The following is a 47,147-nucleotide window of genomic DNA, read 5'->3' as shown; positions in this document are numbered from 1 at the left end:
GAATTTTGATTTGTGTCATATTCTGTTCAAAGAAAAGGACAGGTCAGTTATATCAAGAAGGAGAAGGTAGAGAATGATTACAGTTACAGAACATTTGGATTTGGTTAATGAGGCTTACTATATATTGTGTTTTATGGTTAATAAGGATAATCTAGATGAAGGTCTGAAGCGCAAAGCCAGTGCTTATCAAAAATCAAAGGAACTGTATGATAAAAAAAGTAAATACATAAAGAAGATATATAATCATGTTCGAGATAATTTGAATAGTGATAGGGAGGAAATAGAATACTTTTTTAAGAAACGAGGAGAAGAGTGGGTTGATTATGCAACATTATCACTGTGTTGGAATCCGATTAATCTAACATATACATTAGATAATTATGAAGAATTAATCAGCAATCAAACGGAAGGAGAAAAATATAAGGCTTTTGTTGATATAATTGAACCAAACGAAAATGTAAATTTAGAAAAAGATAAGGTATATAACGTAGAGACATTAATAAATTATCTGGAAGAAACTTCTTTAGAAAGTGACGTTTGCTTTGAGATAATTAAGATTTATCGAAACAGAAAGAAATATTTTGATAGAGTAAGAAAAATAATGGAGAGAGCCATCAAGTTACTACAAGATTCTAAGGAAGAAATTTCATTTCTTGAAAATGAATTTTATCAGTATTGGACAAAAAAACAAGAGGAAATTGATTTAAATGATTTGTTAGAGAAACAAATTAATGTACATTGGAGCCATAGTAAAAAGGGAACTATCATAACAATGTCTATCATCAATTTTACTACAGTAACGATAGCATTAGAATATGGACAAGATATGAGAGAGGAAGTCATTTCTTTTGGAACGATGGTAGATGATAATTTATCCATTACAAGAAAAGACATAGAAAAAGACCAGGTTCTTAAAATTGGAAAAGTACTTGCAGATAAAAGCAAAATAGAGATATTAGAATTAATATCAAAAAAAACAGCGTTTGGTAAAGAAATTGCTTCAGAACTTAATTTATCTACAGCGACCATATCTTATCATATGAGTGTGTTGGTTGAAATTGGATTTGTGAAAATAGAAGTCATATCAGGAAGAGTGTATTATCATCTAGACTCAGATAGAATCCATGAAAACTTAGATAATCTTAAGTTGTATTTTGATAATCTTCAGATTTAGTTTAAGATATAGGATATTCCTGAGCTTATATCGCTTGACAAAATAAAAAAACTCTTTTACAATCAAAGTTACAGTTAAGACCGTGAAGAGGACTAGTATATTGGGAAGAATATCACAGAGAGAGAAAGGTTGGTGAAACTTTCTTATATTCTTACAATAGAACCTACCTTGGAGTTCCATATGAAAGTATGGCGTATGCGCTGCGTTAAAGGGTGTAAAGGAGAACAACAATGATAACGAAATGTTATCATTAGTGGTTGTTAATTAGGGTGGTACCGCCGAAGTCTTTCGGTCCCTTGTGGACTTGAGGGCTTTTTTCTTTGCTAAAAAATAGACATTAATTGTTTAGTAAAGAGAAATATGAGCATGCTTAATAGCATACTAAAGTCCTTAAGTAAAAGTTACGAAACTGTAGCGAATAAACAATTGTAGTAAAGTAGACAGCTGTACTTATTAGTTCGTTTAATCGCTGAATATTACTACGAATCACAAAAAAGGAGAAAGAGAAATGGCAAAAGAAAAGAAATTAGTTGAAGCAATTACTTCCATGGAAGAAGATTTTGCACAATGGTATACGGATGTAGTTAAGAAAGCAGAACTTATTGATTATTCAAGTGTTCGTGGCTGTATGATTTTACGTCCAGCTGGATATGCAATTTGGGAAAATATTCAGAAACAATTAGATGCAAGATTTAAAGAAACAGGCGTAGAGAATGTGTATATGCCAATGTTCATTCCAGAAAGTTTATTGCAAAAAGAGAAAGATCACGTAGAAGGTTTCGCACCTGAAGTTGCATGGGTAACACATGGTGGGTTAGAACCATTACAAGAAAGATTATGTGTAAGACCTACATCAGAAACATTATTCTGTGATTTCTATTCAAACATAATTCAATCTTACCGTGACCTTCCTAAATTATATAACCAATGGTGTTCTGTAGTTCGTTGGGAAAAGACAACAAGACCTTTCCTTCGTTCACTAGAATTCTTATGGCAAGAAGGCCATACAGCACATGCTACTGCAGAAGAAGCAGAAGAAAGAACAATTCAGATGCTTAATTTATATGCAGATTTTTGTGAAAATGTATTAGCTATTCCAATGATTAAAGGTCGTAAGACAGATAAAGAAAAATTCGCTGGTGCAGAAGCTACTTATACAATAGAAGCATTATTGCATGATGGTAAAGCTCTTCAATCAGGTACTAGCCATAACTTCGGTGATGGTTTTGCTAAAGCATTTGGAATTCAATATACGGATAAAGACAATAAATTACAGTATGCACACCAAACTTCTTGGGGTATGACAACTCGTCTAATCGGAGCTGTTATCATGGTACATGGTGACGATAGCGGTCTTGTATTACCACCAAGAATCGCACCAGTACAAGTTATGATTATTCCAATTGCACAGCACAAAGAAGGCGTATTAGAAAAAGCAGCAGAATTAAAAGAAAAATTAAGCAACTTCTCTGTTAAAGTTGATGATTCTGATAAAGGACCAGGCTGGAAGTTCAGTGAACAAGAGATGCGTGGTATTCCAATTCGTATTGAACTTGGACCTAAAGATATCGAAGCAAACCAAGCTGTTATCGTAAGAAGAGATACAAGAGAAAAAATCGTTGTTTCATTAGATGAAATCGAAAGTAAGGTAGCAGAAGTATTAGAAACAATGCAAAACGATATGTTAGAACGTGCTAGAAATCACCGTGATGCTCATACCTATGAAGCACATTCTACGGAAGAGTTTGCAGATATCGTTGCTAATAAGCCAGGTTTCGTAAAAGCTATGTGGTGTGGAGACCAAGCTTGTGAAGATGAAATCAAAGAAAAGACAGGAGCAACATCACGTTGTATGCCATTCAAACAAGAGCACATTAGCGATACTTGCGTATGCTGTGGAAAGAAAGCGAAATCACTAGTTTACTGGGGTAAAGCATACTAGGATATTTCTTCTTAGCTATTGGATTGTGTACATGTGCATGTAAGTTTGGTGATACGAAACTCTTGTAGGTTATCTAAGACGTTTCTTAGCCTTTTCACTATGGCACGAAACACGCTACACATCTAAGTGCATCTAAGTGTGTGCGAAAGATTATCGCATAATACGGACACGCCTTCAACACGACATCCTGTCGTGTTCAGGCTGGCTCGGCGTCCATGCCTCGCCGTCCTAGGTGGCTAAGCACACACTAAGAAGCACTATAGATGTTACGCTATCGTTTCTTAGCCATAGCGAAAAGTCAAAGAAACTGTGTTAGGTATTGAGAGTTTCGTAATTAAATATATTAGCACAAGTACGTTAATCTAATTGCAAGAATAAATGCCTAATAACAAATATGAAAAATTAATATCAGATAGGAAATTAATAAATATTTGCTAATAATTAATTATATTTATTCAGTTGTAAACTTGCCTGTACTTGTGTATCAACAAAGTAAACTAGCAAAACTCATAATAACCTAGATTGCTTCTTAGCTGCCGTACTATGACTAAGAAACGATAGCGAAACACCTAAAGTACTTCTTAGTGTGTACTTAGGCAACACAGGAATGCGAGGCATGGAAGCCGAGCAAGCCTGAGCTTCGGCAGGATGCCGAATCGATGGCGGTTCCGTACCATTTGGATTCCTATATGTGCACACTTAGAAGTACTTAGGTGAGTAGCGTGTTTCGTGTCATAGTACGGCAGCTAAGAAGCTATGATAACGTATAAAGAGTTTTGCATTCAAACTTAGAATACACAGGTACGTCAATGAAATAAAATATATTAAGAAAGGAAACGTGCAAACTGTCGACTTTAAGTATGTAGACGGTGTCATGACTATCTTTGAATAAGGTTGATAGAGATAACGACTCTATTCAAAAGTAGTTATGATATGCAGGGATAATTTATGATAATTCAGATACCGGATAAGGTGAAAGAGATTATTGGGACTCTTATGGATCATGGTTTTGAAGCATATGCAGTAGGCGGTTGCGTTCGTGATAGTATATTAGGCCGACTACCTGGGGACTGGGATATTACTACTTCTGCAAAACCAGAACAAGTAAAAAGTCTGTTTCGTAGAACGGTGGATACGGGAATTGAGCATGGAACGGTAACAATCATGCTTGATAAGGAAGGTTTTGAAGTAACAACGTATCGAATTGATGGGGAATATGAAGACAATCGTCATCCGAAAAATGTTGAATTTACTTCGAATTTAGTGGAGGATTTAAAACGCCGAGACTTTACCATCAATGCAATGGCTTATAATGATGAAGAAGGAATTGTCGATAAATTCAACGGTTTAGATGATATTGAACGCAAAGTAATTCGTTGTGTTGGTAATGCAGAGGAACGTTTTGATGAGGATGCACTACGTATATTACGTGCCATTCGGTTTGCTGCACAGCTTAATTTTGCAATCGAAGCGGATACAGAGGTAGCTATAGAGAAGAAGAGAGAATTCTTACGTAATATAAGTGCAGAAAGAATTCGTGTGGAACTTGAGAAACTCCTAGTATCCAAACATCCTGAGAAATTAATTCATGCTTATAAGCTTGGTATAACCGATATTGTTATGCCAGAGTTTGATCAGATGATGAGTACTCCACAGAACAGTCCATACCATATATACGGAGTTGGAGAGCATTGTATCGCATCAGTACAGGCAGTACAAGGATTATTTGAGAAAGTTCCATATGTAGAAGACGCTAAGGAAGAAGATGTTTTTTGTTTAGATAAGAAACTACAAGCTATCCTTTGTTTTACCATGTTACTTCACGATTGTGGAAAACCAATTAGTAGAAAGACTGATGAAGAGGGAGTCGATCATTTCTATGGGCATGCACAAGAGAGCTCGGCTCTAGCAAAGAAGATACTTCGTAGGCTCAAGTATGATAACTATACAATTCATACGGCTACAGCATTGATTAAGTATCATGATTATCCATTAACGACGGATAAAGTACAATTACGTAGAGCAGCCAATAAGATAGGCGTAGACTTGATGGAGCTACTTTTCTTAGTACAGGAAGCAGATGCTTTGGCACATGCTAAGGCTGCCTGTGAATCTCGTCTACAATCCCTATACCAAGTCAAAGAAGTGTACAGAGACATCTGTGAAGCCGAGGATTGTCTAAGCTTAAAGGATTTAGCTGTTACAGGAAAAGACTTGATGGAAATAGGATTTAAACAAGGAAAGATACTAGGAACAGTTTTAAACCAATTACTACAACATGTATTAGAAAATCCAGAAGATAATAGCAAAGAAATCCTACTTGATTATGCTAAGAGCATATAGGAAGAAATTAGTCAGGATTAAAAGCAATGAAATGAAAAGTAATGAAATGAAACGTTAAGAAAACAATTCCAAGAAGAAGTGTGCCTATGGAGAACATAAAATGTACATCATAAGCATGTGGCTCTTGGAATTGTTTTTTATTTGTGAATATCTTAATTTAATAAGACAATTTATAGCAATAATTTATAACGATTTCAGTGTCAAAAGGTTTTAATTAAAGTAAATGATAAATAATCAAGAGTATTTATCCACTTACGTAACTGTACTTGTGTACTAACAAAGTAGAAAAGCAAAACTCTGAATAACGTAAATCTGCTTCTTAGCTGCCGTACGATGACTAAGAAACGATAGCGAAAACACCTATAGTACTTCTTAGTGTGTACGAGATAACCTAGGAAGGTGAGGCATGGATGCCGAGCCAGCCTGAGCTGAGGCAGGATGCCGAATCGAAGGCGGTTCCGTATCATATGGATAACCTAACGTACACGCATAGAAGTACTTAGGTGTGTAGCGTGTTTCGTGTCATAGTACGTCAGTTAAGAAGCTATGAAAACGTATAAAGAGTTTTTCATCTAATACTATAAATATACAAGTACTTCACTTCATAACAATAAATATTCTTCAGAATTATTTCAAAATACAACTTCTATAATACCCACTTGTTTCATAAGATTAACAAGAAAGACATCCACTAATGGATGTTTTAGTTAATTGGTTAGGAGGGCTAAAGGTGGAGGATAGACATGAGGAGATCTGGAAGCAGTATAATGTGGCAATCCGTAATGTATATCGAGTAAGAGGTGCATATATATTAGAAACCGATCAAGGTTTGAAACTATATAGGAACTATGAAGGTTCAGAGAATAAGGTAGAATTTGAACAATCAGTTAAACAGCATCTATACAATGCGGGATATTCAAATGTTGATTTGTATCTACGAAATCAAAATGGAGAGCTTATTACAGCTGATTCAATGGGAACGAAGTACATAATTAAGAGTTGGTTTAATGGAGAAGAGTGTAATCTTCGTGAGGAGAGTGAGATTGTAGCAGCCTCTAGAAACCTAGCCCACTTACATAATTATATGCAAAGTGTTCAAACAGGAGTAGACGACCAGAGTGCCAAGTATATCTATAATTTAAGTACACAGTTTGACAAACATAATAGGGAATTGAAAAGAGTGAGAGGTTATATTCGTGACAAGAAGCAGAAGAATGAATTCGAGGTCTGCTTTCTTAATGTGTATAATCAATTTTATGAGCAAGGCCTGACTGCATTGGAGATTCTGAATAACTCAAGTTATGAAAAGCTGTTGGAACAATGTGCCCAGAAGAATACAATGTGCCATGGTAACTATATTTATCATAATATATTAATGTTACCGGATCGTATTGCCACAACGAATTTCGAAAAGGTCTGCATAGGCGTCCAGATGTTTGATTTATATTGTTTTATTCGCAAGGTTATGGAGAAAAACAATTGGAATATTACATATGGGAATTTAATTATAGAAGAGTATGGAACTATTAGGTCTATATCTAAGGAAGAAATGAAAATACTCTATGTTTTATTATTGTATCCTGAGAAGTTTTGGAAGGTTACGAACTTCTATTATAATGCACGCAAATCATGGGTTCCGAGACGAAACATACAAAAACTAGAGGATTTATCAGAACAAGCCAAAGACAAAGATGCATTCTTAATGCAATTAGAAAAGTTGACGTAGTATAGAAAATAAAACTATCGTATGTTGTAAACAACAATGTATGATAGTTTTTTGTAGTTTCATACATATATGGTTACTTTTGATGCCTATATATAAAATACGATGTTTACATATGTATAATAATGATTTATTATGTAAAGTAGATTGGAGGTGTATGCCTTGAAGGGGAATAAGCAAGGTCATAATAATGATAAATATAGAAAATATATACCGTTTGTATTTCTAGTGGCAATGGTGGCAATAGTGATTTCTGTTATTACTGGTGAGGCTGATACGAATGGAGGACATATGGGACAATCAGTCACTACAACTACAAATGGTTTGGCTGAGGAAGAGCAGAGTAAATATGACCGAAAAATACTTGGAGTGGTCAAAGCAATTGACACCAATAAAAAGAGTATTACTTTATATAATGTAGATAGAAATGATGAGTTAGTACTGTATTACGATGGTACCACTGAAGTAAAAGATAAATACGAAAAGGCAATTACGATGTCCCAATTAACAGTAGGTGAGATGGTAGATGCGTATTATTTACTTAATGATAAAGTAATTGAGGTTAGCATATCAAATGATGCTTGGGAATACAAAAAAGTTAATAATCTTGTTATTAATAACGATAAAAAGATGATGAGCATCTCTTCTAGAAACTATCAATTTAATGAAAATCTTATCATTGCAAGTGAAAATGAATTAATTAACATAATTGATTTAAGTGAGAAGGACGAATTAACTCTTAAAGGAGTTGGTAGTAAAGTATATTCCATTATTGTAACAAAGGGGCATGGCTACGTTAGATTCTCAAATTACAGTGATTTTATAGGTGGAAACCTGGAGATTGGTACAGATAATATGATAGCGATATCCGAGGACATGCTTGTAGTTGTAAGAGAAGGCAATTACAAACTTACGATGGAGAAGGATGGTTTAACGGGAAGCAAGCTGATTCGTGTAGTAAGAAATCAAGAAATTGTGGTTGATATGGGAGAGTTTAGAAAAGATGCTCCACAGATAGCTAAAGTAGAATTCACCATACTTCCAAACGGCGCTGACTTATATGTTGATGGGAAAGAAGTGGACTACTCAGAACCGATTGAGTTAAAGTATGGCGAACATACTGTCACAGTTTCCCTAAGTGGATATGAAGATTATACAGGTAATATTACAATTGATGAATCAAGTATGCAATTCTTTATCTCACTAGCTGAACCGACTGTAACAGAGGAAGAGTCGGATACAGATTCAACAGGTTCAAGCAGTAATAGCAATAATACGAATAGTGATTCTGATAGTAGTACGAATTCGTCAAATTCATCTAGTGAAGATGAAAGTTTGGAAGATGAGGTTAACAATTCTGATAAAAGTAATAATTCTGTAGATACAGAACATCAGATTTACGTACAGACTCCAATAGGCGCTTCTGTATATTGGGATGGGAAACTTATGGGTACAGCACCAGTTAACTTTACAAAACAAGTAGGTAGTTATACAATTTCTCTTGCAGCAGATGGTTATGAAACGGTAAGTTATCCTGTAGTAATTGCAGATGATGGAGAGGATGTTTATTTGAATTTTCCAAATTTAACTGAGAAGTAGTTGAATAAAAAGTAATCCATATCATTAATAAACGCCAATTTATGTCTAGATAATTGTCCAAAAACGTGATATAATCATTACGATTCGAAAAATTTACGAAAAAAAGTAGAATATGTCATTTTATAAATTATAAACTTGGAGTACTAACGATGCTCTGTCACCACTATGTCATCGTTAGTTACAAGCAAGTTGCATAACGAATCATGAAATTATCATAAGTATGGGAGGATGGATATGGATTACAAGAAGTTATATATGGATTGGTTAAACAACCCTTATTTTGATGAAAAAACAAAAGAAGAATTACTTGCGATTAAAGATGATGAGAAAGAGATTAAAGAAAGATTCTATACTGATTTAGAATTCGGTACTGCAGGTTTACGTGGAGTTATTGGTGCTGGTACAAATCGAATGAATATGTATACGGTTCGCAAAGCTACACAAGGTTTGGCAAATTACATAATCAAAGCGGGTTTCGCTAGTAGAGGTGTAGCAATTGCTTACGACTCAAGACGTATGTCACCAGAGTTTGCAGATGAAGCAGCTCTTTGCTTATGTGCAAATGGAATTAAAGCATATGTTTTTGAATCCTTAAGACCTACACCAGAATTATCTTTTGCAGTTAGACAGTTAAATTGTATTGCAGGTATTAACATAACAGCAAGTCACAATCCACCCGAATATAATGGTTATAAAGTATATTGGGCAGATGGTGCGCAAATAACACCACCACATGATAATGGTATTATGGAAGAAGTTAAAGCGGTAACAGACTATAATATTGTTAAAACTATGGATAAAACAGAAGCAATAAATATAGGATTATATGAAGTAATTGGTGATGAAATTGATGATGCATACATTGCAGAATTAAAGAAACAAGTAATTCACGAAGATTGTATTAAACAAGTAGCAGATCAAATTAAAATTGTATATACACCATTACACGGAACAGGAAACATTCCTGCAAGACGTATCTTAAAGGAAATTGGATTTAATAACGTATATGTTGTTCCAGAACAAGAATTACCAGATGGAGAATTCCCAACAGTAAGTTATCCAAACCCAGAAGCAGCGGAAGCATTTACATTAGCATTAAAACTTGCAAAAGAAAAAGATGCTGATTTAGTACTTGCAACAGATCCAGATGCAGACCGTTTAGGTGTATACGTTAAAGATACAAAATCAGGCGAGTATATTCCTATGACAGGTAATATGTCAGGATGTTTACTTGCTGATTATGAAATCAGCCAAAGAAAAGAAAGAGATGGTTCACTTCCAGCTGACGGTGCGCTAATCAAGACTATTGTAACTTCTAATATGGCAGATGCAATAGCTAAATATTATGGAGTAAGATTAATTGAAGTATTAACAGGTTTCAAATTCATTGGACAACAAATTCTTGGGTTTGAAAATAACGACAATGGAACATACCTATTCGGTTTTGAAGAAAGCTATGGTTGTTTGATTGGTACGCATGCTAGAGATAAAGATGCGATTGTAGCAACAATGGCACTTTGTGAAGCAGCAGCATACTATAAGACAAAAGGTATGACGCTATGGGATGCTTTAGTTGAGCTATATGACCGTTATGGTTACTACAAAGATGATGTACAATCAGTAACTATGAAGGGAATCGAAGGTTTAGAGAAAATCCAACAGATTATGAATACTTTAAGAACAAATACACCTACACAAGTTGGAGAATACAAAGTAGTATCAGCTAGAGATTACAAATTAGATACAATTAAAGACTTAACAACAGGAGAAGTAAAACCAACAGGCCTTCCTTCTTCAAACGTATTATATTATGACTTAAGTGACAATGCGTGGCTTTGCGTAAGACCTTCTGGTACAGAACCAAAAGTTAAATTCTACTATGGTATTGTAGGAACTTCATTAGAAGATGCGAATGCAAAATCAGCGGCACTTGGTAAAGAAGTATTAGCTATGATAGATCGTATGTAAGGTTACTATACATCGTATACATGAGAGAGTAATTTTCCAAATGGGAGAGTTACTCTCTTTTTACGCTCAATACAAGTAAAAATTATACATGTTTTTGTAAAAATGAACATAAGATATAATAACTGATAAACCTAGGAGATAATTTATGAGGACATGGTTGAGAGGAAACCAGTGCAAAGGTGTATTAATCAAGAGACTAAGTTTACTTTTGGTATGCCTAATTACGATTATGCTAGCGGGGTGCAAATCTGAGAAAGCAGATATTAAGAAGATTAAAGATCTAGAATTTACAGTGGTTGAAGATGCTGACGTGCCTGAAGAATTAATGCAGATGATTGACGAAAAGAAAGAAGAAGCATTTAAGATGACATTCAAGAGTGAAGATTATCTCTACATAATTGTTGGATATGGAGCAAAACCAACAGGCGGTTATAGTATAGCAGTGAATGAATTATACTTAACAAGTAATGCAATTTATTTTGATACAGATTTAATAGGACCAGAAAAAACAGAATCTGTATCAGAGACTACGACATATCCTTACATAGTAGTTAAACTTGAGAAGTTAGATAAAAGAGTGGTATTCAAATAACAGGGGAGAATTTGCGAATTACATAAGTGGTGAGGTCATATTATAAATGTAGATAACATATGTTAGTGATAGAAGACAAGGAGGGATTATTTGTGGAGTTACTAAAAAAGAATGTCCATATGAATAAATTAAAATGCAAAAGCAGTGTGCAATTAACATTGGATGATGATTTTAATGTTCCGGATGTAAAGCCAGATATTTCGAGCATGATTAAAGAGCAGGGAAATATAATAATCTATGATATTAAAGCAATGAGCGGTAAGTTGTCTGTTAGAGGTGCTATGCAGTTTAATATTCTTTACATTAGTGAAGAGGATACAAGACCTGTTCATCATCTATCAGGAGAGATTCCATTTGAAGAAAGTATCAATATGGATGAGGCTTGCGCAGAAGATAATATCAGCGTGAAATGGGAGTTAGAAGATTTGAACACGGGTCTTATTAATTCTAGAAAAGTAAGTGTTAAAGCGATCGCAGCTTTTTCATTCGCAGCAGAAGATGTGTACGATGAAGAAACTGCAGTTGCTGTAGAAGGTGATAATAATTTACAAAGTAAGACGAAACATATTAATGTAACTCAGCTTGCAGTAAATAAAAAAGATACATTTCGTATCAAGGATGAGATATCTATTCCATCAAATAAACCCAATATATTCGAAATATTATATAGTGAAGTAGATTTAAGGAATATAGATATACGTATGCAGGATGAGAAGATTAGTTTGAAAGGGGAATTGCTGTTATTCGTTTTATATGCCTCTGAGGACGAGGAACATCCTATTCAATACATAGAGACCGAAGTACCTTTTAGTGGAAGTATCGACTGCAATGGATGTCTAGAAGAGATGATTCCGGATATTGATGTGTCGATTATCAGTAAGGATATCGAAGTGAAACCAGATGCAGATGGTGAAGAAAGAGTAATTGATCTTGAAGTAGTGCTAAATCTTGATATGAAAGCCTATGAAGAAGATGAGCTAGAGATACTAAGTGATGTGTATTCAACAGCGAAAGATGTGGTTCCTATATTTAAGGATGCGTACTATGAGAATCTACTGGTTAAGAATAATAGTAAAGCAAGGATTACAGATCGTATTAAGAAATCCGATGCACAACCTGGTATTATGCAAATTTGTAATGCTTACGGTAGTGTGAAAGTGGATGAGATGGAAGTTGTAGATGGTGGGATAGAGGTAGATGGGGTAATTGAGGTTCAAGTCATGTATATTACTGACGAAGACCGCAAGCCACTTAGTTCCATTAAAGGTGTGATACCATTCGCACAAACAATTGAAGTAAAGCAAATGAGTGCCAACAGTTATTTCGATGTGAAACCAAAACTTGAGTCAATTAGTGTTATTCTACTTGATAGTGATGAGGTTGAAGTGAAGGCGGGTGTCAATCTTGCAACAATTGTATTCGATCGCATTGTAGAACCAATCATTACGGAAGTAAATGAGCAAGATATTGATTTTGCTAAGTTACAAGAGATGCCAAGTATAGTTGGATATATTGCGAAACCAAGTGACTCTTTATGGTCAATAGCTAAGAAATACTATACAACAGTTGAGACTATTAAAGAAATTAATCAATTAGAGCAAGAAAGCATCAAAGCAGGCGACAAGATTATGATTGTTAAAGCGGTAGATGCAATTCTATAGTAATATAAAAAGGCTTTTAGATAAGGATAAATCATCTATATCTAAAAGCCTTTATACGTGATTCTATTACTTAACTTTAGAAGTTGCTGCTTGGTTTAATATCTCAGATGAAGTCTGTGATTCCATAGTAGAATCGTCCGTACCATTTTTCCAATTGTTTAATTTCTCGATTGTAGCTTCATAGGTACGTTGACAAATGTCTGGTAATGTATCGCCCCAAGATTTCGTAGCTGATTTAAAGCCTTTCATGAATGCGGCAATCATCTCATCTGCTTTATCTGGATCTGATCCAGTTAAAGCTTTCGCAAAGGAAACGATACGATCAGAAGTTTGTTCTACTCCCCAGTAACCATCTTCTGCAATATCTTTCTTCGCTTGTTCAGCTGTTTGTGCATCTACTTCTACTTTGCCTTCACGTAATAGCGTATACATCTCTTCATCACTTGCAAAAGTGTAGGTACTGCTTTGTTTTAATAGCAGTTTTTCTACCAGTGAGCGAAGTTGCATTGTACTTCTTTCGGCATCTGCTTTTAGTTTTGAGACCAATTCTGTATTAGGTGTATAGGTTGTAGACTTAGTTGAACTAGATTTCTCATAAACAACACCAGAATCACTTAATTGGTTGTTTTTAGAGTCATTTGCCTTCTTGTATGTAGTTGTTGCAGAAGCGGTAGATGCATTAGCATAGGTTTGAGATGATGTTGTAATTCCGTTTACGCTCATATTTGATTCCTCCTTGATAAATTTAATATATATATATTAATAATATCGGTATAATTAGTTAAAATAATTAATAAAAAGTAGTGGAATGTACCCTTATTGCTGAGATTTGATGATACTTGCAATTTTATATACTGGTGTGTATAATGTTATGTATACAAGATACAAGTGTAAACAAAGCGAATAAGATTGCTTAGGAGTAGAAATGAATACAATTATGTTAAAGGCTTACGCTAAGATAAATCTAGGATTAGATGTTCTTGGAAAACGGGAAGATGGATATCACGAAGTACGTATGATTATGCAAACCATTCGTTTGTATGACAAGCTAAATATGAAGAAGATAAATAAAGATGAAATTATAATCAACACCAATCTTACTTATCTACCAACGAATGAGAATAATTTGGTATACAAAGCAATACAAATGCTTAAAGATGAATACGGTCTAAAACAAGGAGTCTATGTGGATTTACAAAAGCATATACCTGTAGCTGCAGGGTTAGCTGGTGGAAGTTCTGATGCAGCGGCAGCGCTTATTGGGATGAATCGTTTGTTTCAACTTAAATTATCGAAGAAAGATTTGATGGAGCGAGCGGTGAAATTAGGTGCAGATATACCATATTGTATTCTTGGAGGTACTGCCTTGTCTGAGGGAATTGGAGAAATTTTGACGCCACTAGAATCCATGCCAAGCGCATATATACTAATAGCAAAACCATCTATTAACGTATCTACAAAGTATGTATATGAGAATCTAAAGCTTGATGAAAAGACCATCCATCCAGATATTGATGGAATTATGGACGCAATTAATAAGAAAGATTTACATGGAGTAACGGAACGATTGAGTAATGTACTAGAGAGCGTTACTATTGAAAAATATCCAGTGATACAGGAAATTAAAGATACAATGATGCAAAATGGTGCAATGAATTCCCTTATGAGTGGAAGTGGGCCAACTGTATTTGGCATTTTTCAAGATATGAATTTAGCAAAGAAAGCATTTTATCAGTTAAAGGTTCAAGGGAAAGCGAAGCAGATATATTTGACGGATATATTCAATAGGAAGAGAGGGTAAATCCAGATGAACGATTTAAAAGTTACGATGAATGAATACCTACCGCTTAGAGATGTGGTATTTAATACATTGAGACAAGCTATATTAAAAGGCGAGTTAAAACCTGGTGAAAGATTAATGGAAATCCAACTTGCTGATCGCCTTGGGGTTAGTAGAACACCAATTCGTGAAGCAATCCGTAAGCTTGAGTTAGAGGGGCTTGTAATTATGGTACCTAGAAAGGGTGCTGAAGTTGCCAAAATAACGAAGAAGGATTTAAATGATGTACTTGAAGTGCGTTGTGCACTTGAAGAACTTGCAGTGGAGTTAGCATGTAAGAAGATCACGAAGGAACAGGTTAAACAGTTAGAACATACATTAGCGGAATTCAAGGAAGTTATAAAAGGAAATAATCTCACTGAAATGGCTGAGTTAGATGAGAAATTCCATATGATGATCTTTGAGGCAACAGGAAATGCGAGATTAATTGGAATTTTAAATAACTTACGTGAACAGATGTATCGTTACCGTGTAGAATATCTTAAGGATAAAGAAGTATATGGTAAATTGGTGGAAGAACATGAATCTATTACTAAGAATATAATAGAATCAAATGTAGATTTAGCTAAGGCCAATGTTAAGGATCACATCTATAATCAAGCAATGACAATTAGTAAGAATATTAGTTCTACAACGGATCTTTCTTAGATAAATTAAATTGGAAAAATTGTTTAATTATTTTTTGCAAGGTAATACTCTAAATATGAAAAAATAATTGGAGGAGTATTATGAGTAAGAATAAATTAAAACAAAAAAAACATGCAATTAAGATATATGCATTACTAATTCTTTTGTGTTATATGGTATTCGTTGTGATCGATTTCTCAATACATACAACGAGTGCCAAGGAGATTACAGAGGGAATCTCAGAGAAGATAATCAGGTTACATGTATTAGCCAATAGTGATGATGAGGCTGATCAGGCATTAAAGTTGAAGGTTAAGGATGCAGTTGTGAAGAAGTTTGGAAGTACGTTTGCAAGTGCAAAGAATAAAAGTGATGCAGAAATATTGATAGAAGAGAATTTCGAAGACATACGTAAAGTTGCATTGGATGTCATAAAAGAAGAAGGATATGATTATGATGTACATGTATATATAACAGATTGCATGTTTCCCACAAAAGTTTATAAGGATTTAACATTTCCAGCAGGAATGTATGAAGCGTTACGAATTGATATAGGAACAGGAGAAGGGAAAAATTGGTGGTGCGTCATGTACCCACCACTCTGTTTTGTTGATCAGACATACTCAGTTGTTCCAGAGGATTCTAAGAGACAATTAGAAGATCTATTAACTACAAGGGAATATGAATCTTTGCTTACGGATCAATCAACTAAGGTTACGTATCGCTTTAAAGTAGTAGAAATAATCGAAGATATTTATAATCTTGTAACAAATAATTAGAAAGACTATATATCAGTAGTAAGATAGTGTATAATATCAGGTAAGGCAATTTAGGTTTAATGAATGGAAAAGAGAAGGGATAAGGCATATGAGTAAGAAAAGCATAGCAGTAATTTTTGGCGGAAAATCCTCAGAACATGAAGTATCGTGTGTATCGGCAGTAACAGTAATTGAGAATATCGATACAGATGCCTATAATCTTGTATTAATAGGAATTACAAAAGAAGGAAAATGGTTAAAGGTTGATTCTATAGAACAGATAACATCTGGAACATGGTATAATAGTACAGAGAATGCGGTATTATCTCCAGATGCTTCACATAAAGGTATCTTAGTTGTTAAGGGTAATACAGTAGAGAAGATTACAATTGATGTCGTATTCCCAGTATTACATGGTCTTAATGGTGAAGATGGTACCATACAAGGATTGTTTGAATTATCCGGAATTCCATATGTAGGTTGTGGAGTGTTAGCATCAAGCATCTCTATGGATAAATTATATACTAAAATAGTTGTTGACACATTGAATATTCGACAAGCAAAATATGTTGCAGTACTTAAGAGTGACATGAAAAATATCAATGAAGTTGTAGAAAAAGTAGAAGAGAAGCTTAGCTATCCTGTATTCGTAAAACCTTCTAATGCGGGTTCTTCTCAAGGTGTTTCAAAGGCACATGACCGTGATGAATTAGTTGCTGGTTTAGAAGCGGCTATGAAGCACGATCGTAAAGTATTAGTGGAAGAAACAATAGTTGGTAGAGAAATCGAATGTGCAATTCTTGGTGGAAACGAGCCAAAAGCTTCTGGTGTAGGAGAAATCCTTGCAGCAGCAGACTTCTATGATTATGAAGCAAAATATCATAATGCAGAATCCAAAACAGTAATTTCGCCTGACCTTCCAAAAGAAGTTGAGGAAAAGATTCGTGAATCAGCAGTTCGTATATTCAAAGCAGTTGACGGATATGGATTATCTAGAGTTGATTTCTTTGTTGAAAAAGATACGAATGATGTTGTATTCAATGAGATTAATACGTTACCTGGCTTTACTGGAATTAGCATGTATCCAATGTTATGGGAAGCGAAAGGTATTAGTAAAAAAACATTAGTTGAAAAAATCATTCAATCTGCTTATTCGAGATAAGGAGAATAGGAGGAAATATCATGGATAAGAATGCTCCAATTGGGATCTTCGATTCAGGAATTGGTGGATTGACTGTTGTACGTGAGGTAATGAAACAATTACCTAATGAGAGAATTGTTTACTTTGGTGATACAGCTCGTGTACCATATGGTAGTAAATCAAAAGAAACAGTAATTACCTACGCAAGACAAATCGTGAAATTCTTGCAAACTAAAAAAGTGAAAGCTATTGTTATTGCATGTAATACAGCTTGTGCATTAGCTTTTGAAACAGTAAAACAAGAGAGTGATATTCCAGTAATTGGTGTGGTTAAGCCGGGTGCGAAAACAGCAGCGGCTACAACGAAGAATGGAAAAATCGGTATCATAGCGACGGAAGCTACAATAAGAAGTGGAATCTATGAAGAGTTTTTAAGTCAAACTAATCCAGAGGTGCAAGTATACGGTAAAGCATGTCCATTATTCGTACCTTTAGTTGAAGAAGGTTTGCTAGATGATAGTATAACCGTAGAAATTGCAAGTAGATATCTACAATCACTGAAAGAATACAATATAGATACATTAGTGTTAGGCTGTACCCATTATCCGTTGATTCGCGATACATTACAAAAGGTAGCTGGTGATGAAGTAACTCTTGTTAATCCAGCATTTGAAACTGCACAATCATTAAAGTTAATGTTAGAGAAAAACGGTATTCAGAGTGATCGAACAGAGGTAGTAACCGATCATAAATTCTTTGTTAGTGATGGTGCAGAGAAATTTAAGGTATTTGCTAACACAATTTTACCTTGTGATGTAGAAGAGACAAAGGATATTAATATTGAACAGTATTAGATTACTATAATTAATATACAAGGAGGAAGTATGACAAAAGATGTTTTGGTAACGATAGCGGGGCTTCAATTTGAGATTGATAGCGAAGAGCCTATTGAGGTAATAACAGCAGGTCAATACTTCTATAAAAATGAAAAACACTATGTTCTTTATGATGAGATTGTAGATGATATGAATGGAATCTGTAAGAATAAAATTAAGATTACTAACAATCTAGTTGAAATTCTAAAAACAGGTAGCAGTAATGTCCACATGGTGTTTGAAGTTGGGAAGAAAAATTTGACTTATTATAATACACCTTTTGGTAATCTGCTAATCGGTATAGATACAACGAAAATTACATGTAAAGAATCAGAAGAAGCAATTGAACTAAATATCGAATATGGATTAGATGTGAATTATGAACACGTATCCGATTGCGGTATTTCAGTTAAAATTGCATCGAAGAAAACAGCGACGAAAGTAACTATGTAACAGAATTCATAGTTAAAATAAGCTAATATAAAATCCCTTAGTTTGAAATGAATCAAAAACTAAGGGATTTTATATTAGCCTTTTTTTGCTACTTTATTTTTCATTTTCTTAAAGAAACTAACCTTCTCTGGTTTTGTCTCTAGACTACCACGAAGACCTTTAACTTCCATTACATAGATACCATTCATGACAGCTTTAACTTCTTTCTTAACAGGTATATGATCGAAAATCTTCTCATCGCAGATTAATGTCATGATTTTTGGACCAATTTTAGCTTTAATAACTGGAACCTTAGAACGTCTTAGATATTTAGGTGTTTGATCAATTACAATCTGAGGAAGACCAGCTTCTTTTAACTTCATACGTTTCTTGTCTATTACTAATAAAGAGACTGTCTGAGCACCTTCTTTCATCTGTGCTTGAGAAACCTCTGATTTTTTCTGCATCTTGCTACCGAATATATAAAGTGCTATCATCGCAACAATAAAAACAGCAACTACAATTAGTATTGCAATAGCCCATCCTGGCATTTTATGTACCTCCTTTTCTTCTTCTAGTTTTAAAAAGCCTTGATATATACGCATTTTTTCGTATATTGTATGAGGACCAGTCATACTGATTTATTATATCATTAATTGTTAAAAATGAAAATAGTGTTTCTGGAATTCCACTGAAATTTTAACGTGTTAAATAAGGGATTCATTTTTTTCTAGCATTTCCTTAATTATGCCTTGAACATAAGGAGAAAGATGTTTTCTTTCTTCAGCAGGAAGTTCTTTAATATAAATTGGTTTTCCAAATTCGATAATTACATGACCTTTACGAATCCAAGGTAAATGTTTTTCGAATAAAGAATCTGTATTATTCATAGCAACAGGAATAATAGGGCAACCCGATTTCTCTGCAATTTTAAAACTACCTTCTTTGAAAGGCAGCATTTCTTTGCCCTGATTTCTTGTGCCTTCTGGTGCTATAAAGATAGAGTGTCCATTTTTGACTAAGTCTATACCTTCAAGAATTGTCTTCATTCCTTCTCGAATGTTGTCGCGATCAAGGAAAAGACAGTTTAGATTTTTCATCCAACTACTGATAAAAGGAATTTTACGCATTTCTTTCTTGGCTACGAAGCCAGTAAGAGTTGGAACAGAAGTGTAACCAATTAAGATGTCAAAATAACTTCTATGGTTGAAAACGTATAAAACTGACTGATCCTTTGGAATATTCTCGAGACCAATTACTGTTTTCTTAACACCACATCCAGCTAATATCATCTTGAATGCAGCTACCACAATCTTCTGTGAACTACGTACTTTAAGTTGTTTATCAAACTTTCCTATTATGAATTCGATAAATAGTAAAGGGATGCTTATTATAAAGAAAATAAGTAGAAATAAAGCAACAAATAGTGTTTTCATTATTGTACCCATGCCTTTCACGTAAAAATAATAAAAGTATCGTAAATATTCTTAATGAAAGATATATTTACAATACTCTTATTATATCATAAAAAAGTAATATTAACCATACAAAACTAGATTCCAAGCCTTATATACTATTATTAATTGCTTCCATTCGTACCATCTTCACCAGATTCAACTGGGGCAGTACCATCCTCAGATGAGGACTCTTCATCGGTATCAGGATTATCGGAATCAGAAGTGTCCGTATCTTCATCAGTAGGTGTTTCTGGATCGGTTTCTGGATCAGTTGCATCAGAACCACCTGTGCTTGAATCGTCAGAATCAGGTTTTTGATTGCTAGTATCGTTGTCTGAAGAGGTGTTTCCGGAGCTTGGTTTCTTATCGGTATCGGAATCCTTATCGGAATCCCCCTTATTTGTAGTGTTATTGTTTTTGTTTGTATCCTTATCTTTGTTTGTATCTTTATCTTTGTTTGTGTCTTTATCTTTGTTTGTGTCTTTATCTTTATTTGTATCTTTATCTTTTGAAGTATCTTTATCCTTTGAGGTATCTTTATCCTTTGAGGTATCTTTATCTTTTGAGTTATCCTTATCTTTGGTTGTTTCTTTGCCCATATCAGAATCAGTACTTTGATTAGAAGTATTCGTTCTTGGATTCTCTTTGATGATATCATCTGGATCATCTACATCAATAGCGTTATCAGTTGAATGTTGTAGGTCTACAGGTAGAGTATAGTTATAATACTCTTCTAAAGTTAAGTTGTTCTCATATAGGTATGTAGCTAATTCTACACCGAGATAACGAATATGCCAAGGTTCGTAGGCATAACCTGTAATTTCAGATTTATCTTTTGGATAACGAATAATAAAGCCATATTCATGGGCATGCTCAGCAAGCCATTTACCTTCGTCGGTATAACCAAAAGATTCGCTAAGACGATTTCCAACGGAAGCAGCTGATACATCAATGGATAAGCCTGTCTGATGTTCGCTGAATCCTGGTTTTGCTGAATAACGATTTGTGTAGTCAGTACCTTTGGTTGCAATGTTCCTATTATAGATGGAGCTCTGTCTTTTATAGGAACGATAGCCAGAGACACCAGTTATTTTGTAACCATCTTCTAATGCAGCGTCAAATAAGTCCTCAAGAGCATTTGCAGCAACTTTTCGTAATAAACGCTTCTCATCAGAGTAATTAAAACTAAATGCAACGTCTGGTTCAATTAAATCAGGTGGTATATAATCTTCTGGTAATCCATATTCCTTGTTTACGAATACACCGATGCTCTCTGAATTAGTATCCAGTGTTGCGTTTGCAGTTACTTTAATTATAGTAGAACCATCCGTGTCATGGGCAAGTGCCGGAATGGTATCAGTACCCACATATTGTCCTAATTCATTCGCGTCATCCGAGTTATAGTAGTATTCAAAGCCCTTGGTATTATCATTAGACTTTGACATAGAAGTAATCGATGAATACACTACGACGGTAACTAGAAGTGTGATTCCTACTATGACGAGTTTATTCTTTCTCATAGTATCAGCCTTTCTATCAATCGATGATAAATCGATGTGAATGTTGAGAATAAATCATCGCCTTAGAACGGATTTATTCTATTTTACATAAACAATAACCTAATTATAGCATAATAAATCGAAAATGCTAGTTTAATAGCAAAAATTAATAAAATAATAAGAAAAAATGGAGTTTATGTTGCTGATAAACTCCATTTTTTTCGAAAAGTACTTTATTTATGGCTATGTGAACGTGTATTATAATTGTCTAACAATTGATTCTTTAAGTGCCACAATTCATTAGATAAGTCAACATATACTCTGTGAGGATTTACAAGGCGTCTTGTTTCGTCCCATAGAGTAGATAATTCTTTTTGGCAGTATGCGCGTATGTCCATAACTTTAGGAGATTCATACACACATTTACCATCGATGAAGACTGGTACTAGAAGTTCACGTAGCGTATATTCACCAGCTTCAAGATATGTTTTCTTCCAAGTATTGATAGGATCAAAGAGCATCAGAGGATTATCTTCAGAGAATTTCTCATCTGCTAAAGCTATTAAATCAGCTTTTAGTTTTCCATTTTCTTTTTCATATACACGGTATACAGTTTTATTACCTGGATTTGTGATTTTCCACTCATTTTCAGATAGTTTGATTTTAGGAATGAATACACCATTTTTCTTAATGGCAGCTAGTTTATATACACCACCAAAAGCAGGGCAGTCCTTACTAGTGATTAAGTTAGTACCTACACCCCAAGATGTGATAGCAGCTCCTTGTGTCTTAAGTGAATCAATAAGGTACTCATCAAGGTCACTTGAAGCGCATATAATAGCATCGTGATAACCAGCGTTATCTAACATTTTGCGAGCCTTCTTAGATAAGTAAGCAAGGTCACCACTGTCAAGACGAATACCATATTTCTTAGGCATCTTACCCTCAGCTTTTAATTCGTCGAATACTTTGATTGCATTAGGTACACCACTACGTAAGGTATCATACGTATCTACTAAGAGAGTAGCGTTGCTCGGATATAGTTCAGCATATTTGCGGAATGCAGTTAGCTCGTCTTCAAAACTCATAATCCAACTATGTGCATGGGTACCAAGGGCAGGTACTTCAAATTCTTTTGCGCATAATACATTACTTGTACCAATACAACCGCCAATTACAGCTGCACGAGCGCCTAATGTACCAGCATCTGGTCCTTGAGCACGACGAAGGCCAAACTCCATAACGCCTTCTCCACCAGCTGCAAAAACAACACGAGAAGCTTTTGTAGCTATTAAACTTTGGTGATTAATAATATTCAACAATGCAGTTTCAATAAGTTGAGCTTCCATGATAGGAGCAATAACTTTCACAAGAGGTTCCATTGGGAATACAACGGTTCCTTCTTCCATAGCATAGATGCTACCAGTGAATTTGAAATCTGCTAAGTATGCTAGAAAATCTTCATCAAATATGTTCAAGGAGCGAAGATAAGCGATGTCTTCTTCATCAAAACGTAGGTTTTTAATATAATCAATTACTTGATCCAAGCCTGCAGCAATGGCATAACCACTTCCAGATGGATTTGTTCTATAGAAAGCATCAAAAATTACTGTATCATTTGTATTATTCTTAAAATATCCTTGCATCATTGTTAGTTCATAAAAATCAGTTAATAACGTCAAATTCTGTTTTTCCATGATTCTACTCCTTTGTTATTTTAGGAATTTTTACTGAATAAATGGTATATTTCCAAGGAATATTGGTTTGAAAAGTAAACCATATCTAGTATATTATAGCACGTTTCCTTAAATGTACAATACATTTATTCTAACTGGTTGTTGATGTACAAGTACACGTAAGATAATCAATAAATATTCTTGATTATGGTGGATTTAGACCACCATGCTATGCTCTTTTTGATATGGGTGCTAAAATTAAAGAAGGAGGGAGTTATGAAAAAAATTAAAAGTTTTGTTTTACTGACCATACTAATGTCGCTTTTACTAATTGGCTGTAGGTTTAATTACCATAGCAATCCGAATGACAGAAGGAATGAGATGGTTGATACATCATCGAATCAAGCACAACGAGAGATTCCTTATGAGAAGTTAGGAGACTGCCTCTATATATGGAAGGATAAGGACAATCAGGAATTATTACAAGGTCATGTAAAGCTAAGTGAGAATGTGGAGAATGAGAATTTCTATGCGGAAGGAACAGACATTAAAATTCTTGAGAAACGAGCAAGCTATCCTGATGTTGTAGGGGACTTGGATAGCAAGATAAATAAGGCTGTTGAAGAGTATAGTAAGAAACGTAAGGATGCGTTTGATTCTCAGGTTAAGGAAGGATTAGAAGCAGCAAATAATATGGCACAAGGTGCTCCTAACAATGTTACTCCGTATGAATTTGAGCATTCATGGCAAGTAATAAGAAATGATGAGAAAATGCTAACTATAGTCAGTTCTGTATTTTCTTACGCAGGTGGAGCGCATCCGAATGTAGTTAAAGATGTAAGTTCATTTGATCCGGTAGAAGGAGAGAAATTAACAATAGCATCGATAACTACCGATGAGAAAGCTTTCAAACAATTTGTAGAGGAGGCTTTGAATACATATGTAGTTGAACATAATTGCAGCGAGTACTTGTTTGGTGAGAATGGATATAAGGAGGCCTTCAAAAATTGGGATAGAAATTGGTGGATCATCAATGGATATTTATTCGTCGGTTTTAATACCTATGATATAGCACCGTATGTGGCAGGTCCATTAGTAATACCAGTGGATATCACCAACGCGAAGCAATATCTAAGTGATTATGGAAAATCTTTATTTGAGTAATAGAAAACCCTGTAGGAAGTTAAGAGGACCTACAGGGTTTCTGACTATAAAATCACACTAGGTTAAGAAGGAGAGTACTAAAAATTATCCTAGTATAATTGTCGCACTGTATTCTTTCTTTCCATCTACGAATGGAATCATGTTGCCATTCATTTCTTGACCATCAACAATTAACTTAGCAACACCTTTTTGAGCTCCATTTGGATTCTCAACAGTGATGTTATAGGTTACACCACGGAATATTCGTGTAGCTTTGAATCCTGGCATGTCACTTGGGATACAAGGATCAACTACAAGACCATCGAATTCAGGACGGATACCAATAATATATTGTGAAACATTAACAAATGTCCAAGCTGCAGTACCTGTTAACCAACTATTCTTAGCTTCGCCATGGCGAGGAGCATCAGCACCAGCAACCATTTGTGAATATACATATGGTTCTGTACGGTGGATTTCACTAATTTCTTCAACATAAGCTGGACAAGTCTTTTTGTAGATTTCAAAAGCACGATCGCCACGTCCAATAACTGTTTCAGCAATAGAAACCCAAGGATTGTTGTGGCAGAAGATACCAGCGTTTTCTTTGTAACCAGGTGGGTATGAGGATACTTCACCAAGATTTACATGGTAATCTTTATAAGCAGGTTGTAATAACATTACACCATATTTTGTATCAAGTTTCTCTTTTACAGAGTTTAACGCTTTCTCTGCAAGACCTTCTTCAACACCAATTCCAGCAAGGACACAGAAACCTTGTGGCTCAATGAAGATTTGACCATCTTCACATTCTTTTGAACCGATTTTTTCACTAAATGCATCGTATGCACGAAGGAACCATTCGCCATCCCAACCACTTTCAAGAACAGTAGCATACATCCTATCTACAGCAGCAAGTGCACGATCAGCTTCTGCTTGGTTTCCAGTTCTCTTACATAGTTCAGCATATTCTTTACCGTATTTCACAAACATACCAGCGATGAATACCGATTCTGCTTTACCACTTTCGAAGTTGGAACAAGTTTGGAAAGACTCACCTGGTGTTTTAGAGAAGCAGTTAAGGTTTAGACAGTCATTCCAGTCTGCTCTACCGATGAGTGGTAAACCGTGTGGTCCAAGGTTTGTATTTGTAAATTCAAAAGAACGTCTTAAATGTTCCATTAAAGTCTGTGCTTTTGTTTCATCATTATCAAATGGAACAGATTCTTCTAAGATTCCGAAATCACCAGTTTCTTTTATGTATGCAGACACGCAAGCGATTAACCATAATGGATCATCGTTGAAACCACTACCAATATCCATATTACCTTTTTTAGTAAGTGGTTGGTATTGGTGATATGCGCTACCATCTTCGAATTGAGTAGAAGCAATATCAATAATTCTTTCACGAGCACGGTCTGGAATTAAATGAACGAATCCAAGTAAGTCCTGACAAGAATCACGGAATCCCATACCACGTCCAGTACCTGATTCGTAGTAAGAAGCAGAACGTGACATATTGAAGGTAACCATACATTGATATTGGTTCCAAGTGTTAATCATTCTAGTTAATTTATCATCATTAGTTTCTACAGTATATTTGGATAAAAGATTTTGCCAATGTTCTTTTAATTCGTTAAGAGCTGCTTCTACTTGTTCATTGGTATTAAACTTCGCTAACATCTCTTTAGCAGGAGCTTTATTAATTACACCAGGAGCTTCCCATTTGTTTTCTTCTTCATTTTCAAGATATCCTAAAACGAAGATATATGTTTTTTCTTCACCTGGTTGTAAAGTAACGTTAATATTATGTGAACCAATTGGAGCCCAACCACTTGCTTTTGAATTGGTAGATTGACCTTGTTCTACAACGATAGGGCGGTTTACGCCACGGTAGGCACCAAGGAAAGAGTCTCGATCTGTATCATATCCATCAATAGCAGTGTTAACAGAATATACAGCATAGTGATTTCTTCTTTCTCTGTATTCTGTCTTGTGATAAATTGCAGAACCTTCGATTTCAACTTCTCCGATGCTGAAGTTTCTTTGAAAGTTCGTCATATCATCAACGGCATTCCATAAACAGAATTCTATGTAGGAGAATAATGATATGTCTTTAGCTTGACTACTTTTATTCGTAAGCGTTAAGCGGTTAATTTCGCAGTTATTATTTAATGGAACAAAAGCCGTTAATTCAGCTGCTAACTCGTTCTTTGTTGACTCGAACACACTGTATCCTAGTCCGTGACGACAGCTATAGGAATCAAGCTCAGTTTGAACTGGTTGCCAACCTGGATTCCAAACGGTATCGCCATCTTTGATGTAATAATAGCGACCATTTGTATCAGCTGGAACATTATTATAACGATAGCGAGTTAAACGTAATAGTTTAGCATCTTTGTAGAAACTGTATCCACCACATGTGTTAGAAATTAAAGAAAAGAAATTCTCGCATCCTAAATAGTTAATCCATGGAAGTGGTGTAGTTGGTGAGGTAATAACGTATTCTTGTCTTGCGTCATCAAAATAACCAAATTTCATCTTATTCATTCTCCATTCTTTTATAAAATTATAATTAGCTATATCATAGATACCACACTCGATTGCTTATTAAAATTGAGCAATGGTAATGAAAACGATTAAGTAAATGAGTCGACTCATATTCTCTATATAATTTAGTATATATTACAAACGAAACAAAAGCAATATCAAACCAAATCTTTGTTGAAAACATACAAAAATAATAAGATAATATGGTAAAAAAACACACCAAAACTGTTTTTTATATTTAGTTTGATTACTATACTAAACAATAAAGGCGTTGAGAGAAAAAGAATGCCTTTATAAATGAAATTAAGTACTATAACTTAAAAAAAGAAAAATTAGGTAACAAAATAGGGTTTATTTGTGCTATATATAATAAAAAGCAGTTGTAATGTATTCGAATATATTGCAATAATACAAAAAATATGTTATAGTGGTCAACGTAATCGTTTAAGAAAAATATAGTAAATTACGAAAGGCTTTTTTCAGTATTTGTGAGCAATTAATTTTTTGCTTATTCATAGATAATGTTGTATAATGTCAAAGGTAAAGTGCTATTTTGGGGGGAAACTAATATGGTGTCGATGAAGGATATTGCTTTAAAGTGTAATGTTTCTGTTGCAACAGTTAGTAAAGCTTTAAATGATCATAGTGATATTAGTCAAGAAAAAAAACAGATAATTAAAGAAACGGCAAAAGAAATGGGGTATTTTCCAAACTCTGCTGCTCGCGCTTTGAAAACAAATCGTACCTATAATATAGGTGTGTTATTTGTTGATGATGCCAATAGTGGGCTTACCCATGAATATTTTGCAAGTGTACTAGAAGGATTTAAGGTTGAAGCAGAGAAAAAGGGATATGATATTACATTTATTAATCATCGCATTGGAGTTCGTACGATGTCTTACTATGAGCATTGTATGTATCGTGGTGTTGATGGTGTTGTTATTGCGTGCGTAAACTTTAATCACCCAGAAGTAATTGAATTAATCAATAGTGATCTTCCTGTACTTACAATTGACCATATTTTTAATAATAGGATTGCTGTTATGTCAGATAATGTTCAAGGTATGCATGATTTAGTGGAATTTGTTTATCAAGCGGGACATAGAAAAATTGCGTATATTCATGGTGCGGAATCTTCGGTTACAACGGATCGTTTAGCTAGTTTTTACCGTACATTAGAAGAATTGAATGTAGAGATTCCAGACGAATATGTGAGAGAGGGTGTTTATCATGAAACGCAAAAAGCAGCCGAAATTACAAGAGAATTATTACAGTTAAAGGATCGCCCAACTTGTATCTTCTATCCGGATGATTTCGCATGTATCGGTGGAATTAACGTAATCAAAGGAATGGGATATCGAATTCCCGAAGATATCTCGGTTGTGGGATACGATGGACTTACCATTTCTAATGTTTTAGAACCTGAATTAACAACCTTAAAGCAGGATACATCTCGCTTGGGAAAAGAGGCAGCTGCTCATTTAGTTAATTTAATTGAAAAGCCAAGAACTGCTATTATTGAGCGTGTAGTTGTTCCTGGAAAGATTCAACAAGGTAAATCGGTAAAACAAATGTAATCATTTTCAATTTGTATTGCATTATTTGTAGAAATCTTAAGACTATTTTTATACAAAATAAAGTATGTTTTCTTGACATTTACAAATGTACATGTTATACTTCACAAGAACGAAATGTGAAAGTTAGGCAAAATGCCTAATGATGGTATTGGGATTGGTTGTTTATTTCGTTGTACGTAATTGTTTTCTTTTATTGGAAAAGATTGAGAAATTATGGTTTGTTTCTAAAAAATGTTTCTTCGATAGAGAAGTTATATAATTGGTTAACTGAACAGTTATGTTATAAAATAGGTACTTATAAGAAATTATATAAATGCGATGCTTCACTTAATTAGGTACTCTTAGTCCCGGATTGAAAGGTCTAAGGGTTTTTTTGTGGAAATCTACTTCGACGCTGATTCTTATACTAATAAGAACAGAAAGGATTAATTATAGAAATGGAAACAGTTAGATTTGATGAGTTAAATTTATCCGCGCCCTTATTACGAGGGATTGTTGAGATGGGCTTCGAGCAAGCAAGCCCAATACAGGCTAAAGCTATACCTGCAGTATTAGAAGGAGGAGACATTATTGGTCAAGCGCAGACTGGTACAGGAAAGACAGCAGCTTTCGGTATCCCGCTACTTGAATCAATTGATCCAAAGAACAAACATCTTCAGGCTGTAGTTTTATGTCCAACTAGAGAATTAGCAATTCAGGTTGCTGATGAGATACGAAAATTAGCAAAATTCCTTCATGGAATTAAAGTACTACCAATCTATGGTGGTCAAGATATTACAAAACAGATTCGCTCTCTTAAAGCTGGAACGCAAGTTGTAATTGGTACACCAGGGCGTGTTATGGACCATATGAGAAGAAAAACTGTAAAGTTTAATGAAGTAAAGATGATTGTTCTTGATGAAGCTGATGAGATGCTTAACATGGGATTCCGTGAGGATATTGAAACAATACTTAAGGAAATGCCAGAAGAACGTCAAACAGTATTATTCTCTGCAACAATGCCAAAGCCAATTATGGATATTGCGCGTACGTACCAAAAAGATGCGAAGATTATTAAGGTAGTTAAGAAAGAATTAACAGTACCTAAGATTGAACAGTATTACTATGAAGTAAAACCTAAGAATAAAGAAGAAGTACTATCAAGATTGCTTGATATGTATGGACCAAAACTTTCTTTAGTATTCTGTAATACTAAGAAAATGGTAGATGAATTAGTTACTGCTTTAAAAGGCAGAGGATATTTTGCAGAAGGTCTTCACGGAGACTTGAAACAACAGCAAAGAGACCGTGTAATGAATGGATTCCGTAATGGAAAAACTGAAATCCTAGTAGCAACTGATGTAGCGGCTAGAGGTATCGATGTTGATGATGTAGAAGCCGTATTCAACTATGATGTACCTCAAGATGATGAATTCTATGTTCACCGTATTGGTAGAACAGGTCGTGCAGGAAGAACAGGTAAAGCATTTACTTTTGTTGTTGGCAAAGAAGTGTATAAACTAAAAGATATTCAAAGATATTGTAAGACAAAGATTATATGTCAACCAATACCATCTATTAATGATGTTACGAATACAAAGTTTGAGAAGATTCTTAATCAAATCGATGAATTAATCAAGACAGAAGATTTAAGTAAGATGGTAGATGTAATAGAAGCTAGAGTAAATGAAGAAGATTACACTTCACTTGATGTAGCTGCAGCATTCTTTAAATTAGCTATGGGTGATAGCGATCAAAACGATACACTTTCTTCAGAAGCTATTAACTTTGGAGATACTGGTGCTAGAGAAGGAATGGTTCGTCTATTCATTAATATCGGTAAAAAGCAAAATGCTAGACCAGGAGATATTCTTGGAGCTATTGCTGGAGAAACTGGAATGCCAGGTAGATTAATTGGTACAATTGATATGTTTGATAAGTATACATTTGTTGAAGTACCAACAGAATATGCTGGAGAAGTAATTCAAGTTATGAAAGATGCTAAAATTAAAGGCAAGAATATTAATATCGAACCTGCTAACAGAAAATAGTAGATTACAACAAGATGCTTAAATAATCCAAAAACAAATAATAATATATGTAGGGACTGTCTGTATTTATATACGCGACAGTCCTTTTTAGTATTAATTACATCACTTTTTATAATGGTTAATATGATGTAATTTTTTAGGTTAGTACTTGCTTAAAAATAACTTAATTTAATTTTAAAAACCAATTGATTATTATAACAACTCAAGTTACAATGACAGTATACTAACTTATGGAGGAATCTTATGGGAATTACTTATATTGAAAACAGTAAAACATTTAAGCTTGATACTAAAAAATCTACATATATGATTGCAATTGTTGATAAAGAACAATTCATTGGACATGTCTATTATGGTAAGAAGATAGGGGATGAGGAGATGTCTTATCTACTCAGAATTTATGAACCACCTTTTGTACCAACACAGAATGATAGAGATCGTTGTTCGTTTTATGATACATTTCCAACTGAATATTCTACACATGGAATAGGAGATTATAGAGATTCAGCATTGAAGCTTCGTAGTGAAGAGGGACATACTGCTAGTTGTTTACGTTATGTTGGCCATACTATAAGACATGGGAAAGATAGTTTGAAGGGATTGCCAGCAACCTTTGGAGATGAATCTAGCTGCATGAGCTTGTCAATACTGTGCGAAGATGTTTATACAGGGGTACAAGTTGTACTTTCCTACAGTGTATTTGAAGAAGAAGATGTTATTACTAGAGATGTTAAACTTGTTAATAAAACAGATAAATCGGTAATGATTGAAAAAGTATATTCTTGTTGTATGGATTTTGATGGAGTGGATTATGATGTGATAACATTACATGGTTCTTGGGCAAGAGAGCGACATGTTCAAAGAGCATCTCTTTCTCTAGGAAAACAAGGGGTGAATTCTGTTCGTGGAGAATCTAGTCATCAAGAACATCCATTCATGGCATTATGTACAAAGGATGCCACAGAAGATTTCGGTGAGGTATATGGCTTTAACTTTGTTTATTCAGGCAACTTTAATGCGCAAGTGGAAGGAACGCAATTTAATAGCTCAAGGCTGTTAATGGGTATTAATCCAGAAGAATTTCGTTGGTTATTAAAGTCTGGTGAGGAATTCCAAGCACCTGAAGTTGTAATGACGTATTCAAGCGAAGGAATTGGACAGATGACGCGTAACTTCCATAACATATATAGAAGACACCTAATTCGTAGTAAATATAAAGATCAAAAACGTCCAATCTTAATTAATAACTGGGAAGCTACATACTTCGATTTTAACAAAGAAAAATTAGTTTCCATAGCAAAACAAGCGTCTGAGCTTGGGATTGAGATGTTGGTAATGGATGATGGTTGGTTTGGAAATCGTTGTGATGATAACCGTGCACTTGGCGACTGGTTCGTGAATGAAGAGAAAATTGAAGGTGGTTTGAAATCATTAGTTGATGATGTGAATGCACTCGGAATGAAATTTGGTATCTGGTTTGAGCCAGAGATGATTTCACCAGAATCAAAACTATATGAACAACATCCTGATTGGGCGATACAAATCGAAGGAAAGCCAATGACATTAAGCCGAAATCAGTATGTCCTTGATATCGGACGTGAAGATGTACGAGACTATGTATACGGACGACTAAAAGACATTCTAACAAGTGCAAACATTGAATACGTAAAATGGGATATGAATCGTCAGCTAACGAATTTAGGAAGTAAAGTGTTAAGTAGCGATCAGATGGGAGAGTTATCTCACCGTTATGTTCTTGGAGTGTATGAAATGATGGAACGTTTCGTTACGGATTTCCCAGATATTCTACTAGAGAATTGCTCTGGTGGAGGAGCAAGATTTGATGCAGGTATGCTATATTATAGCCCACAGATTTGGTGCTCAGATGATACAGATGCAATCGAACGTTTGGAAATTCAACGTGGTACAGCTATGATATATCCACTTTCAACAATTGGTGCCCATGTTAGTGATTGTCCAAATCATGCAACTGGAAGGGTGACACCATTTATGACAAGAGGACATGTAGCATTAGCTGGAACATTTGGTTATGAGTTAGATGTGACGAAGATTTCTAAAGAAGATAGAGATATGATTCCAGAGCAGGTTGACATGTATCATAAATATGCTATGTTAATTCAAAGTGGGGATTATTATCGCATAGCCAATGTATCAGAAACAAAAAATTATGATTGTTACGAAGTCGTTGCACCTGATAAGAGTGAGGCTTTGGTTACTTATGTTCATGTAATGAATGTACCGAATTCACATAGCAGACGTATTCGATTAAAAGGTCTTCAAGAAGATGCATTATATGCTTGGGAAGGAACTGATTTCGTATTAACGGGAGCTGCTTACATGAATGCAGGAATTCTAATCAACCAAAAGTGGGGAGATTACCAATCAACACTCATTCATCTTGTTCGTCAGTAATTACTTTTGTAGTATAGTTTGGAGTAAGAGTATGGTAGATAAGGATCGTTTTGATACAGTTTGTGATATGGTGGTTAATTCTGTTGCAACAAGAGAAGGAATTGGAACATTAAGTGAGAAAACGTTACATTCTGTATTGAAGAATTATTATGAGCCAGATAACAGCAAACAGGAGATCAAGATTGGAGCTAAAGTTGCTGATATCTTCAATGAAGCTGGTATTATTGAGATACAAACAAAACAATTTAATAAGCTTAGAGGAAAATTAAGTGTCTTTTTACCAAAGCATCCAGTTACTATTGTATATCCAATTGCTTGTTGCAAGTGGATATGTTGGATAGATGAGACAACGGGAGAAGTAAGCCCTAGAAGAAAATCTCCAAAAAAGGGGAAGCCTCATCAGATCTTTGTTGAACTATATAAAATTAAAGAATATCTGGACAATCCTAATCTTCGTCTTAGAATTGTTATGGTTGAAGTGGAGGAATATCGTTTCCTTAATGGGTGGAGTAGGGACCGTAAGAAAGGATCTAGTTGTAGTGATCGAATACCTATCGGTCTTGAAGAAGAGATTACGATCAATGCTGTATCGGATTACCGTAAGATGATTCCGAAAGAATTACCAGAACAGTTTACTACGAAAGATTATTCCAAGATAGCAAAGGTATCAATAACATTAGCACAGGTATCTTTAAATGTAATGTGTAGTGTAGGAGTAATCAATTTTGTTGGAAAGCAAGGTAGACTTAAGCTATATGAACGTGGTTATGAAGATGTAGTGTGAAGAAGATGTTAATCAGAATTATATAGAATTATATAAAGGCGTTGTTAACTAAGAATTCGAAGAAGGTGCCTATGGCGAACATGAAATGTACGTCATTGGCACCTTTCTTGAATTGTTTTTCTCCGGTGCATAAATGGTTTATTTGATTAATTGGAATACGTCTTTTAATGCAGGATAAAGCTTAGTAAATTTTTCATACTGCCTGTTATAGGCAGATACTAATTCAGCATCTGGTTCAATAGAATCCACAACTTGAATCAATTTGCTAGTTGCTTCTTCAACCGTAGCATATTCTTTACAACCCACACAAGCAAGGATAGCAGCTCCGAAAGCAGGGCCTTCTTCACTATTAATTGTGTCTACGGTAACGTTCATAACGTTAGCAATAATCTTTTTCCACAAAGGACTCTTTGCGCCACCGCCATTAATACGAGTACGTTCGATTATTACACCAAGAGAACGTGCAATCTCTAGACAGTCTCTTAAGGAATAAGCAACACCTTCTAGTACAGCTTGTGTCATATCAGCCCTTGATGTATTCATAGTCATTCCGATGAAAGTACCTCTAGCATCTGGATTGTTATGAGGAGTTCTTTCTCCCATTAGATATGGTAAGAAAAATACGTTATTTTCCCCTAGTTTAATAATCTCTTTTTGCTCAGTAGCATAATCTTTCGTTCCGATAATTTCGTCCATCCACCATTTATTAGAGGCAGCAGCACTAAGAGTAACACCCATAAGGTGATATTTTCTATCAGCATGAGCAAAGGAGTGTAATGCGTTGTTATCGTCTACAGCGAAGTTCTTACTTGCGATGAATACAACACCAGATGTGCCAAGTGAGATATTACACATTCCATCACCAACGGTACCAGTACCAACTGCAGCAACAGCTTGATCGCCACCACCAATAATAACTTTAACAGTAGAAGGAAAGTTTAATTCAGTAGCGACAGACTCTTTCATCGTTCCAATAACATCAGAGCTTTCATATATCTTTGCTAATTGGCTTTCGTTTAAGCCAAGGATTTGAATCATTTCTTTGGACCAACATTTATTCTTAACATCAAGTAGTAGCATACCAGAGGCATCTGAGACATCTGTACAGTGATTTCCTGTTAATCGATAGGCCAAGTAATCTTTTGGTAGCATAATTCTCTCAATTCGTGAGAAGTTATCAGGTTCATTATTCTTAACCCATAGAATCTTAGGAGCAGTAAAACCAGTAAGAGCTACATTTGCTGTATATTCTGATAATTTGTCTCTTCCGATTTTATTGTTTAAGTAGTCACACTCTTTTTGAGTACGGCCATCATTCCATAAGATTGCTGGACGAATAACTTGATCATCTTTATCAAGAATAACGAGTCCATGCATTTGACCGCTGAAACTTAACCCACTAATTAATGTAGTGTCGCATTCAGCAGTTAATTCTTTCAAACCTGCAATTGTTGCATTGTACCAATCTTCTGGGTTTTGTTCTGACCATCCTGTTTGTGGGAAGAAAATTGGATATTCTTTTGAAACAATCTTTTTAATATCCCCTGCCTCGTCCATAAGTAGAAGTTTGACTGCTGATGTACCTAAATCAATACCGATATATAACATGTAAATACCTCATCCTTTCTATACGGTGGTGCTATGTACTATTTGTTTAATGATTAAACTATATACTTAACATACTATAAAACTGACAGTTTGTCAATGAATATAGGAGATAGGTTTATGCATATTGCTTAAAAAATGGAGTGTTAAATAATCAATATTGTAGTTTGGTTTTGGCTACCAGTGTATTAACGTATAAAACAAAAAGATTACCATAGAAGTGAGAGGTAAACTACAATAGCATAGTTTTGGGGAAACACTTCATATGATAATCTTTTTCAATATATAAGCTAAGGGGGGAGGAGTTATATATTATTATTTGTTTTGTTTCTTACTTTCCGAAATATCTGTTTAATAAACCTTCGAAAGCTTTGCCATGTCTAGCTTCATCTCTTGCCATTTCATGAACTGTATCATGGATTGCATCAAGATTAGCTTCTTTAGCACGTTTAGCAAGATCGAATTTACCAGCTGTAGCACCATTTTCAGCAGCGACTCTTAATTCAAGATTCTTCTTAGTGCTGTCAGTTACAACCTCACCTAATAATTCAGCAAATCTAGAAGCGTGATCTGCTTCTTCATAAGCAGCTTTCTCGTAGTATAAACCAATTTCTGGATATCCTTCTCTATGAGCAACACGTGCCATAGCAAGATACATACCAACTTCAGTGCATTCGCCAGTGAAGTTATCTCTTAAGTCTTTAAGGATGTCTTCGCTAACACCTTGAGCAACACCTAAAACATGTTCAGCAGCCCAAGTCATTTCACTTGATTGTTCTGTAAATTTATCAGCACCTACGCCACAGATTGGACATTTTTCTGGAGCTGATTCTCCTTCATGTACATAACCACAGATTTGACAAACAAATTTCTTCATTATTATCTCCTTTTCTTGCTTCAAAGTTTTTAAAATATAATTTTTTGATAAAAATAGTAATCATTACTGATATTGAATATGATACTCTAATTGAGAAACTTTGTCAAGTATATTTTCGATTATTTTTAAAATTATTTAAAATATTCAAAAGAGTAGGATAAATGAAGTTGTATAATATATAAAACACATAAAATGGCCTCAAAAGCGAATCTATGTAAGAGATGTCTCACATATGCGCCTTTGAGGCCATTTTATATATTAATTGTAAAAAAAATTATTCTGATTTCATGCAATTTTCGCAAGTTCCGTAAAAATAAACAGAATGACTATTGATTTTACCTGGAAATGACGCGTTAGCAATGGTATTGATGTGTTCAATAGAATCTATATTAAGATCTATAATATCACCACATTCATCACAAATAAAATGGTAATGATGTTGTTTATTACCATCAAAACGATCACTTCCATCACCACAAGAAACCTTTATAATTTCACCATGCTCAGCTAAGAGATTAAGATTACGATAAACAGTACCTAAACTAATATTGGGATATGTCTTTTTAATATTCATATAAACCATATCAGCAGTTGGATGGCAGGTAGTGTTTGCAAGATACTCCTTAATAGCTTCTCGCTGTCTGCTATATTTTAAGTTAGCCATAAGTAACCTCCCCTCAAGATAATAGTAATTGTTATCATTATAATTTGATTCAAATCAAATGTCAAGCAAAATTATTAATTAATACTAAATAAATACAATAGATTTCAAATCAAGTATTATAGTAGTTGAAATACAATGCCTTGATAGGAGGTGATTCGACATTATATACAAAAAAAGTATTATAAATAAAGTAGATACAAAAGACTTCACTAATATGTTTACAATGATTGGAATAATTGATATAATATATATATTAAACTTACTTGATAAAAGTTTAACAAATAGTACAAAATAGACAAAGGAGAGACTTGGAAAAGAAAAACATTCTCAGTTGATGGACTAGTTGTTGTGACTCTTTAGTTCCAAACACTATATAGTGAGACTAATTATACTATTATTAGGAGGTGTAAGCGACATGGCAATGGATAGTTTGTCAAAGGAGAAATACGAAGAATTAGGTGCATACATAGATTCTCTTCCTTCTAAAAAAGGAGAACTAATTCGCGTACTTCATCGCGCACAGGGGATTTTCGGGTATCTTCCTAAAGAGGTCCAATTCTTTGTAGCGAGAAAGATGGATGTACCTACGTCTAAAGTTTATGGAGTGGTAACATTTTATTCGTATTTTTCAATGATTCCAAAAGGTGAACATAATATATCTGTTTGTCTAGGTACTGCTTGTTATGTTAGAGGAGCGGAACCAGTTTTAGAAGAATTCCAAAAACAGTTGGGTATATCCTGTAATGAAACGACTGCAGATGGCAAATTTTCATTAAATGCGCTTCGTTGCGTTGGAGCTTGTGGTTTAGCACCAGTTGTCATGGTTGGTGACAAGGTTTACGGTAGAGTAACGAAGGATATGGTAAAAGACATATTGGCTGAATATTGATTTATTATGATAGTTCAATATTCGGTGTTTTTTGTGCGTAAAAGTACAGAAAAGGCATGACAATCAAGGAAGTCATATGGCGATTTGTGCTTCACTAAAGTCGCTAGACTTTGAAAGGAGTAAGTATTTATATGGCAAAAATTAATACTTTAGAAGAACTTTGTGAAGTTAAGGCCAAAGCATTAGAAGCGCAGAAAAATCAGAAAATTACTATTTTAGTTTGTGGGGGAACGGGATGTAAATCTTCAAATTCCAGTTTAATTGTTGAAAATTTGGAAGAAGAACTAGCTGCTGAAAATCTTACGGAACGAGTTACTGTTTTGATGACGGGGTGTTTTGGTTTCTGTGAAAAGGGACCAATTGTGAAGATACTTCCAGATAATACATTTTATACGGAAGTGACACCTGAAGATGCTAAGGAAATTGTTAGAAGCCATATTGTGAATGGCGAGAAGGTAGAGAGACTTTTATATAAAGATCAAATTACCGGAGAATCAATTCCTGATTCAAAACATATGAATTTTTATAAGAAACAGATGCGTATTGCATTAAGAAATTGCGGATATATTGATCCAGGTGAAATATCGCAATACATAAGAGAAGACGGGTATCAAGCCCTTGCAAAATGCCTAACGACTATGGAACCAAAAGAAGTCATTCAAATCGTGAAGGACTCAGGGCTTCGTGGTAGAGGAGGAGCGGGTTTCCCTACGGGACTTAAATGGGAGATTGCTAGTCGTTATGATGCAGATGTAAAATATGTTGTTTGTAATGCTGATGAGGGCGACCCAGGTGCCTTCATGGATCGTTCTATCCTTGAAGGTGATCCACATAGTGTTGTTGAAGCAATGGCTATTTGTGGATACGCAATCAATGCAAGTAAGGGGCGTGTGTATATCCGTGCGGAATATCCACTTGCAATAACAAGGCTTGAAAACGCAATAGAATCAGCAAGAGCCCATGGATTGTTAGGAGACAATATTCTTGGAACGAATTTTAGTTTTGATATTGAAATTACTTTTGGAGCAGGAGCATTCGTATGTGGTGAAGAAACTGCATTATTGCACTCTATGGAAGGAAGTCGTGGAGAGCCTACAACAAAACCTCCATTCCCGGCTGAGAGTGGTTTCTTTGAGAAACCTACCAATGTAAACAATGTTGAAACCTATGCCAACATTGCTCAGATTATATTAAATGGTGCAGAGTGGTATCGTTCCATTGGTACAGAAAAATCAGCAGGTACCAAGGTATTTGCTTTAGCAGGTAAGATTAATAATGTAGGATTAATTGAAGTTCCTATGGGTATTACACTTCGTGAAGTTATATTTGATATAGGTGGAGGTATTAAAGACGGAAAGAAGTTCAAAGCAGTTCAAACAGGAGGACCTTCTGGAGGGTGTTTAACAGAGAAGGACTTAGATACTCCAATTGATTTTGATAACTTAGTAGCAAAAGGTTCAATGATGGGATCTGGTGGTATGATTGTTATGGATGAAGATAGCTGTATGCCAGCAGTTGCTAAGTTTTATCTAGAATTTACACAAGAAGAATCTTGTGGAAAGTGTACACCATGTCGCGTGGGTACAACAAGGTTATTAGAATTGCTTACTATGATCTGTGAAGGTAAGGGTGAGATGAAACATCTTGAAGAACTCAAAGACCTTAGTCAGGTTATTAAGGATACTGCACTGTGTGGTTTAGGGCAGACAGCACCAAATCCAGTATTATCAACACTTGATGCATTCTATGATGAGTATGTAGCGCATGTAGTTGATAAGAAATGTCCAGCAGGAGTATGTCGTAAACTATTGTCCTATAAGATTGATGAGGATAAGTGTAAAGGCTGTACTTTATGTGCAAGAACTTGTCCTAATAATGCAATTGAAGGGAAAGTTAAGGAGCCACATGTTATTCACCTTGAATTATGTATCAAGTGTGGAGCTTGTATGGAAAAATGTAAATTCGGTGCGATATCAAAAGGCTGATTAAGGAAAGGAGTGATTTGAGTTGGCAGACAATAATACAATCAATGTAGTAATAGATGGAAAGCAAGTAAGCACTGCCGTAGGTAGTACAATACTAGATGCAGCAAAGAGCATTGGTATTGATATACCAACAATGTGTTATATGAAATTACATAACACAGAGTATAAATGTCAACCAGCTTCCTGTCGTGTTTGTGTTGTTGAAGTGGAGGGAAGAAGAAATCTATGTCCTGCATGTGCAACACCAGTAATGGAAGGAATGGTTATTAATACTAGCAGTATGCGTGTTTTACATGCACGTAAGATGGTTATTGAGTTAATGATATCCGATCATCCGAATGATTGCTTAACGTGCTCCAAATCTGGTAAGTGTGAACTTCAGGATTTAGCCAGAAAAGCAGGTGTGGTAGACATTCCTCTTTCAGGAAAAGCACAATCTGAATATGAAGTGCAGATAAGTAAAGCAATCGTACGTGATATGTCCAAATGTATTATGTGCAGACGTTGTGAGAAGATGTGCTCCGATATTCAATCTGTTCATGCGTTATCAGGTGTAGATCGTGGATTTGAAGCTGTTGTTGGAACTGCATTTGGTGAGTCCTTAGATAATACGGTTTGTGTTGGTTGTGGGCAATGTGTAGCTGTCTGTCCAGTTGGTGCACTTATGGAAAAAGACGATACGGATAAGGTGATCAAAGCACTTGCTGATCCTGCTATGACAGTAGTAGTTCAGACAGCACCAGCTACGAGGGTAGCAATTGGTGAAGAGTTTGGAATGGAACCCGGAACGGATGCAACTGGAAAAATGGTTACTGCACTGAAAAACCTTGGTGCAGATTATGTATTTGATACAGATTTTGCAGCAGATTTAACGATTATGGAAGAGGGAGCAGAATTAATCGATAGACTCACTAAATTCTTAAATGGTGAGAAAGCAGCATTACCATTATTAACTTCATGTTGTCCTGGTTGGGTGAATTTTTATGAATCAAATTATCCAGATATGCTAGATTTGCCATCTTCAGCAAAATCTCCTCAAGGCATGTTTGGTGCGGTCGCTAAGAATTATTTTGCTGAGGAATTACAAATTGATCGTAAAAAGATGTTCGTTGTGTCTGTAATGCCTTGTACTGCCAAAAAAATCGAGGCAGACAGGGAGGAATTGAAAGAAGATGGTAATCCAGATGTTGATGTAGTTCTTACAACAAGAGAATTAGCACGTCTGATTAAGATGGCGAATATAGATTTCTCTAATCTTCCTGATAGTGATTACGATAGTCCGTTAGGAGAGTCAACGGGAGCAGCAGTAATCTTTGGCGTAACAGGTGGTGTATTAGAAGCAGCTCTAAGAACAGTATACGAGGAGTTAGAGAAGAAGACTTTGTCAAACGTTGAGTTCGAAACAGTTAGAGGATTCGATGGCTTGAAAGTTGCAACAGTTACTATTGCAGGTCAGGATATTAATGTTGCAGTTGCACATGGTCTGTCTAATGCTAGAAAAGTTATGGAAGAGATTAAGAGTGGTAATCCTAGAAATCTTCATGCGGTTGAAGTAATGGCCTGTCCAGGTGGCTGTATTGGTGGTGGTGGTCAACCATATCATCATGGTGATGGCGAGATATTAAAGGCACGTACCAATGCAACTTACCATATTGATGAAGCTAAGACGATTAGAAAATCACATGAAAATCCTGCAATTAAAGCTCTTTATGTTAAGTACTATAAAGAGCCAGGTAGTGAAATCGCACATCATCAATTACATACACACTATACTTATCGTGAGAAATATTAATACTATGTAACGATTCGGTTACAAGTTAACAGGTTGATGGTGCCAAAGAGGCACCATTAACCTGACCTAGGAGGTAGGAATATGATTGTTACCGTTTGTATAGGAAGTTCCTGTCATCTGAAAGGTTCACGGGAAATTATAGAAAAGTTACAACAATTACTACACGAAAAAGGTTTGGAAAACGAGCTTGAACTACGTGGTTCATTCTGTATGGGTGAATGTGTAAACGGTGTATGTGTGAAGATTGATGAAGAGTTGTTTTCTCTTAGTCCGTCAACGGTGGAACAATTCTTCTTGGAACAAATTCTGAATAGGCTGGCATAAGAAAGGGTGGCGCTATGAATGTAATTGGTTTTAAAGAAGCAAAATGTAAAAACTGCTATAAATGTGTTAGGACTTGTGAAGTGAAAGCAATACAAGTTAAGAACGAACAGGCACAGATTATGAATGATATGTGTATTCTGTGTGGTCATTGTCTAGAAGCATGTCCACAAAATGCCAAGACATTCATTAGTGATTTAGAGAAAGTGAAAGATTACATTGCTGACGGTTATAAGACGGTTATATCCATAGCTCCTTCTTATGTAGGTATTATGAAATATCATAGTACTGGACAGATAGTTACAGCGCTTAAGAAGCTGGGTTTTTATCAAGTACGTGAGACAGCTGAAGGAGCGGTCTATGTTACTAATGAATACGAGAGATTGATAAGGGAAGGTAAGATGCGTAATATCATTACAACAAGTTGCCCAAGTGCTAACGATTTAATTGAAATCTATTATCCAAGTTTGGTAGGAGAGATGGCACCAGTTGTATCGCCAATGATTGCACATGGTAAGATGATTCGAGAGGTTTTAGGAGAGGAGGTTAAGGTGGTATTTCTTGGTCCATGTATGGCAAAGAAGCGAGAAGCCGAAGGGGATGAAAGGACAAGAGGATACATAGATGCAGTTATTAATTTTGAAGAAATTGAAGAGTGGTTAGCAAATGAAGGGATTCACATAAAGGATTTGGAGCCAAGGGAGTTTGATAATAGCAATCCAGCTGTGAATCGCCTTTACCCTATTAGTAGCGGAATAATTAGTTCGGTTATAGCAATGGAAGAGGGAGTAGATGTTAAACAATATCGTAAATTCTATGTACACGGTATTAAGAATTGTATGGAGTTGTTTGCGAGTATGGAGCGTGGAGAAGTAGAAGGCTGTTTTATTGAAGCTAATATATGCAATGGTGGTTGCATTAAGGGGACAGCGGTAAATAGAGATGATATATCTCGATTTAAAGTAAAGTTAGATATGGAGGAATCTATTAAAAAGGAACCTCCAAAACAGAAAGAGTTTCATAGTATGAGCATTGAGTCTTTGGCGAAGAGTTTTAAAAATCGTGCACCCGAAGAATCTATGCCATCAGAAGAAGAATTAAAGAAGATATTAAAGAAAACTGGGAAAGTGAAAAAGGATCAAGAATTAAATTGTGGTGCCTGTGGTTATCCAACGTGCAGGGATAAAGCAATTGCCGTATATCAAGGGAAAGCGGAACTTACGATGTGTATACCATATATGCATGAGAAAGCGCAGTCTATGGCTAACATTGTACTAGACACGACACCAAATATAATAATTGTAGTAGATGCTGATATGAGGATAGTAGAGTTCTCTGGGGCAGCTACGAAATATTTTCATGTGACAAGGGCAGAAGCTCTTAATAGATATCTATATGAATTCATTGATCATACAGACTTTGAAGAGGTAATGTTGACCCATAAAAATATTTATGGTAAGAAGGTAGATTATTCAGATCGTAAGTTATTTACTTTACAGAATATTGTTTACATCGAAGAATTGAATAATGTATTGGGTATTTTTCAAGATGTTACTAGAGATGAAGAGAAGAAGCAACAGACATATAGAGTGAAAGTTGAGACAATTGAGATGGCGCAAAGAGTAATTGATAAACAGATGTTAGTGGCACAGCAAATTGCTGGATTATTAGGTGAAACTACAGCGGAGACGAAAGTAACGCTGACAAAATTAAGAGATACCATATTGAATGACGGAGAAGAATAAGCCAAAGGTTGATTCAAATCGCATAGTCGACTTAAATCGATGTAACCATTGACTTTGCAGCAGGAGGGAAGAACGATATGAGTATTAGCGTAGATGTATCCTATAAGAGTTTGAATAAACACCATGAGGAATTATGCGGTGATAAGGTTGAAATATTAAAGACGGAAAACTCCTATATTATTATCTTAGCAGATGGTATGGGAAGTGGTGTGAAGGCAAATATTCTTGCTACCTTAACGTCTAAAATATTAGGTACTATGTTCTTAAATGGTGCGAAGATTGATGAATGTGTGGAGACAATTGTAAAAACCTTACCAGTATGTCAAGTGAGACAAGTGGCATATTCTACATTTAGTATCCTACAGATTTTTCAAGATGGTAAGGCATATCTAGTTGAATTTGATAATCCAAGTTGTGTATTTATAAGAGATGAAACAATAATTCGTCTTCCATTCACAGAGCGAATTATAGCAGATAAAAAGATTAGGGAATGTAGATTTGATGTCAAATTAAATGATTGTTTTGTGCTTATGAGTGATGGTGTAATTCATGCTGGTGTAGGGCAGGTTTTGAATTTTGGTTGGACCTGGGAGCATATGGCTGAATATACTCTTGAGTCTACGAAGAAGACTCTATCTGCATCAAGATTAGCATCAATCCTTAGTAAGGCATGTGATGATTTATATATGCAAACACCAGGTGATGATACAACCATAGCAGTGGCAAGGATTATTGATAAGAAGGTTGTCCATATCTTCACAGGACCACCTAGCAGAAAAGAGGATGATGAGGTATTAATAAGGGACTTCATGAGTGAAGATGCCCAAAGAATTGTGTGTGGTGGTACAAGTGCCAATATTGTATCCCGTGTTTTGAATAGGGAGATTAAGACTTCTCTAAACTATGTTGATCCAGATATTCCACCAATCGCCCATATTGATGGTTTTAAATTAGTGACAGAAGGGGTATTAACTCTAAATCGAGCGGTATCTCTCTTGAAAGAATATGTAGAAGAAGATATCGATGAGAATTTCTTCATGGAATTAGATAAGGAGAATGGTGGATCAAAGTTGGCTAAGGTATTAATTGAAGAATGTACCTCGTTGAAGCTGTTTGTAGGCAAAGCCATTAATGTTGCTCATCAAAATCCTAATCTCCCATTTGACCTTAGTATTCGTATGCATCTTATTGCGCAGTTGAAAGAATATATGAAGAAGATGGGGAAAGAGATTCAGGTGAAGTATTACTAAAATAATCTGTGTATTTTAGGTTGTGATGCAAAACTCTATCTACAGTAATAAGGCTTCTTAGCTACGTTCTATAACACAAAACACGCTACACATCTAAGTACTTCTAAGCGGTTACAATACAGGCGTACAAATGATACGCAACCGCCTTCGATTCGGCTCCTGCCTCAGCTCAGGCTGGCTCGCCATCCATGGCTCACCTTGCTATGTTGCCTAAGTACCCACTAAGAAGTACTATAGATGTTTCGCTATTGTTTCTTAGTTATAGTACGTATCTAAGAAGCAAATTTAGGTGATTTAGAGTTTTGCTTATTTACTTTACTGATACACAGATACAAGCAAGTTAAGACACTTTGGTATGACCTTCTTACTGATGGTATGTCGATGATAGAAGATAATGAACGTATTTTATTTCTTAATTATACTTATGAATTATATATTAAAAAAAAGGACAATTACAAACTATAATTGGTTTATAATTGTCCTTGTCTATATACAATAGAAAGTTCAAGTAGATTACTTTCTATTGTTCAAGCGATATACGTATATCTTATAATTCGCAGTTGTTAACTGTTCTTGGGAATGGGATTACGTCACGGATGTTTGTCATACCTGTTAAGTACATAACACATCTTTCAAATCCAAGACCAAATCCAGCATGTCTAGTTGAACCGTATTTTCTAAGGTCTAAGTAGAAGTCATAATCTTCTTCTTTTAATCCTAATTCATTCATACGAGCAACTAATTTATCATAGTTGTCTTCTCTTTGGCTACCACCAATGATTTCACCGATACCAGGTACAAGTAAGTCCATAGCAGCAACTGTTTTGTTATCATCATTAAGTTTCATGTAGAAAGCTTTGATGTCTTTTGGATAATCTGTTACGAATACTGGCTTTTTGTATATTTCTTCAGTAAGGTATCTTTCATGTTCTGTTTGTAAATCACAACCCCATGATACTTTATAGTCGAAGTTGTCGTTATTCTTTTCAAGAATTTCAATTGCTTCTGTATAAGTAACATGTCCAAAATCAGAAGATGCAACATGTTGTAAACGTTCGATTAAGCCTTTATCGATAAATGAGTTGAAGAAATTCATTTCTTCTGGTGCATGTTCAAGTACATAATTGATTACATATTTGATCATGCTTTCAGCAAGAATCATATCATCTTTTAAGTCTGCAAATGCGATTTCTGGTTCAATCATCCAGAACTCAGCAGCATGTCTTGTTGTGTTAGAATTTTCAGCACGGAAAGTAGGTCCGAAAGTATAGATGTTACGGAATGCCATAGCATAAGTTTCACCATTTAACTGACCACTTACAGTTAGGTTAGTTTCTTTACCAAAGAAATCTTGTGAGTAATCAATACTTCCGTCATCATTCTTAGGAACATCATTCATATCTAGAGTAGTAACTCTAAACATTTCACCCGCACCTTCACAGTCACTACCTGTGATTAATGGAGTGTGAACATAGACGAAATCTCTTTCTTGGAAGAATTGATGAATTGCATATGCGATAAGAGAACGTACACGAAATACTGCTTGGAATGTATTCGTTCTTGGTCTTAAGTGAGAGATAGTTCTTAAGTATTCCATGGTGTGTCTTTTCTTTTGAAGTGGATATTCAGGAGCAGAAGCACCTTCAATCTCTATTTCCTCAGCTTGAATTTCAAAAGGTTGTTTTGCTTGAGGTGTTGCAACAAGTTGTCCTTTGATAATAATAGCCGCACCGACATTCAGTTTAGAAATATCAGCAAAGTTGCTTAATTTGTCACTGTACACGATCTGTAATGTTTCGAAGAATGTTCCATCATTAACAACGATAAATCCGAATGTTTTTGAATCACGAATACTTCTAACCCATCCGCCTACCTCAATAGTTTGGCCGATGAATTTATCTTTTTCTTTGTATAACTCTCTAATTGTTACTAGATTCATCTTAGAATAACTCCTTTAACATAATAATATTGTAACTATTTCGTTACTCAGCTTTATTTCCATAATCTTTTATTATTATAACATAATTAACTGGTAATACAAGCAGAACAAAGGAATCAACCTTAACAATCTAAAGGGAAATGATATATAGCATCCAAACCTTGTCTATACAATTATAAATGAGATGTGCTATACTACTACAATGTATAATAAATTAATTTACCGATAGGGATTAGCTTGGTATACTATTATATAC

The 47,147-nt window shown here is 35.1% G+C and carries 35 protein-coding genes and 1 other annotated feature; of the genes, 25 read left to right on the top strand and 10 right to left on the bottom strand.

Going from position 1 to position 47,147, the window contains the following annotated elements:
• The first annotated feature begins 73 nt into the window (after positions 1-73).
• The 8 genes from ACW2QF_RS01220 (at position 74) to ACW2QF_RS01185 (ending at position 13,002) form a co-directional block, all read left to right on the top strand.
• Entirely contained in the window at positions 74-1,174 is a 1,101-nt protein-coding gene (locus ACW2QF_RS01220) for an ArsR/SmtB family transcription factor (protein WP_455714166.1), read from the top strand.
• 73 nt (positions 1,175-1,247) lie between these two features.
• Positions 1,248-1,474: a binding site (T-box leader), on the top strand.
• Positions 1,475-1,682: 208 nt separating this feature from the next.
• Complete coding sequence (gene proS, locus ACW2QF_RS01215) at positions 1,683-3,116, top strand: proline--tRNA ligase (RefSeq protein ID WP_455714165.1); 1,434 nt, start codon at positions 1,683-1,685, stop codon at positions 3,114-3,116.
• A gap of 948 nt (positions 3,117-4,064) precedes the next feature.
• Entirely contained in the window at positions 4,065-5,459 is a 1,395-nt protein-coding gene (locus ACW2QF_RS01210) for a CCA tRNA nucleotidyltransferase (RefSeq protein WP_455714164.1), read from the top strand.
• A gap of 730 nt (positions 5,460-6,189) precedes the next feature.
• Complete coding sequence (locus tag ACW2QF_RS01205) at positions 6,190-7,185, top strand: CotS family spore coat protein (protein WP_455714163.1); 996 nt, start codon at positions 6,190-6,192, stop codon at positions 7,183-7,185.
• A gap of 159 nt (positions 7,186-7,344) precedes the next feature.
• Positions 7,345-8,781: a PEGA domain-containing protein gene (locus ACW2QF_RS01200; RefSeq protein WP_455714162.1), complete on the top strand. Its 1,437-nt coding sequence runs from the start codon at positions 7,345-7,347 to the stop codon at positions 8,779-8,781.
• Between the two features lie 234 nt (positions 8,782-9,015).
• On the top strand, positions 9,016-10,749 hold the full coding sequence (locus ACW2QF_RS01195) for a phospho-sugar mutase (protein ID WP_455714161.1): 1,734 nt from the start codon (positions 9,016-9,018) through the stop codon (positions 10,747-10,749).
• 145 nt (positions 10,750-10,894) lie between these two features.
• Complete coding sequence (locus ACW2QF_RS01190) at positions 10,895-11,341, top strand: protease complex subunit PrcB family protein (protein ID WP_455714160.1); 447 nt, start codon at positions 10,895-10,897, stop codon at positions 11,339-11,341.
• 92 nt (positions 11,342-11,433) lie between these two features.
• The gene (locus ACW2QF_RS01185) at positions 11,434-13,002 is read left to right on the top strand and encodes a DUF3794 and LysM peptidoglycan-binding domain-containing protein (protein ID WP_455714159.1); all 1,569 of its coding nucleotides are present in this window, start codon (positions 11,434-11,436) and stop codon (positions 13,000-13,002) included.
• Between the two features lie 66 nt (positions 13,003-13,068).
• On the opposite strand, the gene ACW2QF_RS01180 is transcribed toward ACW2QF_RS01185, so the two are convergent.
• Positions 13,069-13,725 carry a hypothetical protein gene (locus ACW2QF_RS01180; RefSeq protein WP_455714158.1) on the bottom strand — a complete coding sequence of 219 codons (657 nt, stop codon included), beginning with the start codon at positions 13,723-13,725 and terminating at the stop codon, positions 13,069-13,071.
• Positions 13,726-13,927: 202 nt separating this feature from the next.
• Here ACW2QF_RS01180 and ispE point away from each other — a divergent pair, with 202 nt between their 5' ends.
• The 6 genes from ispE to ACW2QF_RS01150 all read left to right on the top strand — a co-directional run bounded on the left by ispE (position 13,928) and on the right by ACW2QF_RS01150 (position 18,696).
• On the top strand, positions 13,928-14,803 hold the full coding sequence (ispE, locus tag ACW2QF_RS01175) for a 4-(cytidine 5'-diphospho)-2-C-methyl-D-erythritol kinase (RefSeq protein WP_455714157.1): 876 nt from the start codon (positions 13,928-13,930) through the stop codon (positions 14,801-14,803).
• A 6-nt stretch (positions 14,804-14,809) separates the two neighbouring features.
• Positions 14,810-15,490: a GntR family transcriptional regulator gene (locus ACW2QF_RS01170; protein ID WP_455714156.1), complete on the top strand. Its 681-nt coding sequence runs from the start codon at positions 14,810-14,812 to the stop codon at positions 15,488-15,490.
• Positions 15,491-15,570: 80 nt separating this feature from the next.
• Positions 15,571-16,248: a stage II sporulation protein R gene (gene spoIIR / locus ACW2QF_RS01165; RefSeq protein ID WP_455714155.1), complete on the top strand. Its 678-nt coding sequence runs from the start codon at positions 15,571-15,573 to the stop codon at positions 16,246-16,248.
• 88 nt (positions 16,249-16,336) lie between these two features.
• Positions 16,337-17,389 (top strand): D-alanine--D-alanine ligase family protein, encoded by a 1,053-nt coding sequence (locus ACW2QF_RS01160; protein ID WP_455714154.1) that lies wholly within the window; start codon positions 16,337-16,339, stop codon positions 17,387-17,389.
• Between the two features lie 20 nt (positions 17,390-17,409).
• Complete coding sequence (murI, locus tag ACW2QF_RS01155; RefSeq protein ID WP_455714153.1) at positions 17,410-18,222, top strand: glutamate racemase; 813 nt, start codon at positions 17,410-17,412, stop codon at positions 18,220-18,222.
• A 30-nt stretch (positions 18,223-18,252) separates the two neighbouring features.
• Positions 18,253-18,696, top strand: a complete 444-nt coding sequence (locus ACW2QF_RS01150) for a DUF1934 domain-containing protein (RefSeq protein WP_455714152.1) — start codon at positions 18,253-18,255, stop codon at positions 18,694-18,696.
• Between the two features lie 74 nt (positions 18,697-18,770).
• On the opposite strand, the gene ACW2QF_RS01145 is transcribed toward ACW2QF_RS01150, so the two are convergent.
• The 4 genes from ACW2QF_RS01145 to ACW2QF_RS01130 all read right to left on the bottom strand — a co-directional run bounded on the left by ACW2QF_RS01145 (position 18,771) and on the right by ACW2QF_RS01130 (position 23,328).
• Positions 18,771-19,226 carry a hypothetical protein gene (locus tag ACW2QF_RS01145; protein ID WP_455714151.1) on the bottom strand — a complete coding sequence of 152 codons (456 nt, stop codon included), beginning with the start codon at positions 19,224-19,226 and terminating at the stop codon, positions 18,771-18,773.
• A 156-nt stretch (positions 19,227-19,382) separates the two neighbouring features.
• On the bottom strand, positions 19,383-20,111 hold the full coding sequence (locus tag ACW2QF_RS01140) for a 1-acylglycerol-3-phosphate O-acyltransferase (protein WP_455714150.1): 729 nt from the start codon (positions 20,109-20,111) through the stop codon (positions 19,383-19,385).
• Positions 20,112-20,254: 143 nt separating this feature from the next.
• Positions 20,255-21,652 carry a M15 family metallopeptidase gene (locus tag ACW2QF_RS01135; RefSeq protein WP_455714149.1) on the bottom strand — a complete coding sequence of 466 codons (1,398 nt, stop codon included), beginning with the start codon at positions 21,650-21,652 and terminating at the stop codon, positions 20,255-20,257.
• Between the two features lie 212 nt (positions 21,653-21,864).
• A complete protein-coding gene (locus ACW2QF_RS01130; protein WP_455714148.1) occupies positions 21,865-23,328 on the bottom strand; it encodes a nicotinate phosphoribosyltransferase in 1,464 nt (487 codons plus the stop codon).
• A gap of 255 nt (positions 23,329-23,583) precedes the next feature.
• On the opposite strand from ACW2QF_RS01130, the gene ACW2QF_RS01125 reads away from it, so the two are divergent.
• Positions 23,584-24,471: a DUF3298 and DUF4163 domain-containing protein gene (locus tag ACW2QF_RS01125; RefSeq protein ID WP_455714147.1), complete on the top strand. Its 888-nt coding sequence runs from the start codon at positions 23,584-23,586 to the stop codon at positions 24,469-24,471.
• 84 nt (positions 24,472-24,555) lie between these two features.
• Here the strand turns inward: ACW2QF_RS01125 and ACW2QF_RS01120 are convergent, their stop codons facing one another.
• Positions 24,556-26,991 (bottom strand): GH36-type glycosyl hydrolase domain-containing protein, encoded by a 2,436-nt coding sequence (locus ACW2QF_RS01120; RefSeq protein ID WP_455714167.1) that lies wholly within the window; start codon positions 26,989-26,991, stop codon positions 24,556-24,558.
• A 578-nt stretch (positions 26,992-27,569) separates the two neighbouring features.
• On the opposite strand from ACW2QF_RS01120, the gene ACW2QF_RS01115 reads away from it, so the two are divergent.
• The 4 genes from ACW2QF_RS01115 to ACW2QF_RS01100 all read left to right on the top strand — a co-directional run bounded on the left by ACW2QF_RS01115 (position 27,570) and on the right by ACW2QF_RS01100 (position 33,824).
• Positions 27,570-28,577 (top strand): LacI family DNA-binding transcriptional regulator, encoded by a 1,008-nt coding sequence (locus tag ACW2QF_RS01115; protein WP_455714146.1) that lies wholly within the window; start codon positions 27,570-27,572, stop codon positions 28,575-28,577.
• A 437-nt stretch (positions 28,578-29,014) separates the two neighbouring features.
• Positions 29,015-30,607: a DEAD/DEAH box helicase gene (locus ACW2QF_RS01110; protein ID WP_455714145.1), complete on the top strand. Its 1,593-nt coding sequence runs from the start codon at positions 29,015-29,017 to the stop codon at positions 30,605-30,607.
• Positions 30,608-30,850: 243 nt separating this feature from the next.
• Positions 30,851-33,040 (top strand): alpha-galactosidase, encoded by a 2,190-nt coding sequence (locus ACW2QF_RS01105; protein WP_455714144.1) that lies wholly within the window; start codon positions 30,851-30,853, stop codon positions 33,038-33,040.
• A gap of 31 nt (positions 33,041-33,071) precedes the next feature.
• Positions 33,072-33,824 carry a hypothetical protein gene (locus tag ACW2QF_RS01100; RefSeq protein ID WP_455714143.1) on the top strand — a complete coding sequence of 251 codons (753 nt, stop codon included), beginning with the start codon at positions 33,072-33,074 and terminating at the stop codon, positions 33,822-33,824.
• A 138-nt stretch (positions 33,825-33,962) separates the two neighbouring features.
• Here the strand turns inward: ACW2QF_RS01100 and xylB are convergent, their stop codons facing one another.
• The 3 genes from xylB to ACW2QF_RS01085 all read right to left on the bottom strand — a co-directional run bounded on the left by xylB (position 33,963) and on the right by ACW2QF_RS01085 (position 36,970).
• Positions 33,963-35,432 (bottom strand): xylulokinase, encoded by a 1,470-nt coding sequence (gene xylB, locus ACW2QF_RS01095; protein ID WP_455714142.1) that lies wholly within the window; start codon positions 35,430-35,432, stop codon positions 33,963-33,965.
• A 328-nt stretch (positions 35,433-35,760) separates the two neighbouring features.
• Entirely contained in the window at positions 35,761-36,306 is a 546-nt protein-coding gene (locus tag ACW2QF_RS01090; RefSeq protein WP_455714141.1) for an NADH peroxidase, read from the bottom strand.
• Between the two features lie 274 nt (positions 36,307-36,580).
• Entirely contained in the window at positions 36,581-36,970 is a 390-nt protein-coding gene (locus ACW2QF_RS01085; RefSeq protein WP_455714140.1) for a Fur family transcriptional regulator, read from the bottom strand.
• A 415-nt stretch (positions 36,971-37,385) separates the two neighbouring features.
• Here ACW2QF_RS01085 and ACW2QF_RS01080 point away from each other — a divergent pair, with 415 nt between their 5' ends.
• From ACW2QF_RS01080 to ACW2QF_RS01055, 6 genes are all read left to right on the top strand, one after another.
• Positions 37,386-37,859, top strand: coding sequence for an NADH-quinone oxidoreductase subunit NuoE family protein (locus tag ACW2QF_RS01080; RefSeq protein ID WP_455714139.1), 474 nt, complete (start codon positions 37,386-37,388; stop codon positions 37,857-37,859).
• A 131-nt stretch (positions 37,860-37,990) separates the two neighbouring features.
• Complete coding sequence (locus tag ACW2QF_RS01075) at positions 37,991-39,844, top strand: NADH-ubiquinone oxidoreductase-F iron-sulfur binding region domain-containing protein (protein WP_455714138.1); 1,854 nt, start codon at positions 37,991-37,993, stop codon at positions 39,842-39,844.
• Positions 39,845-39,866: 22 nt separating this feature from the next.
• Positions 39,867-41,636, top strand: coding sequence for an NADH-dependent [FeFe] hydrogenase, group A6 (locus tag ACW2QF_RS01070; protein ID WP_455714137.1), 1,770 nt, complete (start codon positions 39,867-39,869; stop codon positions 41,634-41,636).
• Between the two features lie 81 nt (positions 41,637-41,717).
• A complete protein-coding gene (locus ACW2QF_RS01065; RefSeq protein ID WP_455714136.1) occupies positions 41,718-41,960 on the top strand; it encodes a (2Fe-2S) ferredoxin domain-containing protein in 243 nt (80 codons plus the stop codon).
• 14 nt (positions 41,961-41,974) lie between these two features.
• Positions 41,975-43,702 carry a [Fe-Fe] hydrogenase large subunit C-terminal domain-containing protein gene (locus ACW2QF_RS01060; protein WP_455714135.1) on the top strand — a complete coding sequence of 576 codons (1,728 nt, stop codon included), beginning with the start codon at positions 41,975-41,977 and terminating at the stop codon, positions 43,700-43,702.
• 77 nt (positions 43,703-43,779) lie between these two features.
• On the top strand, positions 43,780-44,952 hold the full coding sequence (locus ACW2QF_RS01055; RefSeq protein WP_455714134.1) for a SpoIIE family protein phosphatase: 1,173 nt from the start codon (positions 43,780-43,782) through the stop codon (positions 44,950-44,952).
• Positions 44,953-45,499: 547 nt separating this feature from the next.
• Here ACW2QF_RS01055 and asnS read toward each other — a convergent pair.
• Entirely contained in the window at positions 45,500-46,891 is a 1,392-nt protein-coding gene (asnS, locus tag ACW2QF_RS01050) for an asparagine--tRNA ligase (RefSeq protein ID WP_455714133.1), read from the bottom strand.
• Positions 46,892-47,147: the final 256 nt, after the last annotated feature.

It is taken from the genome of Anaerosporobacter sp. (genome assembly GCF_965301125.1).
Note: the sequence above shows the minus strand (reverse complement) of the source record. Positions and strands in the feature narration are given on the sequence as shown.

Excerpts from the sequence above, each read along its gene's own strand:
- ACW2QF_RS01075 (WP_455714138.1), top strand. The coding sequence starts at position 37,991 with ATGGCAAAAATTAATACTTTAGAAGAACTTTGTGAAGTTAAGGCCAAA.
- ACW2QF_RS01160 (WP_455714154.1), top strand. The coding sequence starts at position 16,337 with ATGAGTAAGAAAAGCATAGCAGTAATTTTTGGCGGAAAATCCTCAGAA.
- ACW2QF_RS01115 (WP_455714146.1), top strand. The coding sequence starts at position 27,570 with ATGGTGTCGATGAAGGATATTGCTTTAAAGTGTAATGTTTCTGTTGCA.
- proS (WP_455714165.1), top strand. The coding sequence starts at position 1,683 with ATGGCAAAAGAAAAGAAATTAGTTGAAGCAATTACTTCCATGGAAGAA.
- ACW2QF_RS01100 (WP_455714143.1), top strand. The coding sequence starts at position 33,072 with ATGGTAGATAAGGATCGTTTTGATACAGTTTGTGATATGGTGGTTAAT.
- ACW2QF_RS01220 (WP_455714166.1), top strand. The coding sequence starts at position 74 with ATGATTACAGTTACAGAACATTTGGATTTGGTTAATGAGGCTTACTAT.
- ACW2QF_RS01080 (WP_455714139.1), top strand. The coding sequence starts at position 37,386 with ATGGCAATGGATAGTTTGTCAAAGGAGAAATACGAAGAATTAGGTGCA.
- ACW2QF_RS01210 (WP_455714164.1), top strand. The coding sequence starts at position 4,065 with ATGATAATTCAGATACCGGATAAGGTGAAAGAGATTATTGGGACTCTT.
- ACW2QF_RS01145 (WP_455714151.1), bottom strand. The coding sequence starts at position 19,226 with ATGCCAGGATGGGCTATTGCAATACTAATTGTAGTTGCTGTTTTTATT.
- asnS (WP_455714133.1), bottom strand. The coding sequence starts at position 46,891 with ATGAATCTAGTAACAATTAGAGAGTTATACAAAGAAAAAGATAAATTC.
- spoIIR (WP_455714155.1), top strand. The coding sequence starts at position 15,571 with ATGAGTAAGAATAAATTAAAACAAAAAAAACATGCAATTAAGATATAT.
- ACW2QF_RS01195 (WP_455714161.1), top strand. The coding sequence starts at position 9,016 with ATGGATTACAAGAAGTTATATATGGATTGGTTAAACAACCCTTATTTT.
- ACW2QF_RS01085 (WP_455714140.1), bottom strand. The coding sequence starts at position 36,970 with ATGGCTAACTTAAAATATAGCAGACAGCGAGAAGCTATTAAGGAGTAT.
- ispE (WP_455714157.1), top strand. The coding sequence starts at position 13,928 with ATGAATACAATTATGTTAAAGGCTTACGCTAAGATAAATCTAGGATTA.
- ACW2QF_RS01130 (WP_455714148.1), bottom strand. The coding sequence starts at position 23,328 with ATGGAAAAACAGAATTTGACGTTATTAACTGATTTTTATGAACTAACA.
- xylB (WP_455714142.1), bottom strand. The coding sequence starts at position 35,432 with ATGTTATATATCGGTATTGATTTAGGTACATCAGCAGTCAAACTTCTA.
- ACW2QF_RS01090 (WP_455714141.1), bottom strand. The coding sequence starts at position 36,306 with ATGAAGAAATTTGTTTGTCAAATCTGTGGTTATGTACATGAAGGAGAA.
- ACW2QF_RS01110 (WP_455714145.1), top strand. The coding sequence starts at position 29,015 with ATGGAAACAGTTAGATTTGATGAGTTAAATTTATCCGCGCCCTTATTA.
- ACW2QF_RS01180 (WP_455714158.1), bottom strand. The coding sequence starts at position 13,725 with ATGAGCGTAAACGGAATTACAACATCATCTCAAACCTATGCTAATGCA.
- ACW2QF_RS01055 (WP_455714134.1), top strand. The coding sequence starts at position 43,780 with ATGAGTATTAGCGTAGATGTATCCTATAAGAGTTTGAATAAACACCAT.
- ACW2QF_RS01060 (WP_455714135.1), top strand. The coding sequence starts at position 41,975 with ATGAATGTAATTGGTTTTAAAGAAGCAAAATGTAAAAACTGCTATAAA.
- murI (WP_455714153.1), top strand. The coding sequence starts at position 17,410 with ATGGATAAGAATGCTCCAATTGGGATCTTCGATTCAGGAATTGGTGGA.
- ACW2QF_RS01190 (WP_455714160.1), top strand. The coding sequence starts at position 10,895 with ATGAGGACATGGTTGAGAGGAAACCAGTGCAAAGGTGTATTAATCAAG.
- ACW2QF_RS01170 (WP_455714156.1), top strand. The coding sequence starts at position 14,810 with ATGAACGATTTAAAAGTTACGATGAATGAATACCTACCGCTTAGAGAT.
- ACW2QF_RS01140 (WP_455714150.1), bottom strand. The coding sequence starts at position 20,111 with ATGAAAACACTATTTGTTGCTTTATTTCTACTTATTTTCTTTATAATA.
- ACW2QF_RS01135 (WP_455714149.1), bottom strand. The coding sequence starts at position 21,652 with ATGAGAAAGAATAAACTCGTCATAGTAGGAATCACACTTCTAGTTACC.
- ACW2QF_RS01105 (WP_455714144.1), top strand. The coding sequence starts at position 30,851 with ATGGGAATTACTTATATTGAAAACAGTAAAACATTTAAGCTTGATACT.
- ACW2QF_RS01150 (WP_455714152.1), top strand. The coding sequence starts at position 18,253 with ATGACAAAAGATGTTTTGGTAACGATAGCGGGGCTTCAATTTGAGATT.
- ACW2QF_RS01125 (WP_455714147.1), top strand. The coding sequence starts at position 23,584 with ATGAAAAAAATTAAAAGTTTTGTTTTACTGACCATACTAATGTCGCTT.
- ACW2QF_RS01120 (WP_455714167.1), bottom strand. The coding sequence starts at position 26,991 with ATGAAATTTGGTTATTTTGATGACGCAAGACAAGAATACGTTATTACC.
- ACW2QF_RS01065 (WP_455714136.1), top strand. The coding sequence starts at position 41,718 with ATGATTGTTACCGTTTGTATAGGAAGTTCCTGTCATCTGAAAGGTTCA.